Source organism: Wolbachia endosymbiont of Bemisia tabaci (genome assembly GCF_003999585.1).
Taxonomy (GTDB): Bacteria; Pseudomonadota; Alphaproteobacteria; order Rickettsiales; family Anaplasmataceae; genus Wolbachia.
In genome coordinates, this window is the sequence record NZ_CP016430.1 from 762,422 (window position 1) to 812,697 (window position 50,276).

The window sequence follows — 50,276 nt, forward strand, 5'->3', positions numbered from 1 at the left end:
CTATTTTGGGCCTGAGTTAAAATCGAATTAATATGTGCATGATTACCTTCATGTATAGCAAAGCCAAGTGATGTTAAGTTGTACGTCCAACCATCTGAAGAATACAAAGTATTTTTAGCAGTAAGAACTTCTTGCAGCTTACCATTATTTTGAGCTTGTCTTAAAATAGAATTAACATATTCATTGTTACTTCTATATATAGCAAGGCCAAGCAATGTTAAAATGTATGTCCAATTATTCAGAATATCTTGCGATACAACATTATTTTGAATCATTGTTGAAATGTAGTTACAAAATTCCTTACTATTTTCATATATGGCAAAGCTAATTGTTGTTAAAATATGCGTCAGACCATCTGAAAGCTGTAAAATATTTTCAGCAATAAAAACGCCTTGCAGCATATCATTATTTTGAGCTTTTTCTAAAATAGAACTGATACATTCTTTATTACCTTCATATATAGAGAAACTGAGTAGTGTTAAAGCATACTCCATAGTATTGAAATACTGTACAATATTTCTAGTAGCAAGAATATCTTGTAGTATTCCACTGTCCTGGGCTTTTGTTAAAATATCATTAATATATCTTGGCTTATTGTAATGTATAGCAAAGCCAAGCGATGTTAAGGTGTACATCAGACTATCTTGATAGTTTATAATATTTTCAGTATTAATAATCTCTTGCAGTGTACCGTTATTTTGAGAATGTATTAAAATAGAATTAACGCATTCGTCATTACATTTGAATATGGCGAGGCTAAGTAGTGTTAAAGTGCGTTCCCCACCTCTTGGAAATCGTGTAGTATATCCAATTGTAAGAACTTTTAGTAAATCATTCTCTGAGGCTGCTTCTAAAATATTATTAATGCTCTTTCTATTCCATATGGCCCTTTTTAACTGAAAATATAAATTTCGTTGTGCTTGTGTTAAGTTGTTATCATTTAGCATATTCTTGTAACCTCGTTTTAAAGTCAGTGCAGTTTAATTATTCTATGTTAGTATACACCAATAGAAAAAATTTCATCATATGTTCTGGAAAAAATTTACACAGATTAATGAGGAAACCGTAAGAGAGAGCCTAAAAAAGGTTATAGAGAAGAAAAGTGGTAAGAATGTTGGTGTAGTATCCTCAATTACTATTAAAGGTAAAGATGTTGCTTTTGCTCTTGAAGTTACTGAGCCAAATGAAGAATTAAGAAAAAATTGTGAGCAAGCTGTTAAGGCGATACCGGGAGTAGGAAAGGTTACTGTAGTTGCTACTGGTCAAAAACAAGCTAGGCAACAAAAAGCTAAACTTCATATCGAAGGAGTGAAAAATATAATTGTCGTTGCTTCTGGTAAAGGAGGTGTGGGTAAGTCGACAGTTGCACTAAATCTAGCTCTTTCGTTAGCAGAATTAAAACATAAAGTTGCGCTAGTTGATGCAGATATATATGGTCCTTCGATTCCTAAAATGTTGGGCACTGAGAAATTAAAACCAGAAATACAGAGTGGTAAAGCAATGCCTATAGAGAAACATGGTCTCTATACTATTTCAATTGGCTATTTTATTGATAAGGACCGCGCAGTAATATGGCGTGGACCTATGATCACAAAAGCACTAGCAATTTCTAGGAAAAGTGAGAAAGAGGTCTCCAAATATTTTCTATCATTGGACACTTGGGTTAGGATCAAAGGGCTAAATAATGGGAGCTGTATAAACCGAGAGGTTTCCGTACAGTTCTGCGAGAGACTGGTGGGGAAGTTCCGCTGGTCTACTCTCCTTATTATTTCAGGTTTTACATGTGAACTACTGGAAAATGAAGTTAAGCCATTAGTATCATCTTTCCTTCATGAGAGAGGTTTAGCTCTGTCAGAAGAGAAGACAAAGATTACATTTATTACAACAGGGTTTGACTTTCTTGGTTGTAATGTACGTAGATATAATAAGAAGTTAATTATTAAACCTTCTAAAGAAAGTATTAAAAAACTTCTTAATAAAGCACGTACATTGATAAAAGCAAATATAGCAAACACTCAGGCTATAGTAATTAAGTCACTTAACTCTCTACTGAGAGGATGGGGAAATTACTATCACCATGTGTGTGCTAAAAAAGCGTTTAGAAAGATCGACAATGAAATTTGGCATAGTTTATGGAAATGGGCAAAAAAAAGACATCCTCGTAAAGGATTACGTTGGATAAAGAATCGTTACTTCAAAGTAATGGGTCAACGCCAATGGGTCTTTGCTGCACCCATATGCAAGAACAAACCAAAAGAGATACGGTATTTAAGACTGCTTAAGCTGATTGATATACCTATCAGACGACATGTTAAAATCAGAGCGGATGCAAATCCCCTTGACTTAAAATGGAAAAAGTATTTTGATGAGAGAGTGAAACGAACAAGAATGTTAGCAAGCTCTTTCTCAAGAGAAGGTTCTCTACTGTTGGTGTCACCATTAAGAATGATGTTTCCTGAGGAATCATGAAGGACAAGCCGGTTCTAGAAAAGAAGAACTTAGATAAGGGGCTCAAGCGTAGTGTGGGGAAACCTGCATGCTGCGTTTCTAAGGGAGGGGGTAGTAGTAATACTGCTTCCTTACCTGACCAGGTAGTAAATTCTTATGCAAAAATTATTATCAAAAAGTAGTAATGTAAGAGGCTTTACGTGCAATTAAATTTATTTAGCAATAATCAAGTTGATTATTGCTGGCAAAACTATATCACCTTAGACGAAAATAAGCACGTATATAACTCAATAGTTAACGATTTATCTTGGAAATGCCTGATTCTTTTTGGACCTAACAGCTCTGGAAAAACTCACCTTGCTCATATTTGGCAATCAATAAACAATGCAATTTTTATCAATGTGAACAATTTTGTAAGCGAAATGAGGTATAGCGATGCGTTTATTTTAGAGGATGTACAAAACATTAAAGATGAGGAAATGTTGTTACATTGTTATAATTATATGAAAGAAAATGATAAGAGACTGCTAATCACTTCTTCAATTTCACCAAAAAAGCTTAACTTCAAACTAAGAGATTTAAGCTCCCGAATATTGTCAACTACCAGCGTAAAAATTTTGCCTGCAAGCGAGGAATTATTAAGAATTATGCTAATAAAACGATTTTCAGATAAACAGTTAAAAATTGATTTAAAAGTGATTAATTATATTCTAGCAAGAGTAGAACGTTCTTTCCACAGCATTAATAAAATTATAGAAAAAATAGATAGTGAATCCATAGGATCAAATGTAACCATTCCTTTTATTAACACTTTATTAAAAAAAAGTCCCAAGTGATTCCTTCTGCTGCAAGACATTTGTTATATATATTAAAGATTTATTAATACCCATACAATAATGAAGTTGAAATCACTATCTCTTTATGTTAAAATTATAATAAATACTATGATGTAATAAGAATGAACAGATATAGCTAAGGGATATTTTATATGATAGTAAAACTTACTTTACAGGATGTTTTTTATAGATTTGATGTTATAATTGAAATATGGTAAAAATAAGATCAAATTTAAAAAAAAGGTTAAAACAAAGGTTTGTAGTATTTACTTTATTGGTAAATGTTTTATTTATCTCATATTTTCTTATAAAAAACACAAAAAACACTTTCAATCAAATTATAGTCAAAGAAATAAATATAGGAGATGATAATGAAAAATAAACAACCACAAAATAAAAAAGAGGATCTTTACATAACGTATTACATAGATACTTTGGTTTCCGAAAAATCTTCTACACAAAATACTTTGGAAAGTTATCGCTCAGATTTACATCAACTTGAAAAATTTTTATTAGAAGTAGGCACTACCTTAGTTGGTGCAAGTAAAGCTAATATTAAAGATTATGTAAACTTTTTACATACACAAAAGAAATATAAAACTAGCTCTATATCAAGAAAAATATCTGCTATCAAAAATTTCTATAAGTGCCTATTTAATGATGGAATAATAGATTTTAATCCAGCACCGGCTAATGATAATGAATTAAGAAATCCAAAGGTTTCCCGTCCTTTGCCTAAGTATTTAAGTGTTCAAGAAATATTTTTGCTCATGGAAACAGTAAAAAAATCAGCAAGCGGATCGAATAAAGAGATAAGCAGTAAAAGGCTATGTGCAATTTTAGATATTCTTTACTCTTCCGGGATGCGTGTTTCTGAACTAACCAATATGAAGTTGTGTGAAGTATCACATTTAGTAAACAGTAATGGTAAGGAAGGCTACATAATAATAAAGGGAAAAAGTGGCAGAGAAAGGCAAATCTTTTTTAATGAGCAAGCATTGCAAAGTCTTAAAGATTATTTATCACTTCGTGACAATCTGCTCCCTAACAACAAAAAATCTGATTGGCTATTCCCAGGTGATAAACCTAATAAACCAATTACAAGGCAAAGAGTTGGTCAATTAATAAAGGAATTAGCAAGAAAATGCAATATTGATGAAAATAAAATCTCTCCACATGTGATTAGGCATTCTCTTGCTACCCATCTACTGAATAGCGGAGCAAATATTGTGCTGATACAAAAAATTCTTGGCCATACTAATCTTTCTACAACACAAATATATACTCATATTGCTAACGAAAAGTTAAAGGACAAATTAGCTGATTCTCATCCTATTACTCAGATGATCAATAATTAAACTTATTGCTTTTAGTTTTGTAGTAAAGTTAAATTCAAATAAGTTTACGTGTGTTTGTGATTGCAAGTTTATTGTTTAATTTACTCCTTATATTATGGGAAGTATTCTATACTTTAATTACTCTCCCTATAATTTTCTTTCCTGAGTGTGTAATAACCATTTTCCTTGTTTGCTCGGTGAGAGTTGTATTATTCATGTTGCGTTTATTATGTGGCATTAAATATGAAGTGAGGGGAATGGAAAACATTCCTAAGCAACCTTTTATAATTGCATCTAAACACCAATCTCCATTTGAAACATTTATTTTTATACTACTCTTTAGAAAAGCAGTTTTTATTTTAAAACGTGAATTGAAATGGATTCCATTCATTGGTTTGCATCTCATGGCATTAAAAATGATTTTTATTAACCGCTCAGATGGTATTAGTTCTGTGCGTCATATCATGAAATTAGCAAAAATGCGTATAAAAGAAAATAGAGGCATAATAATATTTCCTGAAGGCACAAGAACGACTATAAACCAAAATATAAAATATCAATCGGGTATTGCTGCTTTATATAGCGTATTATCTGTTCCTGTATTACCGATTGCTTTAAACACTGGTTTGTTTTGGCCAAAAAGCATACTTTCTCTGAGAAAGAGTCCTGGAAAGGCGGTAATAGAAATATTACCTCCCATATATCCTGGGTTAAACAAAAATGAATTCTTGCAAAGTTTAGAAAAAATCATTGAAGAAAGAAGTAGTAGATTAATTGCAGAAAAAACTGATATTGCAAATTAACAAAAAAACTTTATAATTAAAAGAAAAGTACAGGTATTAATATATGGCAAATCATAAGAGTGCTAAAAAAATGATGAAGGTAATAGCAAAGCGTACTTTAGTAAATAAGATGCGAAAAAGCAAAACTCGTACTGCTATTAGAAGATTAGCTGATATAATCAAGTCTGGTGATAAAGAAAATGTTGTTTTGGCATTTCGGAATGCTGAATCCAATTTACACAAATGTGTAAATAAAGGTGTCATTCATAGGAATACCGCTGCGCGTAAAATAAGTCGCTTAAATGCAAAAGTAAAAGCATTGATAACCGCTTAATACGGTTAATGTAAAGTTAGCTGTATTAATATATACTCTTCAGTTTGTATATTCTGTATAAAATTAAGTAGCTTAAGTGATGGATAAAAAAGTGCTATTAAAACTAAGTAATGGGTTAAAAGTTGAGCTACCCATATTAAGTGGAACAGTAGGTCCTGATGTGTTAAATATTAAGGATTTATATAAGAAGACAGGATTATTCACTTACGATCCAGGATTTGTTTCCACAGCTTCATGTTCTTCTTCGATTACATTTATTGATGGAGATGAAGGAATTCTTAAATATAGGGGACATGATATAGCTGATTTGGCAGAGAATAATAGTTTTACTACTGTGGTTTATTTATTACTCTATGGTGAATTACCCAATTCAGAACAACACAAAAAATTTATTCTCAAAATACAAGAATTATCCAAAGTATCAGAGCAAGTTACAAATGTAATCAAAGCATTTCCAAAAACTGCTCACCCTATGTCGATTTTAGTTGCATGTTTTGCAAATTTGTCAGCGTCTTACCATGAAATGCATGGCAACAATGTCAATGGTGAAGATTTAGATTTTGGAATTTCTGCAATAGCAAAAGTTCCTGCAATTGTTGCAATGATTTATAGACATATCAACAATCAGGAATTCATAAATGCTAATAATAAATTAAGTTATAGTGAGAAGTTCTTAAATATGATATTTGGCAGTGCTGTTAATAATACCCTTTTTGTAAAAGCTCTGGATAAAATATTTACTCTTCATGCTGATCATGAACAGAATGCTTCTACAGCAGCTGTCAGATTGGTAGGGTCAGCTGGTTCTAATCTATTTGCAAGCCTGTCTGCAGGAGTTGCTACACTTTGGGGTCCAGCACACGGTGGAGCTAATGAGGCAGTTATAAATATGCTAAAAGAGATAGAGCAAAGTGGAGATGTAGATAGATTCATTGAGAAAGCTAAAGATGATAAAGATCCATTTAAGCTAATGGGATTTGGACATCGTGTTTATAAAAACTATGATCCGCGCGCGTTTATATTAAAGGATGCTTGTCATGAGATTTTAAGCAAACTAGAACAAAACAATGAATTACTTGAAATTGCAAAAAAACTTGAAGAAATAGCTTTAAAGGATGAGTATTTTATTACACGTAAGTTGTATCCAAATGTTGATTTTTACTCAGGTATAATAATGAATGCTATCGGTATCCCTTCAAGTATGTTTACACCCATTTTTGCACTTGCAAGAACCACTGGTTGGGTTGCCCAGTGGTATGAAATGGTAAACGATAAAGAAACCAAGATTTGTAGGCCAAGGCAGCTCTACCTTGGCAAATAAACTTTCATTCACAATTCGTCCTCAAATAGTCTAATTTCCCTTAGCTATGAAATACAGTAAGATGATTTTTTACTAATTGATGTACGCTTTTTTGCAGAACACTGGTCAGACTGTGATACAGACGGTTGGTCAAATGTTGTTTTGGGGTTATTACAAAAAGATCGTGCTGAAGAAGCGCCAAAGCCACTATCTTTACCCGAAGCACCATCCCCACCTTTATCTTCACCACAGTAGTTGGGACTAAGGAATTTGCTTAAGTTTCCAGCATGTGATTTCTTAGGTGAATCATCAAAGCCACTATCTACACTTGGTACATCTATCTCTGCTTCTTCTTCAGAAGGGTCAAGAGTTTGTGGTTTCATAGCTCGCACACGCGCAGGATCAATGGACAGTTTATAATCCTTATTGATTACAGAGCTCTCTATGATCTCATCCATCACGCAGTAAGCAATGTCTGGGTTAAAAAAGTCTATTGCATATATTCGTTCGTCACCATATGTTAGCAGACCTCTTTCTGCAATATCATCTTTTACATCACGCAATACTTTTTTTGTACAACCAAACACCTCATTATTAATATGATCAACTTCCTCTTTACTTAAAAACTCTATGTAATTATTATAATTCACGATAGGAGCTAAAATTGAAAACTCATTTTTATTTTCTTTATGGGAAGCATGCCAAATAGAATCAATTTGCAGGTGCGAAAGTGATTTACGAATTAAATCAATAACTGCGAACTTCAGAGTGTCATTCATTTTATCCTCGGTACTTGAAACTTCCAAATCACGACACTTCGAGGATACTTCATCCATTACTATGTCTTTAATGAGCTTAGGATTATCAAAAATGCTTTTCTTTAGATATACATAATTTCCTTTCTCTTCTAAAAAATCCTTAGTTTTTTTAGGACCATTTTCATAACCTGTTATCCTCGATGAGAGCAAATCTACAAAAGAACGTTGCAAATTTCTATCAACACACTCCGCACCATATAGATAAGATCCCTTATCAAAGACTTCATCAATTATATTATAATCTACATGATTTTCTATCTCCTGCTCTATATCATCTGATAGATCCTTACAACCTAGTTCCAATTTTTTGTCTTCTTTTTTTTGCTCTACAATATTAGAGGTTGCAAATCGCGCAAGTTCATTAGCTAGTAAAAACTTTAGATTAGAAACTACCTCTTTCCTAATTGGCACCAAAAATTTATTATCTTCAGCCGATTTTCCTTGATCAAAGTTAAAAGGAAAAAACTTTGTATAAAAATTATCATCAAGAATACTTTCATCCGGACAAAATCTTTCTATTATTTTTTCTTTCATACTTTTCAAGTACTTTATGCGCTGATCAAGAGTCATATTATTATCAAATGAGATAACAATATGATCGTTCTTTACAGTAAAATTAGTAACAATAGCATTACTGAAACGAAGAATACTATTAAATGCTTTTACTAATTCTCGATTTATTTCACTTTTATTAGGCATAATACCCTTACCACTCCTACTGGTGCCCTGACCACTCTTACTACTACTTGATTGATTTTGCTTCATTTCCTCTTGTTCACGCTTAATTCTATCGCTAAAATTATCTATCCTCTTTAGATCTAAATCTTTTTTATAAATCCTTGTTCTCCCTGAATCAGGTACTTTTTTATTTGGATCATTATTACCATGCATATCAACCTCTAAATTAAATTATTATGTAATGAGTATATTAAGAATCAATTATTAGCACAAGCAGTTTTTTAACATAAATTTCATTCACCATTTTTATATTCCTGAACTCCAGACTGGGATGACAAGAGAAGAAGTGCTGGAATAACAACTTTTTAAATTAAGCTTTCTGGATCCCAGTGTCAGCTACTTGGATAACAGGAAAATAGGCACTGGGATGACAAGAGAGAGAGCTACTTGGATGACAAGAGAGGAGGCACTGAGATGACAACAAAGGAGCCACTTGAAGACAAGAGAGAGCTACTTGAATGACATTCCGCCATGTCATTCCAGCACTTGATGCTGGAATCCAGATAAAAAACCAGTCTGTGGAATGATAAAAAGAGAGAGAACCTTTACATACCTCTATCCTTGACTGAAGAAGCGTGGTTTTCAACTCTTACACCATCAGTTAATCCTCCCGGCAATTTCATAGCAGCATTAGACTTTTGCTGATCACCAAGCTTTCTCTCGCAGGAAGATCCATTTAGCTCTTTTCTCTTTATTCTCCTTGTATCATTACCTCGTTGTCTTTTAACTCTCCTGTGTTCCTTTTGCTGTGGAGCAGGTGGACAGACAGCTAATTTTGGTTTCTCATTTTTCTCTTCTTTCTTTTCTTTATTCATTTTCTCCAGTTTTTGTACTTCACTATTTTTGTGACTTATAACAGATTTAGGTAGAGTGTCTACTAATTTTTCTATAGGCTTTGGTAAAAGAGCACGTTCTTGCTTATTCAGAGTGATTGGCATTGGAATTTTGGATGAAAAATTAAAGAGGTGAACTGGTGCAACTTCATTCACTTTTATTTCTACTTCTTTACGAACTTCTTTTCCTTCTACCTCTGTTTTTTCTGCTTTTTTATCTTCCTTTTTCTCGGTTGCATCTTGCTCTACTACTGCTGCTAAATCAACTGCAAAAATTTCTGCAAACATTGCAATAACAAAGCCAACAAAGAAAGTTTGAAGCTTCAATTTTAAATTTTGCAACGCTTGCAAACGTTCGAGTATTGCTATTTCCTCTTCCGGAGATAACCCACCACTGAGTAATTTCTCCTGCAATTCTTTTATCTCTTTGTCTAGCCTTTTATCCCAACTTAAATCTAAATCTTTTTTGAAAATCTTGTTAACTAATTCCTTAAGCTTATTACGCAAAAACTTAATTATCGAAAGAAGCAGATTTTTCTCTTTCTTCTCCTTGAGCATTTTGTAGACTCTCGGATCTACATTTACTTCAAAAAGATTAAAGAGGGATTCAAAGAAATTTGCGAATACCCCTTGATTATCATCAATAAAGTAATCCTCATTATTTTTTATCTGTAGCTCTACTTGAGATAATGTTTCATCAATGCAACTCGCAGCCTGACGCTCAAGCTCTATTCTCTTGAGCTCAGCTTTCCTAGCAAGCTCCTCCATGAATCCTTTTAATTCATTGAGCTTCTGCTCTGCAGAGAGATCTTGCTCCCTGATTCGACTAATGAAGATTGAGCTACCGTCCTCTTCGTTGTTATTGATTAAAAAATTTTCCATTGTTTTTTCTCCATTAATTGAATTATACTGTTTCTATAATTGTTTAGAAAGCTTTTTACCATCTTATCTTAAGTCTATAAAACACAATAACTCAATCTTATAATATGAAGTATTTAATAAGTATTAATCTTAAAAAATATCAACAAATTATTGAGATTTTTACATTTATGCCATATAAAGACTATCATATATTATGTAATATTTCAAGAACATATTCACTATAACAGAAGACTTTCTTATTTGCCTCAAAAACACCTGCAAATCATATAACTAAGAGAATATTATAATGTTTAGTGTAATACTATACAATGTTATAAAATATAGTATAATACTAGCATACCACTGAATTAATGCTGAGATATTCCTTTGCTTGATCAGTTAAAACACGTCCTCTTGGTGTGCGCTTTACGAAACTGACCTTGATTAAATAAGGTTCTACCGTTTCTTCAATATTGCCAACATCTTCAGATAGTGCAATAGATATGGTGTCAATTCCAACAGGTCCTGAGGTGTTAAACAAAAATCTCAGATAATCCATATCTAATTTATTTAGTCCCATTTTATCTATACCCAATTTTGATAGTGCAGAACCGGCGATTTCACAGGTAATTTTTTTATCATCTTTTACTTCAACAAAATCTCTTATTCTTCTGAGTAATCTCAAAGCAATTCTTGGAGTTCCACGCGCACGGCAAGCAATTTCCTGCACAGCATCCTTTTCGATTTCAGCACAAAGAACTCTTGCACCTCTTTTGATAATATCAATCAGTTCCTCAAAAGAATAAAACTCAAGATGCAGGGGAATACCAAAACGATCCCTCAGCGGTGCAGAAAGCAGTCCAAGCCGTGTTGTTGCCCCAATCAGTGTAAATGGTGGTAAATCTATTCTTAAAGTTCTGGTAGATGGGCCCTCACCTACTAATACATCTAGGCAAAAATCTTCCATAGCAGTATACAAAACTTCCTCAATGCTACGATTTAATCTATGGATCTCATCGATAAATAGAACATCTTTTGCATTTAAAGTAGTGAGCACTGCAGCTAAGTCCCCAGCTTTACTAAGCAATGGACCAGAAGTTGCACGAAAGCTAACCCTTAACTCCTTAGAGACAATTTGTGCTAAAGTTGTTTTACCAAGCCCTGGAGGACCATAGAGTAATACGTGATCCAAAGCTTCAGCTCTCGTCTGTGCAGCATTTATAAACACTTTTAAATTTTGTATTAAGTCTTTTTGCCCGACAAAATCATCAAGTTGCTCAGGCCTGATATTTAAATTACGTACATCTTCAGAGTATTCCTTACTACATGATATTGACTTCATATTGTTTTAAGCGCCATACGAATAATATCTTTAGTGTCCAAGTTTGGTGATTCATCTTCTATTTTTTTTATTGTATCATAAGCTTTTGTTCTTTCATATCCAAGATTGATCAAAGCTGAAAGAGCATCTTCACTAATTGAGAGAAAATGATTGCTATTTGTCTCTAATTTACTTACTTTGCCACTCAGCTCAGTAATAATTCGATTTATGAGTTTCAGGCCAAGTCCACTCATCTTAAGTGCTAGTTTATCCTCATTTATAATTGCCAAAAACAGTTGCTCTGGAGTTAATTTGCTCAAAATTGACATTGCGGTTTTATAGCTGACACCGCTCACTTTAACTAATAAACGCAGACACTGCTGTTCTTCTTTACTTATAAAACCATATAGCTGAGTAACGTTTTCTCTGCTATTTGCATAAGTGTCGATAAGTAATTTTACTCTACTCCCGATCGAACAAGCACTTAAAGTTTTGGCTGAAAGATATACTATGTAGCCAACATCATTCACATTCAGGATTATGTGATCGCTACACACCTCATCAACTATTCCACTTAGATTTCCTATCATTTTTAGTACTTTATAAAGTTCAGTTTAAATGCTCCTGAATCTTAGGTCAAGCAAACGAACATTATAGCAGTGGTTCCAGTTTCAATCATTGCAGACAGGTTTGCAGGAAATCTATTTGAATATATTATTCCGGACCAGTATGTGACTGGACCACGGAGTTACTTTAGCAGCAGAATTGCGATCTATTAACTAAGTAATAGAAATTTCTATCTTTGGTGGAATAAAGGTAATTGTTTGCTGTTTGCGAAAATATTTGCATAATTTAAGTAACATTACTTGATAAGAATTAACTATGGAGCTTAATAAGATTGCAGCATCGATTTTACTTTCTGGATTAATAATTATGATAGTTAGTAATGTAGTTGATATGCTCTATAACCCAGAGGATTATAAAATTGAACACCAAACAATAGTAGCAGCCAGCAATGAGCCTCAGCAAAAGATTGAACAAGTGGCATTTGATATTGGGGAGCTCATGCAAAATGCTAGCTTTGAAAAGGGGAAGTCAGCAGCAAAAAAATGTATAGCTTGCCACAGTTTTGAGAAAGGTGGAATGAATAAAGTAGGACCAAACTTGTGGAACGTAGTTGGAAATAAAAAGGCCCATCTTCACAGTTCATTCAATTACTCAAAAGCATTGCTTGAAAAAGGTGGAATATGGGGATATGAAGAATTATTTACTTTTTTAAAAAATCCAAAAGCCTATATAAAAGGTACACGTATGGCATTTGCAGGCATTTCCAATCCACAAGAAATTGCAGATCTAGTCGGCTATTTGCGTTCGGTGAGCGATAGTCCGGTTGCCTTGCCAAAGTAGTATGAATTATTGTAAATTACTTAATGGAAGTAATGACCATATAGCATATCGAAAGCTACAAGGAAAGAAAGCTTCCATAGTTTTTTTTGGTGGTTTTGCATCCAATATGGATGGAACTAAAGCAACTGCCATTTACAAATTTTGCCAAGAAAATGATGTAGCACTTGTGCTCTTTGATTATTTTGGCCACGGTAATTCAAGCGGTGACTTCGCTGATTATACAATAAGTGATTGGCAAAAAAATTGTGCTAAAGTGATAAGCGAATTAACTAGCAGCAAACAAATAATTATAGGCTCAAGTATGGGAGGATGGCTGATGTTGCTCACTGCTCTTCAATTTCCAGAAAAAACTGCAGCGCTAATTGGTATATCGTCTGCTCCTGACTTCACTGAAGATTTAATATTTAATCAATTGTCGGGTAGGCAAAAAGAAGAGCTATGTTCTAAAGGTGTAATAGATTTTACTTCAGGGCACTGCGCATACAAAATAACTAAAAATTTGATCGAGGATGGCAGAAAGAATCTCCTTTTAAATCAAGAAACAATAGATATAAACTGTCCTGTGCGCTTGCTATTGGCATAATATAGTTTATTCCCGTTAGCCTATTACCAAGTATTTTCACAGGAGGTACACCGTATTTATCAGTTTTTATTTTTGCACCCATTAATCTTAGTGGGATTGCAACTCTATTCATAGGTCGTTTATTTAAAGAAAGATCTCCAGTCAATTTAGTATCAAATTTTTGTCCTGCTAACAAACCAGTCAACAACCTCATACTTGTGCCTGAATTACCTAAATATATATTTTTTTTTGGATTTTTTAATCCATATATTCCCGCACCTGAAATACATAATATGTTTTGTTTAGGCCCATAAATTTCAACTCCCATTTCTCTAAATGATTGTAATGTTGATAAACTATCATCCCTCTTCCCAACCAGTTAGAAACACGCACGGGAATTCAAGTCCTTTGGCTGCATGAAGAGTCATAACATATACGGTGTCATCGTTATTCATATTATCCACTTCCATCACTAGACTTATATGCTCCAAGAAAGTTGTGGCATTATCGAAATTTTTTAAAGATGAGATGAGCTCCTTGACATTTTCTATTCGTGCTAAGCCTGTTACCTCCTCATTTTCAAGCATTTCAATATACCCTGATTGGTTTGCTACGATTTTAACGAATTCATGCAGTGGTTTTACACTTACTATTTCTTCCCAAGCTTTAATTTTATTTAAAAAATCATTTAGTGAGAGTTTAATTCTTTCGGTTACTTGATTACTATTAACTAATATTTTTGCTGCCTCAAAAAAAGAAATTTTGTTATCCTGAGCAGTCGTGTATATTTTCTTTAGAGTTGTAGCTCCTATGCTTCTTTTTGGCCGATTTACGATCCTTTCGAAAGCTAAGTCATCGTTATTGTTTGTAACGAGTCTTAAATATGCAATTATATCCCTGACTTCCTGACGTTCGTAGAATTTTACACCACTTATAATCTTGTAGGGAATTGAATATTTTATAAAATACTCTTCGAGAACTCTAGTTTGAAAAGTGGCCCTTACCAGTACTGCAATGTCACTAAATCTGTATTTATTGAGCTTTAATATCTGTTCGCTTATGAACCTTGCTTCAGCTTTTCCGTCCCATAATTTTATTAGATTTACCTTTTCCCCTTCAACATTTGTTGTCCACAATTTTTTTTCTAAGCGAGTCTTATTGTGATTGATAACATATGACGCAGTTGCAAGTATGTGGGATGTTGACCTGTAGTTACACTCTAGTTTAACGGTTTTTGCATTTTTAAAATCATCAGAAAACTTCAAAATATTTTCAACTTCTGCACCACGCCAACTATATATCGACTGGTCATCATCTCCTACACAGCAAATATTTGAGTGCTCTTTTGCAAGGTATTTTAGCCAAAGATATTGTATTGCATTTGTATCTTGATATTCATCTACCATGACATATTTAAACTTGTTTTGGTAGTAGGACAGAACTTCGGTCTTTTGATTAAAGAGCTGTATGTTATATAGCAATAAGTCACCAAAATCGACAGAATTAAGGAATTTCAACCTTTCCTGATACTGGTGATAGACCTTGAGTGCAGTTACATATACTGGCCTAAATGATTGAATATCTTCCACTTCAGATGGCAATAAGCACTTCTCTTTCCATTGCTGAATAATATTCATAATGGTCTTACATTTTTCTGATAGGTAATCAGGATTTATTTCATTGATAATATTTTTTATTACCTGTAATTGGTCATCCACACCAATGATTGTAAAATTGGGGTTTAAGCCCACAATTTCTGCGTGCAGGCGCAAAATTTTTGCTGCAATTGCATGGAAAGTGCCAAGCCATGGTATGTTTGTGCCCGTTAGCTCAAGTACCCTTGATACCATCTCATTTGCTGCTTTGTTTGTGAATGTAACAGCTAATATTTCATCAGAATAAGCATGACCGTTTCTAATTATGTGCGCTATTCTTGAAGTAATCGTTCTTGTTTTTCCCGTTCCGGCTCCTGCCAATATTAAAACCGGTCCATCTATGTGAGTTACAGCTGATTGTTGTTCTGGATTTAGCAGTAAGAGATAATCGTTCATTTGCAGCCCTATAGATTATAACTTCGTAAAGTTAAACCTATAGATCGAAATATTGTAAAGGTCTTATTGAACATAACATTCAACTCATTCAAGTACTAGATATTTAAGCATAGATCTATCTTGTTGGGGTAGCTTCAAGTGTATGCTGAGTAACAACAACTTGATTTGAGATATTGGCATCAAAACTTCTGCTTGTTTGATGAATAGGTGGAGTTTGAAATGGCTTAGACTTATGATTCAGTTCCTTCATCATTTCCTCAGCTTTAATAGGAAGTTTTTCTGGAATATAGAAGTTATGCATTTCAGCTCGTTCAGTGAGATTTTCATATGTTGCTTTGAACCAAGCTCCAATATCATATATAAAACCATATGCTTTTTCTTTAAATTCTCTCAATGATTTACTGAAACTTGCTAATGTGTTATTAAAGTAAATTGTCATATAGTCTCTTGTGGTGTATTGATAACTTTCTCCATTTAATCTGCTAATTTGTGCGTTAGAACTATTGTTGCTTTTGAAATAACCAAATATGTTGTACATTTTGAGCTATCGCTGATTATTAATATGCATACATTATATATTAATAAATCAAGATTGTCAAGAGTGTTTATTGCATTACTGAGGAGCTGAAGCTTGTAGTACGATGTTTTCAAATCTTTAATATAGTATTGACTTTACAGCAACAATTACCTTAAGTTAGTAACTATTGTTGCAGTTAAAAGTATCAATGCATTTTTTCTTTTATTTTTTTGCAATTCTAAGCATCTTATCTGCTGTTTGTGTAATTAGCGTAAGGAATCCTGTGCATGCAGTGTTATTTTTAATTTTCACTTTCGTTAACTCTGCAGTGCTTTTTATTCTCCTTGGAGCTGAATTCATTGCTATGATGGTACTGATAGTATACATCGGTGCAGTTGCAGTGTTGTTCCTCTTTGTAGTTATGATGCTCGATATTGACTACATAAGGTTGCACCAGGGTTTTGCGAAGCATTTCACTCTTGGTGCTATATTATGTGTTGTGTTTTTTCTAGTCATCAGCTTTGTAATCCGCAGCTCAGCACCCAACATAAGCAATGTTATAAACTATAATACCAATAATGTGAAAGCTATTGGTAATTTGCTGTATACCGACTACATGTACGCTTTTCATCTTTCTGGTATTCTACTGCTTATTGCAGTTGTCGGTGCAATTGCTCTTACTTTGCAGGACAAGAAAAAAGGAGTTAAAAAACAGAATGTATTAAAGCAATTGACACAATCTTCATCTGTAAAATTGATTAAGGCTAAATTTGGAAAAGGAGTAGAATGGAAATAGGATTAAATCACTTTTTGATAATTGCTGCTGTTTTGTTCACTATTGGGGTGTGTGGTATTTTCATCAACCGTAAGAGCATAATCAACATACTGTTATCAATAGAAATATTATTGCTGGCGATTAACATAAATTTAGTTGCTTTTTCTGCCTTTATGAATGATATGGTTGGGCAAGTTTTTGTGATGTTTGTGTTGACTGTTGCGGCAGCAGAGTCAGGAGTTGGGCTTGCAATATTGGTTGTATATTATAGAAGCCGTGGCAATATAGATGTTGAACAAGCAAATTTAATGAAAGAATGAAAGTATGATGGATATACTGAAATTAATAGTATTTTTGCCACTCTTTGGTTCGCTATTCGCAGCACTTTTTAGAAAAAGTCAGTTAGTTACAACGGCAGGGATTGGAATATCTGCAGTTTTATCTTGGTATGTTTTTCTCACCTTCTCTGAAAATTATCACTTGAGTTTATTTCCTCTATTTTCATTAAGTGTATTAAAAGTAAATTGGGCAATTAGTGTGGATGCTCTCTCATCCTTAATGCTTATTGTTATTACCACCGTTTCACTAGTAGTCCACCTCTATTCTATCGGTTATATGGAGCATAATAAAGGGAAGTCGAGGTTTTTTTCTTACCTATCGCTGTTTACGTTTTGCATGATTGTGCTGGTTGTAAGCGATAATTTCGTGCAGCTTTTTTTTGGCTGGGAAGGGGTTGGCCTATGTTCTTATTTACTCATAGGATTTTGGTTCCAAAAATATTCTGCAAATAATGCAGCAATTAAAGCATTTGTTGTGAATAGGGTAGGAGATTTTGCACTATTGATTGGGATCTTTCTCATTTATTATACATTTCACTCTTTGAAATTTACTGAAGTTTTTGACGCAGCTGATCTTCTTGGCACGCAGAACATTAGAGCATTCTGCTGTGAATTTAAAATAATTCATATAATATGCATATTACTTTTTATTGGCTGTATGGGTAAATCTGCACAGCTTGGTTTACATGTTTGGTTGCCAGATGCAATGGAAGGGCCAACCCCTGTTTCTGCACTCATTCATGCAGCAACGATGGTAACAGCAGGTATATTTTTAATAGCAAAATGTTCTCCATTGTTTGAGTTATCAAATGTGGCACGAGAATTAATAGTTATCGTTGGTGCACTTACTGCTTTTTTTGCAGCCACCGTTGCGATTACTCAGAATGATATAAAAAAAATAATTGCTTATTCAACCTGCAGTCAACTTGGTTATATGTTTATGGCATGTGGGCTTTCTGCTTACAATGTTGCTATTTTTCATTTAATGACACACGCTTTTTTTAAAGCTCTACTATTTCTTGGTGCTGGCAATGTAATTCATGCAATGCATCATAAGCAAAACATTCAGAAAATGGGAAATTGCTGGAAGAAAATCCCTTGTACTTACGCTCTCATGTGGATTGGTTCTCTTGCGCTTTCTGGAATATTTCCATTTGCAGGTTTTTACTCAAAGGATTTGATAATTGAACATGCTTATAGCACGGATAGCTTTGCTTTTGTAATAAGCTTAGTTGTTGCATTCTTCACAGCGTTTTACTCTTGGAGGTTATTGCTTCTTGTGTTCCATAGCCAAAAACAAAGTAAAATTAATATACATGAAGCACCAAAGATTATGATTATACCATTACTGATACTTGCTTTTGGATCGGTATTTTCTGGAGTGTGGGGAGCAAATATTTTGAACATAACTAGTAATGCGTTTTGGAAATCAAGTTTAATGGTAATTGATGAGCATGGAGTTCATAATTTCTTTATAAAACTGCTGCCAACCTTAGCGAGCCTAAGTGGAATAGCTCTTGCGTACCTGATTTACCAATATCAAGTAATTAGGCAAATTAAGAGTAAATTTTTACTTAAGTTTTTGCAGAATAAATGGTACTTTGATGAGGTGTATGAGTTTGTTATAATTGCACCGATAAGGTTTATATCTAGGCTTCTATGGAAGTTTGATGTTAAGGCTATTGATTCATTTGGACCAAATGGTGTTGTAAGGTTGGTTAATGAATGTTCAAAAAGTTCTATAAAGTTACAAACTGGTTATATATTTGATTATGCATTTATTATGTTTGTTACTTTAATAATCGGTACTTTATATATTATTGGAATTAAATAGAAGGTGTTGTTACTTAGTATATTCTTGCTTCCACTGATAGGAGCGTTGATTTTATCCTTAATCAGGATTAATCATCAATCTATACACCTAAGATTCCTTGCCCTATTTTTTGCTGTACTTCCATTCTTGCTTAGCATTGTAGCTTGTATAGAATTTGATTATAACAATGCGGACTTTCAGTTTGTCAGCTATCCAGTCAAGAATGTAGGAATAGGGGTGGATGGAATATCGTTGCTTTTCCTTCTACTTACGACCTTCTTGTTTGTTATTTGTATGCTCTACAACTGCAAAATGAGTTATACGACCCTAAAAGCCTATATGGCATTATTTCTACTGCTTGAGAGTTTTGTAGTCGGTTTTTTCGTTTCACTGAATGCTATAAGCTTTTATGTGTTTTTTGAAGCTGTCTTAATACCAATGTTCTTTATTATTGGCATTTGGGGAGGGAAGCAAAGGATATATGCGACGTTTAAGTTATTTCTTTATACATTAACTGGCTCATTATTATTTCTACTTGGACTGGTTTACATCTATAGCATTTTTGGGACGTTTAGTATACAAAAATTAGCTACATTAGTGCCAAGCCTTGATCTTGAAGTGCAGTCATTGCTGTGGATTGCATTTTTTATTTCTCTTGCAATAAAAGTACCTATGTTTCCATTTCACACTTGGCTTCCTGATGCGCATGTGCAATCACCAACTTCTGGATCTGTGATTTTAGCTGGCTTGCTTATTAAAATGGGGGGATATGGATTTTTAAGGTTTTCTATTCCAATGCTTCCTCAGGCAAGTTTGTATTTTTCAAATTTCGTTGTTATGCTGAGCATTATTGCGGTGATATATGCTTCTCTAGTTGCGTTTGCTCAAGGTGATATAAAGAAGTTAATAGCTTATTCTTCAATAGCACACATGGGGATCGTTACCGCTGGCCTCTTTTCATTTTGTGAGGAAGGAGTACTGGGTAGCATATTTCAAATGATTAGTCATGGCCTTATTTCTGCTGCTTTATTTTTGTGTGTTGGGATGCTATATACTCGAACTGGGACTTTGGAGATTGCAAAATATTTTGGCATAGTAAACACAATGCCAAAATTTGGTTTTATGTTCATTTTATTTTCAATGGCTTCAATAGGGCTACCTGGAACATCTGGGTTCACAGGTGAGTTTTTGGCTATGGTTGGAATGTTTAAGAGCATAGGGTTTTTTACAGGATTTATCGTACTTGGCACTATTTTAAGCGCAGTTTATATGCTGAATTTATGTAAGCAAATAATATGGGGGGTTAGCTATTCTAAATTATTAAATAATCGCTTGGATAGCATAGAATTTTCTGTCTTAATTCTGCTCGCAGTGTTTGTTATTTTGCTTGGATTTTACCCAACCCTTGCACTGAATTATTTGAAGCCATGTATGGCAAATTTGTTAGTAAAATATAATGCGCTATGAATTATATACAGATATTGCCGGAAACGTTTTCTATTATCTCCTCGTTAGTGTTGCTGCTGCTTGGGATTATATTTTACCGCCGCACTATCAACTTATTAGCACTTGGCTGCACAGTGGTAACTTTGATTATTTTAATTATTTCGGCAGAAAACAATGAAATTTTTCTCTTTAATGCGTTGTTAAAACTCAATTTATACATCAGGCCAGCCCAAGGGTTAATTCTCAGCACAGGAATTTTAATACTTTTGATGCTGAATTTATCAAAATATGACTATAAATATGAATTTTCAATACTGATTCTTTTTGCGCTATTTGGCATGATAACTTTAGTTTCAGCAAATAGTCTGATTTCTTTTTACTTAGCTTTTGAGTTGATGAGTATATCTTTATATGTTCTTGCGAGCTTTAATAAAAATTCAGCTTATTCATGTGAAGCAGGAGTGAAATATTTTACACTTAGTGCACTATCTTCCTGTATTATGCTGTATGGTATGTCATTGCTTTATGGATATACAGGACAAGTCAATTTCTCTGAGCTCGGTTCATTCTTGCAAAACCATCAGATAACTTATGGAATAGTTTTTGGGTTAGTTTTTATCCTTATTGGTTTGTGTTTCAAGCTTGCTATTGCTCCTTTTCATATGTGGGCTCCAGATGTCTATCAAGGTGCACCTACCATAGTAACTGCGTTTTTTTCTACGGCCCCAAAAGCTGCACTTGTAACATTTTTAATTCGATTGATGAATGAAGAGTTAGTAAATGTAAAAAGTTATGTTCAGCCTATTTTCTTATACTTTTCAGCATTGTCTGTGCTTATCTCAGCTTTTGGGGCCTTGCGTCAGCAAAACTTAAAAAGGCTGCTTGCTTACAGTTCAATTGGTCACATTGGTTTTATATTTGCTTCACTTTCTATTTTTACACAAGCAGGAACAGATAGTGCCTTAATGTATCTGGTGATATATATCATCACAAGCATAGGGCTATTCTCATATCTCGTACAAATTGACGATGACGATTGTGATATTGCAAATTTATCTGGTATAGGGAAGAAACGCCCAATTGTAGCATTTCATCTTTCTGTACTGTTACTCTCGATGTCGGGAATACCTCCACTTGCAGGTTTTATCGCTAAATTTTTTATATTCAAAAGTTTAATAAATTCTGGCTTTATCAGCCTGTCTTTGATCCTTGTAATATCGAGTGTGATATCATGCTACTATTATTTAAATATCATGAAAGTTATGTATTTTGATAAAGCTAGTGGTAATAAGGTTGATTATTCTAAGAGTCTATTCATTATCACTTCAGTGGCTTCACTGATCAATCTCGTTCTTTTCTTGTACGCAGAAGATCTTTACTCATTGATTAATTCATTGACAAATTAACAATTTAGTGTTTATAATTAGTCATATTCATCATTACAAAGAAGTTTCAAGTACTAATAAAGAAGCATTGGGTTTAATTGAGAAAGGGATATCTAATGAAACTGTCATTATTGCTGATAAACAAACAGAAGGCAGGGGACGCACTGGAAAAAGCTGGATTTCTCCAGAGGGTAATTTTTATGCGAGTTTGGTGATAAATCTTTTGCAAGCTCCACGGTGTAATATTCAATTACTGGATTCCAGCGTCACACACTGGAATGACAGAGAAAATTTAAGCAAATTAACAGAATTGACTTTTGTTACTGCTCTTGCTGTAGGGAATACTTTATTATCGTTAAATTTCTTGAATAATCAAACCCACTGCGGTGTCATTCCAGTGCGTGACACTGGAATCCATACTTTTTCTTCTGGATCCCAGTGTCAAAGCACTGGGATGACAAGAGATCCATTCATAAACGATCTCAATCTTCAATATAAATGGCCAAATGATGTTCTAATCGATGGCAAGAAAATAAGCGGAATATTGCTTGAAAAAAAATCCAATTCAAATTGGCTGATTATAGGAATTGGAATTAATATCAATCATGCACCACTTCCAGGAACAACGTGCATTAGCAATTACGGTGAATCTGTGTCTAACATGGATCTATTAAAGGAATTAATAATAAATTTTAATAAGCTAAGAAAGCAATGGCTATTTGATGGGTTTTATGCTATAAGAGAAATGTGGTTAAAAAAAGCATTCAAAATGAATGAGCAAATCAGTGTAAAGTTAGCTGACAAATTGTATGAAGGAATTTTTGCTGATATAGATAAAAGTGGTAAATTGGTATTGCAGCAAAAGGATGGAAGCTTAATTTATTTTGATGCAGGTGAGTTATTTATTGGCAGTGCATTATGAATACATATGTAATTTTTGCTTACCTTATTAGTTTCATACTGATTGGTGGAAATTTGATTTTTACCGTTTCTTGCTATATAAAAAGTAAAAAAAACTTAGAAAGTCTTAAAAGCAACAATGAAGAAGAAACATAAGCGATTACTTATAACTTCAGGAATTTTCTGCTTTTTAAGTTGTGCAGTTTTTTTTATTTTAACAACGCTCAAAGAAAACATCTCATTTTTCTATACAGTAAGTGAAGCTATAGTTTTACCAAATAGTCAAAAGCCAATCCGTGTTGGTGGAATGGTTGTTGAAAATAGCGTAATACGGAGCGAAAGCGAAGTAGTTTTTCAGATGACAGATTTTAACAAAAGCGTTGTGGTGAAATATCAGGGAATACTTCCACCAATGTTTTCAGAAAAAAGTGGTGTTGTTGTGCAAGGTAAAATGTTTGATAATAGTACTTTTCTTGCAGATACGGTGTTTGCAAAACATGATGAGAACTATAAGCCGAAAGTCCTAAAATAGATTTCCTAATTCAGTTGTATTGAAATGGTATGTGAAAGAAAGCAACAGCCTGCTAGCACGCTATTGCTTTTATAACTGCTGCAATATAGCTATTACTCCCAGCCATCTATGTTATTATGGTTAATTGTCTCTAATTCTACAATTTCGCCTTGAATTCTATTCAAGTTTTCGATAAATAGGTGAAATTCATCATTTAATTCAGAAACAAATGTCTCATTAAAATCGTTGATAAATTTTTCTATAATTACGTTAACGTAGCTAGCTGATACAGGGTTGTCTTTAATATCCTCAAAGTTTTTAGGTCTAATTTTGGCTACTAAGTTATTTATTGCTTTATAGTCAAAATCCCTCATTTCGCTCATTGCTTTTTCACTTTCTTGTTTACTGTAATTATTCATATTAATTCCTATAAAAAAACTAAAACTATAAAACTATATCGTGTAGTTTTTTTCTATCTTACTGAGCATATGATTCTTATATTAGTTCAGTATCAGTATATTGAAGCTGTGGAGCTTCCCATTCCAATCCACTACCATCATCTCCAGCGTTTTCTAAGCTTTGTATCCTACTTTTTAAATCATCAAGTGCTTTTACTAAGCCTTTATCACTGTTACCAAGAGTATTTTCTAATTTAGTAATAGATTCGTTATTATTATTTAACACGCCATCTAATTGAGAAACAAACTCCTTGTTCAGCTTTTTAGTTAATTCGTCTAAGACTCTGTGGATATAATTAACCTGTGCTGTCTTTTTTCCCAATACTTCTTCATTATAGTTTTTAGGTCTGCTATCAATTTCTATTTCTTTTATTACTTTAAGATTGTCTTTGATCTTCTGTTTACTGTCATTACTCATACTAACTCCTATAAAAAGTTACAATTTCAAAATTAACTAAGTTACATAGCTCAAACTTCTTAGATTACACATTCAATCTGAACGTTTTCCTCCATTTCCGTTAGTTCAAATTTAGTATCTTGGAAATTCGGGCTACTATCCCATTCAACCTTACTCTCGTCTACTACTTCAAATTTTTTAAGTATCTCCATCATCTCTTTTTGCTTTTCATTGCACTCCTTGAACTTCTCGTCCAACACCTTTTTCAACATTTCAATGGTAACATTAGACTGATCCTTACTGCCAAGATCACCAATCACAGCTGTTACTTTCTCATAAGGCAATTTGTGAATGATATCTTTAAGCTCTTCTGCATCTACGTTATCCAAAAGTTCTTTAAACTGCTCATTAGACATACTAAGAGCAAAAGCTTTAAGTTTTTCTGGGTTGTTAGCTAAAGACTTAACAACCATCTGAATCTTATCAGAATCATCAGTTAACTCTCGAGCTACTATTGCAAGTTTCTCATGGTCTAGCTTATTAATTAAATTATGTAATTTATCTCCTTCTAACATTTTTACTAAGATTGGAAGTCGATCTTTTAATGCTTCGTCCAAAATAGTGTTTATACTTTTCTCATCTGCATTTCTTATGAGTTCTACAAACTGATCATCGCTTATTGTCTTGAAAACCTCCATGAACTGATCCGTTTTAAGGTGAGGGAAAATTTCTCTTACTTGATCTAGATTTAAGTCTTTTACTAAGTTCACAACCTGATCCTTATTTAATAAGGGGACTATTATTCCTAACTTTTCTTGATTTAATTCATTAACAAGAATACGTAATTGGTGGTTGGTAAAATGACTCATCAAAGCTTGCCATTGATTATCTGTTAAGTGCTCTACTAAATCCTCTATTTGGTCTGAACGAAGAGTATTGGCAAGAGTTGCTAACTGATCTTCTGTTAGTTCCTCAACAAAAATTTTAGCAAACATCTTTGATAGCACTATATTCTCTGGTATTTTAGATAATGTATCTTTTATTGTTTCTTCACTGACATCCAGTCCAATATATTGTAATGCCTGATTGTCAGGTGAATTAATAATATTTCCTTGATAATCTGAGAAATAATATTTGTAAGTATCATCCAACTCTTCCTGTGTTACATAACTATGTTCCGATCTCTCAGATTTAACATTATTACGCAAACTAAGACCACCATCTTCTCTACTTATAAACTTCGATTCCATTGATAGCTTGACCAACATATAATCGTAATATACAAATGCACAATTGTTTTCTGAATAACCTGGTTTATCTCTAGAAAGAGTGCTTTTCAGGGTATTCCCCTCTTCGCCCCTTATGCAATAAAACCCATCTCTAGAGATGTTATTGCCACATAATCTTATTGGTAATTCTATCGCTTCATCTTCTTTTCCCAGTTGCACAAGCTTAACTTTTTTAACAGGTTGAAAACGAGAAAAGTCAGGCCAGTAGACGCTGCTACCAAATCCTTTTGATAATTCCTCTCCGGGTACCATCTTAAAGACATGTTTTTTTTCCACTCATAAGTATTATCTAATAAATTTAATTATAGCTATTCTAGCATCTATTGATTAATTTATTACTAAGTTGATATATATTAGAATTATAATAACAAATATCACTAAAGAACCTATATAAAACCCCGATAGATTAAATATACTAACTTTATGATATGTTAGAATTTATACTGGTGGAGGCAAGCGGGATCGAACCGCTGACCTTCTGCGTGCAAAACAGATGCTCTACCAGCTGAGCTATACCCCCAATTCTTGCTTAAAGCATAAATCACTCACGCTGAAATGCAAGAAATATTTATCTGTTATGCTATTACTCAATAGCGTACAAACTCTGCAGTCATGTAAAATTCTCTATCTTTTTAGAGTTGTATGTCAGCTTTACCAAATAAATCTGTTAATTAACAAGAAATTTTCCTTCAAAAATTTTTAATTAAATTATCACCAACGCAGTATATTATATAATTTATTTAACCACGCATGAAAATTTTAGTTTGATTAAAACAGATAAAAACTATATTACTGTTTAGTGTAGCTGAAAAATAAAATGATCCCGTAGCTCAGCCGGTAGAGCAACTGACTTTTAATCAGTGGGTCACGCGTTCGAATCGCGTCGGGATCACTTAGAATCTTAAAAGCATGCTAAAAGAACAGGATAAAATATTCATAAACTTAAATGGTAGAGAAACACCACTACTTGAAGGTGCAAAAAAACGTGGTAGTTGGCAAAAAACAAAGGAATTACTGGATTTAGGATCAGAAAAAATCATTGATGAAGTAAAGAAATCTGGCTTGAGAGGTCGAGGGGGTGCAGGATTTTCTACTGGCCTTAAGTGGAGCTTTATGCCAAAAAATCCTTTAAAAGCATACTTGGTAGTCAATGCAGATGAGTCAGAACCTGGTACAACATGTAAGGATAGAGATATACTGCGATATGAACCACACAAGCTACTTGAGGGAATTCTCCTGGCTGGAAGAGCAATTAATGCGTCAGCTGCGTATATTTATATCAGGGGTGAATTTTATAATGAATATTTAGTTCTAAAAAAAGCACTTGAGGAAGCCTATAAAGAAAACTTAATTGGAAAAAATGCCTGCAAATCAGGTTATGATCTTGATGTGTTTATTCATAGGGGTGCAGGAGCTTACATATGTGGAGAAGAAACAGCTCAACTTGAATCAATTGAAGGAAAAAAGGGCTTTCCTCGCATGAAACCTCCATTCCCTGCGGGTGTTGGACTTTTTGGCTACCCAACCACAATAAACAACGTTGAAACTATAGCCATGGTTCCAGATATTCTAAATCGCGGAGGAGAGTGGTTTGCATCTCTGGGTAAACCAAATAATACTGGCACTAAGGTCTTTTGCATTTCAGGGCATGTAAATAATCCATGTAATGTTGAAGAAGAGCTCGGAATTTCACTGCATGAATTAATTGAAAAATACGCAGGTGGAGTGAGAGGAGGTTGGGATAATTTACTTGCTGTAATACCTGGTGGGTCTTCAGTCCCACTAATTCCAAAATCTATATGTGATACTATTGAAATGGATTTTGATTCATTAAGGGCTGCACAATCAGGGCTTGGTACTGCTGCTGTAATAGTGATGGATAAATCAACTGACATAATAGCTGCAATAGAAAGATTATCACATTTCTATATGCATGAGTCCTGCGGGCAATGTACACCATGCCGTGAAGGCACTGGATGGATGTGGAGAATTATGAGAAGAATGGTAGCAGGAAATATTAAACCTGGTGAAGTAGATAAGATACTTAACCTTACAACTCAAATAGAAGGGCATACAATTTGTGCACTTGGCGATGCTGCAGCTTGGCCAGTTCAAGGATTAATCAGACATTTTCGTCATATAATTGAAGAGAGGATAGTAACTTATACTTTTAAATGATTTTACTACTTAGCAGCTAAAGTTAAAGAATATTGATTTCCTTCCCTTTTAGGTGCTAATTCTACTTTTGCAATATCTTCAGCGTCTCTAATTAGCCGTTCTAATTTTTCCAGTCCAACTTCAGTGTTTATAAGCTCTCTCCCTCTAAATCTCATTGTGACTTTAATTCTATGTCCATGCACAAGAAAATCCCTTGCTTGACGCAATTTTGTTTCGTAGTCGTGATCACCAATATTAGGACCCAGTTTAATTTCTTTTATAGTTAATGTTTTTTGTTTCTTTTTTGCTTCACTTGCCTTCTTTTTTATATCATACTTTTGTTTGCTATAGTCCAGAATCTTACATACTGGAGGAGTTGAATCAGGTGCGATTTCTACCAAGTCTAAATTAACACTTTGTGCAACTTCCAAAGCTTGTTCTATTGGAACAATCCCGACCATTTCACCACTATGATCAACTAAGCGTACCTCCTTAGCTGTGATGAGTTCATTAATTCTGTTTTTATTGTTCTTTTTGACTTGCAAATTTTATCTCCATTAATTCAAATTAATACTTTTTAACAGCAATTCAGTAGCATCCTCCAAAGAAAAAGACTCCTGTTTTTCCGATCCTAAATTTCTCACTGACACAGTTTTATTTGTAACTTCATTTTTGCCCATGATCCATAATATAGGTACCTTACTTGAACTATGCAAACGTATCTTATAGCTAATTTTTTCATTGGTCAAATCAGTTTTGATTCTCACACCTTGTTCTTTTAAAACGTTGCTGATTTCCGTAGCATAACCGTCAGCCTCATTTGTAATGGTCAAAATAGCAAGCTGTGTTGGAGCAAGCCAAACTGGAAATTTTCCTGCATAATTTTCTATTAAAATTCCAATAAAACGCTCAAAAGTCCCAAGAATTGCCCTATGTAACATGACAGGGTGATGCTTGTGACCGTCTGCTCCTACATAAAAAGCTCCAAGCCGTTCTGGTAAAATAAAATCAACTTGTAATGTTCCACATTGCCAGCTTCTACCTATTGCATCTTTCAAGACAAACTCTAACTTTGGACCATAAAACGCACCTTCACCAGGGTTAAGTTTATAACTCAAGCCCGCTTCTTTAACGGCTTCAAGCAGCGCTTTTTCAGCTCTATCCCACACTTCATCATCCCCTGCCCTAACATCTGGACGGTCTGAAAATTTCACAGAAATTTCATTGAACCCAAGTTCTGAATATACTTCTTTTAAAAGGTCACAAAACTTTACAGTTTCAGAATTCACTTGTTTTTCCATACAAAAAATATGTGCATCGTCTTGCGTAAAACCACGCACTCGCATCAGTCCGTGCAATGAGCCTGAGCTTTCATTTCTATGGCATGTGCCAAACTCTGCCATACGTATCGGTAAATCACGATAGCTTCTGGTGTGAGAATTAAAAATCTGCACATGACAAGGGCAACTCATGGGTTTTATTGCTAGCTTTTTACTTTCAGATTCATCAACAATAAACATATTTTCACGAAATTTATCCCAATGTCCAGATTTTTCCCACAGCTCTTTGCTTACTAAAATAGGGGTTTTTACCTCAAAGTAGCCATTGTTCATTAACTTTTTTCTGATGTAAGACTCAAGAACATTATATAAAGCATATCCCTGTTCATGCCAAAAAATCTGCCCAACAGCTTCCTCTTGAATGTGAAATAAGTACATATCCTTAGCAATTTTGCGGTGGTCGCGTTTTTCTGCTTCCTCCAGACGTTTAAGATAAGTATTTAATTCATCCTTATTTCTCCACGCAGTGCCATATATTCTTTGCAACATTGGGCCCTTAGAATCGCCACGCCAGTATGCACCTGCTACTTTCATAAGTTTAAACGCTTTAACTCTGCCAGTTGATGGTGAGTGCGGACCACGACATAGGTCTACAAAGTTGCCTTGTTTATAAACAGTTAGGTTTTCGTTTTCTGGTATTGATGAGACAATATCAACCTTGTATCTTTCACCTACATCACTAAAGAAATCAATTGCCTGCTTACGAGTCCAAACTTCTCGGACGAATCTGTGGTTACTTTTTATAATTTCCTTCATTTTTTTTTCTATTGCAGTAAAATCGTCCGTGGTAAAGGCACGATCTGTAGCAAAATCATAGTAGAAACCATCTTGAATTGTTGGTCCGATAGTAATCTGAGTATTAGGAAAGAGCTCTTTTACTGCCTGTGCCATTATATGAGCAGCATCATGCCTTATTATATCTAAACCCGCTTCGTCACTCAGCTGTATTACCTCTATCTCTGTATCAGATTCAATTTCACGTGAGAGATCATACAACTCACCATTTACCTTAAGGGCAATTGCTTCTCTCAAAGCATCCGGTTGTAATATATCAAAGCCAGTGACTCTAACACTGTATTCTTTTACTTTTTGCTCGGCTAAAAAGGTAACTTTTATCATTTATCGACCCTTTTGTCTAACCCTCTCTTTGTCATCCCAGTGCGTGACACTGGGATCCATCTTATTTTTATAATGGAAATTAGTTTAACGTATGTTCCTAAAATCTGTTGTCCATTGCACAACTTGCAAATATTTTTATACCTGGATCCCAGTGTCACGCACTGGGATGACAAAAAAAGGAACACTGAAATGACAGAAAAACAGCACCTGGGTAACAGAGGAATGATTTGAAAGCTATAAATTTTTAACATCAATAGTACGGTCTATTCTTTTTTAACCTGAGTGCAATTGCGTCTTCCCAAACTTCACCATTACGCAATAGCTTTTCTTTATTGTACATTAGCTCCTCTCTTGTTTCAGTAGCAAATTCAAAGTTAGGACCCTCCACAATTGCATCAACTGGACATGCTTCTTGGCAAAGTCCGCAATATATGCATTTTGTCATGTCAATATCATAGCGTGTGGTGCGGCGACTACCGTCTTCTCTTTCCTCTGCTTCAATAACTATTGCTTGAGCAGGGCAGATAACTTCGCATAACTTACAAGCTATGCATCGTTCTTCACCATTTGGATACCTACGCAACGCATGCTCACCACGAAACCTTGGACTTAAAGGGCCCTTCTCCATAGGATACCTCAAAGTAACCTTTGGCTTAAACATATATTTTAATGTAATAACAAATCCTTTAATTAACTCTACAGAAGACCAATACCAAGCTAATTTCTTGAACATAAAATATTTAGAAACTATGTTGGTAATTATAAATCATATTATCAGTTTTCAAAATAAATATTTTCATCTGGATGACTTTTTAGGTATTTTGGTTTCTTAAGTGTAATATTGCTAAGTAGTTTATATCAATAATGACAAACACAAATGAAACTATTTTAGGTATTTCGATTTCTTAAATTGCTAAGTAGTTTATATATATATAAATAATGACAAACACAAATGAAACTATTTTCGCTTTGTCGACCGTATTTGGTAAGTCAGGAGTTGCAGTAATCAGAATTTCAGGCAACTACGCCCTTAAAGCTTTAAATCATTTTCATATTAAGAAAGAAATTAAACCAAGATTTGCTACTTTAGTTGATCTATATGATGATTCCAGTCAATTGATAGATAATGGAATAATCATCTATTTCTCTGCTCCAAACAGTTTCACTGGCGAGGATGTTATAGAGTTACAAGTGCATGGAAGCAAGGCCATCATAAAAATCATCTTGGAGGGATTATCAAAAATTTTCGTTATGGCCAGGCCTGGAGAATTCTCACTTAGGGCTTTTCTAAATGGTAAATTTGACTTAACGCAAATAGAAGGAATTGCAGACTTAATTGATGCTGAGACGAAAATGCAAGCTAAACAAGCGATTAAGCAGATATCAGGAGAATTGGAGAGACTATACAGCAATTGGAGGCAAAGATTAATAACGATACAATCCAAAATCGAAGCATATATAGACTTTCCAGAGGACATTTGGGCAGAAAAAAGTGAATTGGAAAAAATTAATAATGAAGTGCAATCTCTCGTGCAGTTGATACAAGAGCATTTAAATGATAATAGACGGGGCGAAAGGTTGCGTGAGGGTTTACATATTGTAATAACTGGTGAACCAAATGTCGGTAAATCAACTCTGTTTAATTTCTTAGCCAAGCGTGATATTGCTATTGTTTCTGAATATGCAGGCACAACAAGAGATATACTTGAAGCTCATATTGACATTGGTGGATACCCAATCATTCTCTCTGATACTGCTGGAATTCGTGAGAGTTCAGATCCAATAGAATCAGAAGGTATAAGTCGAGCGAAAAAAAGGTCTTTTGAAGCTGATTTAAGAATAGAACTATTTCCTTTTGAACAGCGTCATAATATCAATTGCAACGTTGTAAATAGCGATACTATTTATGTATTGAGCAAAGCTGACGATGTTATCAATAATCACAATATAAAAATTAATGGCATAGATCTTTTACCCATTTCTATTCTAAAGGGAATAGGTACAAACAAATTGATCTCTCTCATAAAAGAGAAGGCAAAGGAAAAATTTGGGCATGATAGAGACACTCCTGTGATTACTCGGCAAAGACATAGGAATCACATGCAGAAAGCACTGGAACATTTACAGCGTTTTAATATCGATAATCCAATTGAGTTGATGTCTGAAGACTTGAGGCTTGCTGCATTTGAATTTGGTGCAGTGATTGGAATTATTAATGTTGAGGAAATATTGGACAGTATATTTAGCAACTTTTGCGTGGGCAAGTAAAGCTTTTATAGATTGCTTAAAATCAAATATTGTGATAGAAAAGAAATGGACGGATGGCCGAGCGGTTTAAGGCACCAGTCTTGAAAACTGACGTACGTGATGAGCGTACCATGGGTTCGAATCCCATTCCGTCCGCACAGCATCTCGCTATGCTAGCTGATTTTTAGAGCTTATTTGGACTATGTAGTTCATAACGCTGGAAATCTTATCTAATCTAGCCACATCTTTTAAAAATACATCCCTTTGTAAATTGACCTTGTTAGCAAAGAAAGCTAATATCTATAAATAGATCACCATCTGAATATGGAAACCGATATCGTAATAATAGGTGCAGGGCCTGTTGCAATATTCACTGCTTTTCAAGCGGGAATGCTTGATATGAGATGTCATATAATAGATGTTTTGGATCAAGCAGGAGGACAATGCACAGCTCTTTACCCAGAAAAGCCAATATATGATATACCTGGTTATCCTGTAATTACTGCCCAAAAATTAATTGAGCAGTTAATGGAGCAAGCTTCACCGTTTGAGCCTGTTTACCATTTAAGTCAAAAAGTGGAAAAGATTTCAAATAACGAAGGTGAAAACTTTACTATCATAACGAACATAGGTACAGAGGTAAAATGCAAAGCCGTTATCATTGCTGCAGGTAACGGAATGTTTGAGCCTAATCGTCCACCCTTAAGTGGTATATTAGAATATGAAAATAAATCTGTGTTTTATAGCGTAAATAAAATTTCTGATTTTCAGGACAAAACTATAGTCATTGCAGGGGGAGGTGATTCTTCTGCGGCTGATTGGACTGTAGAACTTTCTAAGGTTGCAAAGAAAATTTATGTGATACATAGGAGAAAGGAATTTCGCTGCACTCCTGAAACTAGAAATAAATTAGAATCACTTGAAAATGATGGAAAGATAGAACTGGTAGTGCCATATCAATTACACGAACTAGCAGGAGGTAATGGGCAGTTGAGAGCAGTGATAGTAAAAAACATTGCCTCTAAGGAAGAAAAAGAAATATCCGCTAATTTTTTGCTGCCATTTTTTGGATTATCAATGAATCTTGGTCCAATAAACAATTGGGGTATAGAGTTAGAACATAGCCGCATAGTTGTTAATTCAGCTACGCTTAGAACTAGTAGAGATAGAATATATGCAATCGGAGATATAGCTACTTATCCAGGCAAACTAAAATTGATACTAAATGGTTTTGCTGAGAGCGCCATGGCTTGTTATGACATATACAAAGTAATTCACAATTCTCCAGTTAATTTTCAATATTCAACTTCAAAGGGAATTCATGGAAATTAAAGAGTAACATGAACCTACATGGAGTTATCTCAAGCATAAGGGAATACAAACGAAAAAGATTACTTTACAAATTTCCCCAACTCCCTTATCATATCAATAAGAGTATTTATCCTTGTTTTTAATCTCTGCAGATTTAACAACAAAATTCAGTAAAAAACTCAGGTATATATTGGCAGATTACATAAAATTATAGCGGCTGCATGTCTTTTTTATTTTTTCTACATTCAGCCAAAATGCGCTTTAAATAAGCGTTAGCACATTATTACAATGCCAATTTACATTATTATAGGGTCAAAACTCGTTACACAGGGATTCTTTTGCCTTTTTTCTTCATTTGGTGAATTTCTTAATACTTGTAACTAAAGCTTCAGGCCAGCACTTGATGCTGGAATCCAGAAATCTTTTGAGCACAAAAGTTATGCTAGGTTTTATTGGTAAGAAACCAGTGTCAGCTACTCGGATGACACCAAAGGGGCACTTGGATAGAGGCTACTTGAATAACACCATCATAAGGTGAACCAGTGTCAAGCACTGGAATGACAAGGAAAGGGCTACTTGGATGACAAGAAAAAGGACGCTGATATGACACCAAAGAGGCTGACACCACCATAAAGTAAATTCCACTAACACTATAGGAGACTAACATGAACTTTTTAAAATTTATCGAACTATGCTTTCAAACGGTGATGCCGGGATGTGAGTATAACAATTATCAGTATATAAAAATTATAGCAGACAGGCTTGAAGCAGCAAGCACTGGTGAAGTGAAGCGAATAATATTCAATATGCCTCCGCGCTCGATGAAGTCTATGTGCGTGAGTGTTGCATGGCCCGCATGGATACTTGGTAATCAGCCAACCGCAAGAATAATAGTTGCAAGCTATTCTCAGCGGCTTAGCGAAAAGCATTCGCTTATATTTATCTCATTCAATTACTACAGCCGCTATATTTCATCCAGCTTATCTACTTCGTCAACCAACACAAAAACGCTTAGCTTGGGAAGATTTGAAGAAGATTAGGGAATATCTTGATAATACCAATAACTACACGGATATTTAGATTACTATTCGTTATCATCTTAGTACCGGCTAATTGAATTAAATATTGAAAAATCTACTAAACAGAGAAAAAGGCAAAAGAAAATCTATCAGCTACTACCTGTTTTTTTAATTGGCGTTTTTTATTGTATTAAATCCTTTGATAAGCGCATTTTAGCTTATGTGGGTAAAAGTTTTATAAAGACATAGAGTACACATAGTGCAAAAAATTAAATATCAAGTATATTGAGCTTTTTGTCGTTTTATCTGCACAGACTGAAGATAAATAATATATCTTCACCCTTATTTTAAGGAGAATGGCGAAGTCTGTCAAGTAACTCTTGCCATTGCTATAGCTGCTTGAGTTTCTGTAATCACAATGTTGGTGCAATGCACGCATGGAATTTTATTTACTCTATAATATGTTGGTTTATAGTAGTACTAATGCAGAAATAAAGGGAGGAGACATTGGAAAGCAATATAAAAAAATTGAAAGGAAATTTTTTAGAACAAGCAATTAGAGTAAATCATGCTGGCGAATATGGAGCCATTTGTATTTATTCTGGTCAAAAATTTATTCTTAAAAAATCTTCCATAATTGATAAAATAATTGAAATGGAGGAGCAGGAAAAAAAACATTTCCACTATTTTAATGAGAAAATCAAGGAGCAAAGAGTTCGTCCTACTGTTTTGTTGCCAATTTGGCGTGCTTTAGGGGTGTCACTTGGTGTTGTAACTTCTATTATGGGTAAAAAAGCCGCTATGGCTTGCACTGCTGCAGTTGAAGAAGTGATCGGAGAGCACTACAAGGAGCAAGTCTTACATTTAGAAGATGGGGAATTAAGAGAAACCATAAGTAAGTTTCGTGATGAGGAGTTAGAACACAGAGATATTGCAATTCAGCACAATGCCGAAAGCGCACTTGGCTACAACGTTTTATCTTTGTTCATAAAAGCAAGCTGCAAAGCTGCTATTTACCTCTCTAAATTGATTTAATCAATCACTATTTGACAACCAATCACATTTGCCTTTAGTTCTTGTGCTAATTACTGCCCCATATCCTCTACTCCAATCGAATGCGTATGAATGTTTATAATTAATTTCTTAATTATTATCCTAAAAATACATTAATTTAATTCCCTATTAGAGTTTTCTTGTTGTTGTAAACATATTTGCATAAGACTAGTAGATAGAACGTTTTTAATAGTCTGAGTTAACTCCTCAGGAATATTTTCAAAACTCTTGCCCATAACTTCTAAAACACTTTTCCCCTATATAAGATAATTCCCTCCAAAGCTTGATTTGTTTTCTAACTTGCTAAACCTTATTTTGCTTTTCTCATCAATTTCTACTACCATTTTGTTACCATCTTTCCGTAGATAAATACTAATCTCTCCTATTTTAGTAGTAAAAAATATTTCAATACCACCTTTTAAGATATCTGTGTAATTTCTTTTTCCATCTTCTGTAATTTCAACTTTTACTATACTTTCCTCAATCTGAAATATGCCAACTTCTAAATCCTTAGCTTTTTCATTATTTAAAGTTCTTGCAGTTTCAACAATACTACCTTGTGGATACTTAATATAAAAATATTTATTATCTACTTCTACTTCGAGGTCATATTCATCAATTTGCTTATTATCTTTTTTCACAATACCTTCATATGCTATACTCTCTAGCATTTTTTTCTTACTCTTACATTGTTCGTTAAGATCATTTAAATAATTAGAGTCATAGTACCCGACTTCAATATCGCTATAAAAAGATAATCCTTTTTCTATCCCACCTTTTAACACTAAATTACGAGTGATCTTTTGTATGATATTTTTTGTAGTTGAATTGTGTGGATTTGCATGAAAGCGATTAATTAATTCTTCCATTTTTTCAAATATAAAATTTGTTACAGTCTTATTATCCTTACCGTAATATGAGTTTAATCTTATTCCTTGATTTAAATAACCCTCTATTATGCGTTCCATGTACTTTAAAACGCTTTCTTGCTCATCGTGTTCTGTTATACCTTTTATCATCTCATCACAAAATTTTTTAACTAGAATTTGTTCATCTGTAGTCAATGGTATTTGCAATTTCGTAGAAGATGGGTCTCGCTCAAAAAGATAAATTATTGACAATTCCTCTGCTCTTTTAATAAATTCATAACTCCTTAGATATTCTGTAACGTTTTTGTTTTTTGCGTACCTTTTCTTGGTTAAATCGATATGCCTATCTTTACGACTTATAGTCGGTAATTTTGGATTTGATGAACTACTCTAGTTGACTATTGAAGAAGCTGTTAGAGAACTGTTCAGGCTCTAAAATAAGATTACTTTCACCTTGTTTACCTACTTGCTTAGACATATTATATACCATAATCACTAAAACTTTTTAGTGATTACTTCAATACATAGATAAATCAATAAAAATATCTTTTTCTCTTCAGTGCTAAAAAATTGTCAAAAATCTCAAAATTGGTTAATTGCATATAACCTACTTTCTGGTATACATCAAAACTACCGTAGAAAACTTCAACTTTGAAAGAGATTAACAAATAAAATTCTTGTACTTTGCCTCTACTAAAGTACAATCAGGCTTTATTTAATATTTTTCATGCTTGATGAAGTACATGAGGAGTGTGGGGTATTTGGCATAAGTTATAACCAAAGTGCTGCTTTTAACTCTATACTTGCTCTCCACGCTTTGCAGCATAGAGGTCAAGAGTCTTTTGGCGTAGTAACCAGTAACAACGATAAGCTGCACTCTTATCACTTTCAAGGTCAAGTGAGCAGTGTATTTGATGATATAGATGAAATAAAGAAATCCTTACCTGGAGATTGTGCAATAGGTCATGTTCGATACTCAACAAGTGGTAGTAAATTTGGAGTGCAGCCCATGTTTGGCAAAAGTGGCAAATTTGGGGATTTTGCCATAGCACATAATGGTAATTTAATTAATATTTCCCCGATACGCGAACAATTAATTAAACAAGAGTGCGTTTTTCAGTCAGATATTGATACAGAAGTAGTAGTGCATCTGACAGCAAGCAGTGAAAAAGATAGCTTTTTAGAGAGTTTTATATATGCATTAAAGCAAATACAAGGTGCTTATTCTTTTGTGGCAATCAATCAAGAAGTAGTTATTGGAGTACGTGATCCGTCTGGAATCAGGCCTCTTGTTTTAGGAAAGTTAAACGGTTCTTACGTTCTTGCATCTGAAACTTGTGCTCTTGATATAATAAATGCAGAGTTTATTAGAGAAATAGAACCAGGCGAATTAGTTACCATCAATTCGGATAGTAAGCTAGCCTCAATGTTTCCTTTCCAAAAGCAAAAATCAAGTTTTTGTATTTTTGAATACGTTTACTTCTCAAGACCAGACAGCATAATGGAGAATAGGTCCATATATGATATAAGAAAAGAAATAGGAAGAATACTTGCAGAAGAGAGCCCACCAAAAGACAATGTAAATATGGTTGTACCAATACCTGATTCTGGAATACCTGCAGCTATTGGATATGCAAAGCATTCAGGATTACCTATGGAACTGGGGATAATTCGTAATCATTACATAGGAAGAACTTTTATACAACCCACCGCTGAAGTACGTAAAGTTAGAATAAAATTAAAATTCAATGCTAATAAGCACACTTTGAAAGGCAAAAACATAATTTTAATAGATGATAGTATAGTGCGTGGTAGTACGCTCAGAAATATAATAGTTATGCTAAAGGATGCGGAAGTAAAAGAGATTCACCTCAAAATTTCAAGCCCACCAATTAAGCATTCTTGTTTTTATGGAATAGATACGCCAGAGTGCAAAGATTTAATTGCTGCAAATAAATCTGTAGAGGAAATTAAGGAAATTATAGGAGTAAATAGCCTAACCTTCTTGAGTGTTGATGGACTATACAGGGCTGTTAAAGAAGAAAAACGTAACAACGCTACACCGCAATATTGTGATGCTTGCTTCACTGGTGACTACCCAATTGGTAAGTAATCTATTATTAATGAAGGTGAGGTTTTTTCTATGTTATATTAACAATTTTAAAAATAGATTTTTTGCATAACCATATAGTTTTTGCCTGGGTGTCATTTGAGTAAAAGCTACTTTACAAATTTCGTCATTTCCTTTACTATGGCACCAAGAGTATTTATCCTTGTTTTTAACCTGCAGGCTCAATCACAAAGTTCAGTAAAAAAACTCACATATTTATTGGCAAATTACACAAAAATTATAGCGGCTGCATGTCTTTTTTATTTTTTCTACATTCAGCCAAAACGCGCTTGTTAGGACATTATTACAACGCCAATTTAAATTATTAAAACTCTTCACACGGGGATTCTTTTGCCTTTTTTCTGCTTGGTAAATTTTTTAATATTTGTAGCTAAAGTAATTTTAGAGAGGTGTTATGTAAGTAGTTGACACCATCATAAAGGAATCAGTGTCAGCTACTTGAATAACAAAGAAAGAGGGCACTTGGATAACATCGAAGGAGCTACTCGAATAACACCTTCATGGTGGCTTAAATCACAAGTTCGTGCAATGATGGTGCTCCTTAAAGAAGCACCATTTGCTAATGTTTTGAAGCTTTAATGCTTATTATGCGCATTTATTTGTTGTTGTATTCCATGTTTTACCATCAGGGCAAGCAGTTGCACCATCTTTACAAATCACACCACCTGGTACTATTTTTGAAACAACTACAGGTGCACCAAAAAACACAGCAGTAAATGCACCGAGTGCAAAAAGCGCTGGCCATGGCATTCTGCCAAATATTGCAAGCAACGCTGCACCTATTATCACTATTGTAATCATAGGCCCGCCTATACCGTGAGTATAGCCTACTATTTTGCATATTGTATTGGTTGTTGCATCATCAGTAACAGCAGCAGCAAAAGTATTATCAAATGCAAAAGAGAGAATTAAAGCTACAAGTAGAAGAAAATTTTTCATTATGCCTCCGTATTTAACGCTGGATTATCTATCATTTTGATTAAATTTAAGTAAACGGTGAGGATTTTTTGCTTAAAAGTATGCTTTATTTCATTTAGAATACTTTTCTTAGTTTATTTATATTACAAGTGCTACAGCAATTTTAATCAAACGCAAAGGAAAGAATTAAAGCTACAAGTAGAAGAAAGTTTTTCATTATGCCTCCGTATTTAACGCTGGATTATCTATCATTTTGATTAAATTTAAGTAAACGGTGAGGATTTTTTGCTTAAAAGTATGCTTTATTTCATTTAGAATACTTTTCTTAGTTTATTTATATTACAAGTGCTACAGCAATTTTATAGTATCGTTTATTGCCTTTATCGTGCTTTAATTGACACAATTTATAATGATGGAGTGGAGCATGCAGGGTATCTATCATTTTTAATCCTGTTATCAATATTTCCTTTTCTTATTGTTTTAATAGCCATGGCATCAACGTTCGCAAATTTCTTAGATCAATACAATGTCGGCTGGGCATTTATTATTGATAACATGCCACAGGATATTTTATCATCTTTGATGCCACGTATTAGGGAGATAATATCAGGCCCGCCACAAAGTTTGTTAACTTTAGCAGTTGTAGGTGCTGTTTGGACTGCCTCATCAACAATTGAAGGATTTAGAACGATACTCAATAAGGCCTATAAAGTTCCAGTTTCATCGCCTTATATATGGAGAAGGGTGCTCAGTATATTACAATTTTTAGTAATTACGCTTGTTACAACTCTGACTATAGTATTTTTTACATTAGTGCCAATGTTAATTGATTTTTCTTACCAAGGGCTAAGTTATACTAGATATTTACTTATCGAGTTTGTGCTTTTTACTATAGTATCTTGGCTATATTTTACATTGCCAAACATAAAACAAAGCTTATCAGACGTATTTCCCGGATCTTGTGTGGCTGTTATTCTTTGGACGATCTCTGCTTCAGCTTTCAAGCAATACTTAAAAGCTTCCTTTGACCAACTGAATTTGATATATGGAAGCTTAGGTGGTGTGGTAGTATCGTTACTATTTTTTTATGTGCTAAGTTTGATTTTTATATATGGAGCAAAATTTAATTTTCAGCTAAAATATTTCAATAAATCTTGCTAAAGAGAAAGAAATGGGTAAGTTAGAAGGTAAAATAGCTTTAATTACCGGAGCTTCAGGTGGAATAGGCTCTTCTGTTGCAAAAAGATTTGTAAAAGAAGGTGCATGTGTAATTCTGATTTCCAGATCTCTTGATAATCTCAAGCCACTATATAATGAAATTGAAGAGCTTGAAGAATTTAAAGAAGGCTCTGTGAAACTAATTCAGCTTGATCTTTTAGACTTTGAAAACGTAGAAAAATTGGCAAATATGATAGAAAGCCCAAAATTATCAGAATCTGGAACACTTGATATACTGATTACATGCACTGAAATTTTAGGTAAGTTGAGCTCTGTTCATGATTGTGAGCTTGAAGATCTACAGAACGTAATGAATACAAATTTTACTGCCAGTTGGTACTTGCTAAAAAATTTGGGTCCAATACTAAAAAAGTCTAATGCTGGAAGAGCGATATTCATGACCTCAGAGATAACACTTTCTCCTTCCTCTTATCCATATTGGGTACCATATGCTGCAAGTAAGGCTGCACTAGAAGCAATGGTGAAGATATATGCATCTGAGACAAAGCATACGAACTTATGCATAAATGCCGTGTATTCGGAAGGGCCTATCGATAGTGAAATGTATAAGCAAGCATTTTCAGGGAAAGATATATCTGAATTAGTATCGCCTGAGAAGTTAACAAATAAATTCGTAGAGTTGGCTTCTGATGACTGCAGTATATCAGGACAAATCTTGCCATTAAGTAAATCTCTTGAATAAGTTTGTACACTTTTTAATTACCTATAGTTCTTAGTCTGAACTCAATAAAAATTCACATATACAGGAAAGACTGGTAACATTACTTTGAATAGAAACTGTTATTGTAATTATGCCAAAACGCACAGATATAGAATCTATATTAGTAATAGGAGCAGGCCCAATAGTTATAGGTCAGGCATGCGAGTTTGATTATTCCGGAACGCAAAGCTGTAAAGTATTAAAAAGTGAAGGTTATAAAGTCATTTTGGTTAACTCCAACCCTGCAACTATAATGACAGATCCTGAATTCTCTGATGCAACTTATATTGAGCCGGTACTGCCTGAAATCATAGAGAAAATTATAATTAAGGAGAGGCCAGACGCAATATTGCCAACAATGGGCGGGCAAACAGCGCTCAATTGTGCAATAAAACTTGCAGATGATGGAGTGTTAGACAAATACAACGTAGAATTAATAGGGGTAAATAGAGAAGCAATAAAAAAAGCAGAGGATAGAGAGTTATTCCGTAAATCCATGGATAGAATAGGACTGAAATACCCCAAAAGTATCATTATAAAAAATCAAGAACAAATAAAAAAGGCTTTGGACTACGTTGGATTACCAGCAATCATCCGCTCATCATTCACCCTTGGTGGTGCAGGTAGCGGCATAGCATAATATAATAAAGAGGAGTTTTTTAATATTGCAGAAAGTGCTCTCAAAATTTCGCCAATAAATGAAGTTCAGATAGATGAATCAATTATCGGCTGGAAAGAATATGAAATGGAAGTTATCCGCGATTGTAAAGATAACTGCATAATAGTCTGTTCGATAGAAAATGTTGATCCGATTGGAGTGCACACTGGGGATAGCATAACTGTTGCTCCTGCTTTGACTCTGCGTGACGTAGAATACCAACAGATGAGAAATGCATCTATAGCAGTGCTGAGAGAAATTGATGTTAGTGCAGGAGGTGCAAATGTTCAGTTTGCAGTGAATCCTAAAGAAGATGGAAGCCTCGTTGTAATTGAAATGAATCCAAGGGTTTCTCGCTCTTCTGCACTTGCCTCAAAAGCAACAGGCTATCCTATTGCAAAAGTTGTAACTAAACTGGCTATTGGCTATTCGCTCGATGAAATACGTAACGACTGCGCTCCAATAATACCAGCAGCATTCGAACCAGTGATTGATTATATCGTTACTAAAATTCCTCGATTTGAGTTTGAGAAATTTAAGGGGACGAATTGTGAACTATCAACCTCCATGAAATCAGTGGGAGAAGTAATGTCGATCGGCCGCACTTTTAATGAGTCACTGCAGAAAGCTTTTCGTTCACTTGAAACTGATCTTACAGGACTTGATGAAGTATTTCCTGAAAATACTGATATTGATCACATCAGATCTCAATTAGCAAAATTGCTGCCAAACAGATTACTGATTGCTGCTGACGCAATGCGCCACGGAATTAGCATAGAAGAAATAAATTCGATTACAGGATATGACTTGTGGTTTTTGCAGAATATACAGCTAATTATATTAGCTGAACAAAAAATCAAGGAAAATGGCCTTCCTGGAACTGCATATGAAATGTTAGAGCTGAAAAAAATGGGATTTTCAGATGCAAGGTTGGCAAAGTTAAGCAATAAGAAAGTAGAGCAAATTGAAGCAATAAGGAAAAGGTTTGGTACTAAACAAGTTTATAAACGTGTAGACACCTGTGCAGCTGAATTTGAATCGAGCACTGCTTATATGTATGGCTGCTATGAGGGTGATGTTGAAAATAAAACGGAATGTGAGGCGAATATTTCGGATCGAAAAAAAGTTGTCATTTTAGGAAGTGGTCCAAACCGCATTGGTCAGGGTATTGAGTTTGATTATGCATGCGTACATGCAGCTTCTGCCGCCAAAGAAATGGGATATGAAACAATAATGATTAACTGTAATCCAGAAACCGTCTCAACTGACTACGATACCGCTGATCGTTTATATTTCGCCCCACTGATTGCAGAGGATGTGCTTGAAATACTAAGCAAAGAGCAAGAAAATGGCACACTGGTTGGTGTAATAGTTCAAATCGGCGGGCAAACGCCTTTAAAGTTAGCCAAAGTGCTTAACGAGAGAGGTTTCAAAATTATGGGAACTTCGTTTGATTCTATTGAACTTGCAGAAGATCGCATGAGATTTAAAAATCTTGCTTTGCAACTTAATTTAAAACAACCTGAAAATTCTATCTGCCATTCAGTAGAAGAAGCGTTAACCAACGCAGAAAAGGTGGGGTTTCCACTAGTAGTCAGGCCATCATATGTCCTCGGCGGTCAGTCTATGTCGATTAGACACGATACTCAGAGCTTTAAAGAGTATGTCTTGAATCAAACCAAAATTTTTGAACACGGATCGCTGCTTCTTGATAAATTTTTAGTGAATGCAGTTGAGGTTGACGTTGATGCTGTATGTGATGGGAAAAAAGTTTTCATTGCAGCGGTCATGGAGCACATTGAAGAAGCTGGTATCCACTCTGGCGATTCAACATGCTCAATACCGACAAATACATTGAGTGACGAAGTAATAAAAGAGATCGAGCTCCAAACTGAAAGAATAGCTCTAGCATTAAAAGTGAAAGGTCTGATAAACATTCAGTTTGCTGTTCAAGAGAGTGATGTATACATACTTGAAGTGAATTTAAGGATACCGACAAATACATTGAGTGACGAAGTAATAAAAGAGATCGAGCTCCAAACTGAAAGAATAGCATTAGCATTAAAAGTGAAAGGTCTGATAAACATTCAGTTTGCTGTTCAAGAGAGTGATGTATACATACTTGAAGTGAATCTAAGGGCTAGTCGCACAGTTCCTTTTATTTCCAAGGTAATCAATATTCCTATTGCAAAGCTTGCCACTCAGGTTATTTTGGGTAAAAAATTGAATCAGGAAAACAAGCCTTTCAATCATTTTGCAGTTAAAGCTGCTGTTTTTCCATTTACCCGCTTTGCAGGAGTTGATACTTTACTTGGTCCTGAAATGAAATCAACAGGAGAAGTGATGGGAATTGACTTATCTTTCGAAGCTGCACTTGCAAAAGTGCACATGGCTGCAGGATACAAGTTACCAACAGAAGGAGCAGCTCTGGTTTCAGTAAAAGATGATGATAAAGAGTGTATATTGCCTGTTGCACGAATGTTGAAAGAACTGAGTTTTGAAATATATGCCACCAAAGGCACAGCTTCGTATCTGAACAATAACGGCATTGCTGCAAAAGCTGTAAATAAAGTGAGAGAAGGCAGACCCCACATAGTTGATATGCTCAAAGATGGAAAAATAAATCTAGTGATCAATACCTCAAAAGGTGTAAAGTCAGTCTCAGACAGCAAAGATATTCGCAGAACTGCTATTCTGCAAAATATAGCTTATAGCACCACAGCTTCTGGGAGTAAAGCGTTAGCGCTTGCAATTCAATATGTAAAGAATAGCAAATTGGAAGTGAAATCATTACAGCAGATATAAAATGTTTAAATATCAAGACTATAATAAATTATTACTTATTTCAAAATGAGGATCGTGTAAGCTAAGGCGAGAGAAATTTAATTAAAGGATTTTGTGTCAGTATCAATATATAACTGCCTTGAGCGTTTGTTGAAAGGCTTTGTACTAATTTTCTTGATTCAAACAATATGCTAGACTTTAACTTAAAAATCTTTGTAAGTGATCACGACTGAAAGGTGTTTTCATGCATTTTTTACCTGAGTGCAATAAGTGTAATTCATTGAGTTTCCAAAATTGATAATGAAGAAAAGCATTACTCGTCTAATAAAAGCAATTCAATACTCCTGTGAAGGAATAAAATCAGCTTTTGTATCAGAAGTTGCGTTCAGACATGAGTTACTGCTTTTTATAATATGTGTTTCAACTTTGTTTGTTTTAGATGTAAGTAATTTAGAACGTGCAGTAATGATAAGTAGCCTATTTTTGGTGTTAATTGTAGAAATTATTAACACTGCTTTTGAAACAATAATTGAGCGTATTTCCAGTGAACAACATATACTTTCAAAAAAAGTGAAAGATCTAGGTAGTGCAGCAGTTTTTCTCTCATTAATTAACTTCTTGATAACATAGATGATAATATTGATATGAATGTTGTTAAGATATATTTTCAAATTCACCGATTAAGACTTGCATGTCTTGTGGTAAATCAGAAACAAATTCCATATATTCTTTACTTTTTGGATGATATAAGCCTAGCGTGTGAGCATGTAGTGCCTGTCTATTGAAATTACGGATAAAGTCAGAGTTTTTAGCATGTTTTGCACTTTTACTACTATTTTTTCCGTAAACTTGATCACCAACTACAGAATGTCCTATGTGGCTCATATGTACTCGAATTTGGTGTGTTCTGCCTGTCTCTAAAGTACATTTAACCAGGCTTGCTTGGCCTATAATTTTCTTCACTGAATAATGAGTGATTGCTAATTTACCTGCTGTTTTTGTGACACACATCATTTCTTTATTACTGCGTTTTGGAGCAATATGGGTTTTTACTGTTCCTTGCAGATTAGATAATGCTCCCCAAATTACTGCTAAGTATTCCCGTTTTATTTTACGATTTGATAGCAGCTCAGACAAGAAGCTGTGGGATTGTTCATTTTTTGCAATTACCATGAGTCCACTAGTATCTTTATCAAGCCTGTGAACAATTCCTGATCTTGTATTTATATATGGAATTTTGCCAAGGTGAGCGATCACTGCATTCAGGAGTGTATCATTGTTTGTTCCAGCACCTGGGTGCACTGTTAATCCACTTTGCTTACTCAGAACTATAATGTCCTCATCTTCGTAAATGATATCAAGCTTTATATTATAGTTAGGTTCAATTGATATGGATATGTCAGGTTGAACGAGATGTACTATATACTCTTCACCTAGTTTTACTATGTGGTCATTATTAATTATCGGTGTGCCAAATAATGTTACCCGCTCATTTTGTATCAATCTTTGCGCTTTACTGCGTGATATGTTGCACTTTTTAGCTATGTAGGTATCTAGCCTTTTCATTACTAACAATATCTAAGACTATATCTATAGTAGCTACCTTGAATAAGCTTCTTTAAATGCTTTGCGAACATCTGGATCCACAAAATCAATTTTTGTGTTAGGTTGAGCTTGAAGCCCATCTTGTTTCTGGATATCAAAAGTCGTTTGGGAACCATCTTTCCAGTGGATTATTACCTTATTATCAAAATTTCTTAATGCTACCTCACTTACTTTTTTTCCCTTATCATCTTTTTCTTCCAACTTAATAGATTCTAATAAATAGAAGAAAAACTCACTTGCTTTGCCGTTAATTTTTTCTCTCCACTTATCTGTTTTTTCTTGTTCAGATAATTCTTTTTCCAATTTTGCATTTTCTTTCTCCAGTTCTTTTGTCCTTTTTTTTGATTTTAATAGTCTATTTTTCTCTATTGCTTTTCTCTCTTCATCCCGTTGTTTTTCAAGAGAAGTAGCAGTAATACTGCCTTCACTGCTATTAGGTTCATTTGATTGAGTCTGTTTATTCTTTAATTCTGCTAGCTCATCTTTTACTTTTTTTAGTTCTTCTTCTAATTCGTTCTTTATCTTTTCCGCTTCTTCTTTTTGTTTTTCCAATGTATCTATGAACTCACGATCATCGCTAACTGTTTTTTCTCCAGATTGAAAAAAGCCAACTAATCTGCTTGGTTCAAATCGCTCAACCTTATCTTCAGCGATTTTAATAGTATTCTCTAAACTAGAAAAAATGCTTTCAATTTTTAGTGAATTTGTTCTTTTTGCCAGCTCTTTAGCTTCGCTTAAAATGACCATCATTTCCTTACGCAACTTATCTAAATCTTTTTTGATGTCTCCTCTAATTCCTTGTAGATGAACAAGTGTTTCTTGAATTTCATCATTTGCAGGTTTTAGAAGTTTGCTATCAAGTAGATCTTTAGCTTCATCTAAGCGCTTATCGAGTGAGTCAACAATTTTATCTGTAAAATTAGTCAAGTGCTTATCTAGTAATTTTATTAATTGAGATATTGGATCATTTTCTTCCTCATCTTTTGTCTTTTTTTCCATTACCGATACAAAACCACCTCTTCTGCATGGAAAGAGAATATCTAAATTATTAAATTTTTTAATAATATTATGATTATTGTTTATCTCATTGGTTTTTAGCTTGCTGAATGTTATACATATTCCAACGATAGCAATGATACTAGCCAGTACAACTGGAACCCATTCCAAAGCCTGAATATTGGCAAAGCTCAATCTATTTTGTATTAACGCACCAACTATAATTACAGCACTAATTACATATGGTATGGTAAGAAAAATGGCCTTATTTTTATTCTCTTGTATTTGATTATCTAATATTTTTTTCTGATTTTCAGAAATTGGCAAAACTATTGAAAAGTTTGCTTTTTTGGAATCTATAAGACTTAAATTTGGTTTTATCTCTATTTTCAGAGCATTTTCAGCGATTTCACTTATCTCGTTGTCTTTGCCACCTCTAATTTTATCATTTATTAATTCCTCTATCAACTTTTCTCCTTCTTTTATCTCCTGCTTATGCATATATCTCATAGCAGAAGAGGCTACAAAAGTTGTTAAAAGAATAGTAGAAACCAAAGTGTAAATTGGCATGAATGTTGGGTTAAAAATATCTGTAATAAACCTTAGATCATTATGGGTTATTATTATTGCAGCTACATAAGCCAAAGAAAATTGAAGCCAAATATTTACAATCGCTATGGGTAGAGTGTTACTTACAGAATATTTCTTTGTTGCACGCCATAACCTAGGAAAAAAACCAATAGCATCATCTATTTTGGCAAAATTATGATCTACTTTAACATTGAAAGGATTTGTTGTATCTAAAGGCATAAATTTCCTTGCATCCTAATTAAGTAACTATATATAAATGATACTTTAAAAACAAGTTTTTGGCTTATGCCAAGGACGATTAGAACGGACTTTGCTAACCTTTATGCCACTATTTGCTAGCCAAGCAGCAGTTGTGTTAAAAGTCAATAGAAAAATTGATGTAGCTGTGAATAAGTACTTAAAATTTGTGTGGGCGTACTTATTCACAGCTATGCTATTACTATATAGAAACAGTTTTAGGGCTATACTCCTCAGTAAACAGTCTACCGTCTCTTACTAAAGAGTTAGCAAGGATAAGTAATTTTCTCATTGTAGCAGTAGAAGCAACTTTATATGGTTTTTTATATTGATTGTATAGCCTATCAAAGAAGATTTTTATATAAGAATTGTACCTTTGCGCACTAAGAATGCACATATGTAAAACCTTTCTAATTTGTGATCTACCACCCTGAATACACCTTTTTCCCTTACTAAAACCACTATCTCGATTAAAAGGTGCAACTCCGGAAAGGCTGGATATTTCTTCATGTTGGAGAGTTCCAAGCTCGGGTAGATAACAAATAAAAGTAATAGCTGTTATTGCACCTACACCAGGTATACTAGTTATTGACATATACTTTTTTTTAAGCTCTTGATTTTTATCGACTAATTCCATTACCTCATCTTCTAAGACTTGAATTTGATTTTGTAAAACTGCAAGTAGCTCTTCCATTTGTTTGATTATAGATAAATCGGTTACTTGATGAGCTTGGGTTTTTTGTATTTTTGCTATTTCTACTAGTTGATTCCTGCGAGATAATTTTTGCTTCAAACAGTCAATACTACTAACTTTTAAAGGAGTGACACGCATGTCTGTATTACTAACATAACGTGAGATGATGCTACAGTCTATTTTATCAGTTTTAGTAGCAATACCAAGGCTTTTTGCATAATCTCTCACCCATCTTGGTTGAATGACATATACTTCAAAACCATGGCTTAATAAAGTATAAGCACATAATTTTTCGTACCCACCAGTTGCTTCAAGTCCAACTTTGGTTACGTTATGTAAACGCAAAAAGTCGATTATTTGATCAATAGCTTGAACGTTATTTTCAAATACTTTATGATGTCCAAGTGGATGAATGTGGATGTCTAGTTTATTTTTGCTAATATCAATTCCAGTAATAATATTTGATAAATTCATAATTCCTCCATAAATAATGTGTATACTGCATTTTCCACCCTTATATACGAGCCTAAAAACTCAACCAGTTGTTCGGAACTTTCAGTATAATACACCAGAGAGGAGAACCTTGCTGCAAGACGGTCCTTATGACCAAGAGTATGGACGGTTCCTCCTCTCTGCGTGTCTTTATACTGCTATTTCGTGACATTTATAAAGACTTGTTTTTAACATATAAGGGTATGGGGCTGGTATATTTAATGAATCTCATGCCGCACTCAGTAGTTGTAATTTAACTCCACACAGTCCTAAAAAAGCGCTAAACATTTACTGCACCGACCACAACTGCATAAAAGTGACGTCTGATATGGCAATGCCTATAACCACGATTGACAATCCGGAAGAGAAAATATGTGACCTATCCAGCTCATTAGAATTCATACTCGAATCTCAAAATGACAAAGATGATATAATATATAAAGAAGGTAAATTATCACTCACTATTCCTGAAGAGTTAAAAAATTATAAAGATAATGGCAAGAGCTTGTTTGACATTATTAAAGAATATTTTCAGAAATTCTGTACAAAATTAGGATTTAAACCTGAGATAAAAATACAAATAGAGCATAGCTTAGGTACTCAAATCAAAGTAAACAACGATGGTACAATATCTACTACAGGATCGGATGCAAATGAAA

General features: G+C 34.1%; 42 protein-coding genes, 3 tRNA genes and 9 pseudogenes. 34 read left to right on the forward strand and 20 right to left on the reverse strand.

From position 1 onward, the window contains the following. On the reverse strand, positions 1 to 947 hold a 947-nt coding region (locus tag BBB02_RS03650; protein WP_179948502.1), incomplete at its 3' end, for a WD_0033/WD_0034 family tandem repeat-containing protein. A gap of 79 nt (positions 948 to 1,026) precedes the next feature. Here BBB02_RS03650 and BBB02_RS06730 point away from each other — a divergent pair. The 8 genes and pseudogenes from BBB02_RS06730 to BBB02_RS03680 form a co-directional block, all read left to right on the forward strand. Further along, positions 1,027 to 1,878: pseudogene (locus tag BBB02_RS06730) on the forward strand (P-loop NTPase); the annotation flags it as partial. 141 nt (positions 1,879 to 2,019) lie between these two features. Further along, positions 2,020 to 2,469, forward strand: a pseudogene (locus BBB02_RS06735) (group II intron maturase-specific domain-containing protein); the annotation flags it as partial. Beyond that, positions 2,466 to 2,603 (forward strand): annotated as a pseudogene (locus BBB02_RS06130) (Rpn family recombination-promoting nuclease/putative transposase); the annotation flags it as partial. The pseudogenes BBB02_RS06735 and BBB02_RS06130, both read left to right, overlap by 4 nt. Before the next feature lie 45 nt (positions 2,604 to 2,648). Further along, positions 2,649 to 3,284, forward strand: a complete 636-nt coding sequence (locus BBB02_RS03660; protein ID WP_127464014.1) for a DnaA ATPase domain-containing protein — start codon at positions 2,649 to 2,651, stop codon at positions 3,282 to 3,284. Positions 3,285 to 3,655: 371 nt separating this feature from the next. Further along, on the forward strand, positions 3,656 to 4,642 hold the full coding sequence (locus BBB02_RS03665) for a site-specific tyrosine recombinase (protein ID WP_127464015.1): 987 nt from the start codon (positions 3,656 to 3,658) through the stop codon (positions 4,640 to 4,642). Between the two features lie 56 nt (positions 4,643 to 4,698). Then, the gene (locus tag BBB02_RS03670; protein WP_127464016.1) at positions 4,699 to 5,424 is read left to right on the forward strand and encodes a lysophospholipid acyltransferase family protein; all 726 of its coding nucleotides are present in this window, start codon (positions 4,699 to 4,701) and stop codon (positions 5,422 to 5,424) included. 43 nt (positions 5,425 to 5,467) lie between these two features. Further along, complete coding sequence (gene rpsT, locus BBB02_RS03675; protein WP_127464017.1) at positions 5,468 to 5,737, forward strand: 30S ribosomal protein S20; 270 nt, start codon at positions 5,468 to 5,470, stop codon at positions 5,735 to 5,737. A gap of 79 nt (positions 5,738 to 5,816) precedes the next feature. After that, complete coding sequence (locus BBB02_RS03680) at positions 5,817 to 7,058, forward strand: citrate synthase (protein WP_127464306.1); 1,242 nt, start codon at positions 5,817 to 5,819, stop codon at positions 7,056 to 7,058. A gap of 44 nt (positions 7,059 to 7,102) precedes the next feature. On the opposite strand, the gene BBB02_RS03685 is transcribed toward BBB02_RS03680, so the two are convergent. The 4 genes from BBB02_RS03685 to ruvA form a co-directional block, all read right to left on the reverse strand. Then, a complete protein-coding gene (locus tag BBB02_RS03685; protein ID WP_245970061.1) occupies positions 7,103 to 8,746 on the reverse strand; it encodes a hypothetical protein in 1,644 nt (547 codons plus the stop codon). Between the two features lie 392 nt (positions 8,747 to 9,138). Further along, complete coding sequence (locus tag BBB02_RS03690) at positions 9,139 to 10,308, reverse strand: hypothetical protein (RefSeq protein ID WP_245970062.1); 1,170 nt, start codon at positions 10,306 to 10,308, stop codon at positions 9,139 to 9,141. Between the two features lie 331 nt (positions 10,309 to 10,639). Continuing rightward, a complete protein-coding gene (ruvB, locus tag BBB02_RS03695) occupies positions 10,640 to 11,629 on the reverse strand; it encodes a Holliday junction branch migration DNA helicase RuvB (RefSeq protein WP_063630964.1) in 990 nt (329 codons plus the stop codon). Next, entirely contained in the window at positions 11,626 to 12,198 is a 573-nt protein-coding gene (ruvA, locus tag BBB02_RS03700; protein ID WP_127464018.1) for a Holliday junction branch migration protein RuvA, read from the reverse strand. The genes ruvB and ruvA overlap by 4 nt, the downstream gene beginning before the upstream one ends. 292 nt (positions 12,199 to 12,490) lie before the next feature. Between ruvA and BBB02_RS03705 the strand changes: the two genes are divergently transcribed. Then, positions 12,491 to 13,015 carry a c-type cytochrome gene (locus BBB02_RS03705; protein ID WP_127464019.1) on the forward strand — a complete coding sequence of 175 codons (525 nt, stop codon included), beginning with the start codon at positions 12,491 to 12,493 and terminating at the stop codon, positions 13,013 to 13,015. Position 13,016: 1 nt separating this feature from the next. Beyond that, positions 13,017 to 13,589: pseudogene (locus BBB02_RS03710) on the forward strand (alpha/beta fold hydrolase); the annotation flags it as partial. On the opposite strand, the gene BBB02_RS03715 reads toward BBB02_RS03710, so the two are convergent. The 3 genes and pseudogenes from BBB02_RS03715 to BBB02_RS03725 all read right to left on the reverse strand — a co-directional run bounded on the left by BBB02_RS03715 (position 13,507) and on the right by BBB02_RS03725 (position 16,166). Then, positions 13,507 to 13,905: a hypothetical protein gene (locus BBB02_RS03715; protein WP_218937006.1), complete on the reverse strand. Its 399-nt coding sequence runs from the start codon at positions 13,903 to 13,905 to the stop codon at positions 13,507 to 13,509. The pseudogene BBB02_RS03710 and the gene BBB02_RS03715 overlap by 83 nt on opposite strands. A 34-nt stretch (positions 13,906 to 13,939) precedes the next feature. Beyond that, positions 13,940 to 15,628 (reverse strand): annotated as a pseudogene (locus tag BBB02_RS03720) (ATP-dependent helicase); the annotation flags it as partial. A 115-nt stretch (positions 15,629 to 15,743) separates the two neighbouring features. Next, a complete protein-coding gene (locus BBB02_RS03725; RefSeq protein WP_127464020.1) occupies positions 15,744 to 16,166 on the reverse strand; it encodes a WD_0964 family protein in 423 nt (140 codons plus the stop codon). Positions 16,167 to 16,353: 187 nt separating this feature from the next. On the opposite strand from BBB02_RS03725, the gene BBB02_RS03730 reads away from it, so the two are divergent. The 8 genes from BBB02_RS03730 to ccmE are packed head-to-tail and all read left to right on the forward strand — an operon-like array spanning position 16,354 to position 23,334. Next, positions 16,354 to 16,941, forward strand: a complete 588-nt coding sequence (locus tag BBB02_RS03730) for an NADH-quinone oxidoreductase subunit J (RefSeq protein WP_127464021.1) — start codon at positions 16,354 to 16,356, stop codon at positions 16,939 to 16,941. Then, the gene (gene nuoK / locus BBB02_RS03735; RefSeq protein ID WP_108784401.1) at positions 16,932 to 17,240 is read left to right on the forward strand and encodes an NADH-quinone oxidoreductase subunit NuoK; all 309 of its coding nucleotides are present in this window, start codon (positions 16,932 to 16,934) and stop codon (positions 17,238 to 17,240) included. Before BBB02_RS03730 ends, nuoK begins: the two co-directional genes overlap by 10 nt. A 4-nt stretch (positions 17,241 to 17,244) precedes the next feature. Next, positions 17,245 to 19,092 carry an NADH-quinone oxidoreductase subunit L gene (gene nuoL, locus BBB02_RS03740; protein ID WP_127464022.1) on the forward strand — a complete coding sequence of 616 codons (1,848 nt, stop codon included), beginning with the start codon at positions 17,245 to 17,247 and terminating at the stop codon, positions 19,090 to 19,092. Between the two features lie 3 nt (positions 19,093 to 19,095). Next, positions 19,096 to 20,538, forward strand: coding sequence for a complex I subunit 4 family protein (locus tag BBB02_RS03745; protein ID WP_127464023.1), 1,443 nt, complete (start codon positions 19,096 to 19,098; stop codon positions 20,536 to 20,538). Beyond that, complete coding sequence (locus BBB02_RS03750) at positions 20,535 to 21,923, forward strand: NADH-quinone oxidoreductase subunit N (protein ID WP_127464024.1); 1,389 nt, start codon at positions 20,535 to 20,537, stop codon at positions 21,921 to 21,923. Before BBB02_RS03745 ends, BBB02_RS03750 begins: the two co-directional genes overlap by 4 nt. Positions 21,924 to 21,930: 7 nt before the next feature. Further along, positions 21,931 to 22,824 (forward strand): biotin--[acetyl-CoA-carboxylase] ligase, encoded by an 894-nt coding sequence (locus BBB02_RS03755; RefSeq protein ID WP_127464025.1) that lies wholly within the window; start codon positions 21,931 to 21,933, stop codon positions 22,822 to 22,824. Continuing rightward, positions 22,821 to 22,958, forward strand: a complete 138-nt coding sequence (locus tag BBB02_RS06835; protein WP_162848924.1) for a CcmD-like small membrane protein — start codon at positions 22,821 to 22,823, stop codon at positions 22,956 to 22,958. Before BBB02_RS03755 ends, BBB02_RS06835 begins: the two co-directional genes overlap by 4 nt. Continuing rightward, entirely contained in the window at positions 22,942 to 23,334 is a 393-nt protein-coding gene (gene ccmE, locus BBB02_RS03760) for a cytochrome c maturation protein CcmE (RefSeq protein WP_127464026.1), read from the forward strand. The genes BBB02_RS06835 and ccmE overlap by 17 nt, the downstream gene beginning before the upstream one ends. 92 nt (positions 23,335 to 23,426) lie before the next feature. On the opposite strand, the gene BBB02_RS03765 is transcribed toward ccmE, so the two are convergent. The 4 genes from BBB02_RS03765 to BBB02_RS03780 all read right to left on the reverse strand — a co-directional run bounded on the left by BBB02_RS03765 (position 23,427) and on the right by BBB02_RS03780 (position 25,977). Continuing rightward, entirely contained in the window at positions 23,427 to 23,732 is a 306-nt protein-coding gene (locus BBB02_RS03765; RefSeq protein WP_127464027.1) for a hypothetical protein, read from the reverse strand. Positions 23,733 to 23,808: 76 nt separating this feature from the next. Continuing rightward, positions 23,809 to 24,189 carry a hypothetical protein gene (locus BBB02_RS03770; RefSeq protein WP_127464028.1) on the reverse strand — a complete coding sequence of 127 codons (381 nt, stop codon included), beginning with the start codon at positions 24,187 to 24,189 and terminating at the stop codon, positions 23,809 to 23,811. A 59-nt stretch (positions 24,190 to 24,248) separates the two neighbouring features. After that, entirely contained in the window at positions 24,249 to 25,709 is a 1,461-nt protein-coding gene (locus BBB02_RS03775) for a magnesium transporter MgtE N-terminal domain-containing protein (protein WP_127464029.1), read from the reverse strand. Between the two features lie 192 nt (positions 25,710 to 25,901). Beyond that, positions 25,902 to 25,977: transfer RNA gene (locus BBB02_RS03780), tRNA-Ala, on the reverse strand. A gap of 299 nt (positions 25,978 to 26,276) precedes the next feature. Here BBB02_RS03780 and BBB02_RS03785 point away from each other — a divergent pair. Beyond that, positions 26,277 to 26,349, forward strand: a tRNA-Lys gene (locus BBB02_RS03785). Positions 26,350 to 26,366: 17 nt separating this feature from the next. Next, the gene (nuoF, locus tag BBB02_RS03790; RefSeq protein ID WP_127464030.1) at positions 26,367 to 27,635 is read left to right on the forward strand and encodes an NADH-quinone oxidoreductase subunit NuoF; all 1,269 of its coding nucleotides are present in this window, start codon (positions 26,367 to 26,369) and stop codon (positions 27,633 to 27,635) included. A 5-nt stretch (positions 27,636 to 27,640) separates the two neighbouring features. On the opposite strand, the gene infC is transcribed toward nuoF, so the two are convergent. The 3 genes from infC to nuoI all read right to left on the reverse strand — a co-directional run bounded on the left by infC (position 27,641) and on the right by nuoI (position 30,806). Beyond that, positions 27,641 to 28,159: a translation initiation factor IF-3 gene (gene infC, locus BBB02_RS03795; protein ID WP_108784434.1), complete on the reverse strand. Its 519-nt coding sequence runs from the start codon at positions 28,157 to 28,159 to the stop codon at positions 27,641 to 27,643. 12 nt (positions 28,160 to 28,171) lie between these two features. Further along, positions 28,172 to 30,073: a threonine--tRNA ligase gene (gene thrS / locus BBB02_RS03800; protein ID WP_127464031.1), complete on the reverse strand. Its 1,902-nt coding sequence runs from the start codon at positions 30,071 to 30,073 to the stop codon at positions 28,172 to 28,174. A 250-nt stretch (positions 30,074 to 30,323) separates the two neighbouring features. Then, positions 30,324 to 30,806, reverse strand: coding sequence for an NADH-quinone oxidoreductase subunit NuoI (gene nuoI / locus BBB02_RS03810; protein ID WP_127464033.1), 483 nt, complete (start codon positions 30,804 to 30,806; stop codon positions 30,324 to 30,326). A 206-nt stretch (positions 30,807 to 31,012) separates the two neighbouring features. On the opposite strand from nuoI, the gene mnmE reads away from it, so the two are divergent. The 6 genes and pseudogenes from mnmE (at position 31,013) to BBB02_RS03840 (ending at position 35,685) form a co-directional block, all read left to right on the forward strand. Continuing rightward, positions 31,013 to 32,341 carry a tRNA uridine-5-carboxymethylaminomethyl(34) synthesis GTPase MnmE gene (mnmE, locus tag BBB02_RS03815; protein ID WP_127464034.1) on the forward strand — a complete coding sequence of 443 codons (1,329 nt, stop codon included), beginning with the start codon at positions 31,013 to 31,015 and terminating at the stop codon, positions 32,339 to 32,341. Between the two features lie 47 nt (positions 32,342 to 32,388). Next, positions 32,389 to 32,476, forward strand: a tRNA-Ser gene (locus BBB02_RS03820). A 168-nt stretch (positions 32,477 to 32,644) separates the two neighbouring features. Continuing rightward, complete coding sequence (locus BBB02_RS03825; RefSeq protein WP_127464035.1) at positions 32,645 to 33,652, forward strand: NAD(P)/FAD-dependent oxidoreductase; 1,008 nt, start codon at positions 32,645 to 32,647, stop codon at positions 33,650 to 33,652. A 644-nt stretch (positions 33,653 to 34,296) separates the two neighbouring features. After that, positions 34,297 to 34,566 (forward strand): annotated as a pseudogene (locus BBB02_RS03830) (phage terminase large subunit); the annotation flags it as partial. A 1-nt stretch (position 34,567) separates the two neighbouring features. Beyond that, positions 34,568 to 34,711, forward strand: a pseudogene (locus BBB02_RS06435) (uracil-DNA glycosylase); the annotation flags it as partial. A gap of 446 nt (positions 34,712 to 35,157) precedes the next feature. Then, positions 35,158 to 35,685, forward strand: coding sequence for a demethoxyubiquinone hydroxylase family protein (locus tag BBB02_RS03840; protein ID WP_063630917.1), 528 nt, complete (start codon positions 35,158 to 35,160; stop codon positions 35,683 to 35,685). Between the two features lie 275 nt (positions 35,686 to 35,960). Here the strand turns inward: BBB02_RS03840 and BBB02_RS03845 are convergent, their stop codons facing one another. Beyond that, a complete protein-coding gene (locus tag BBB02_RS03845) occupies positions 35,961 to 36,824 on the reverse strand; it encodes a hypothetical protein (RefSeq protein ID WP_245970064.1) in 864 nt (287 codons plus the stop codon). A 475-nt stretch (positions 36,825 to 37,299) separates the two neighbouring features. On the opposite strand from BBB02_RS03845, the gene purF reads away from it, so the two are divergent. Together purF and BBB02_RS06140 are read left to right on the forward strand one after the other, a co-directional pair. Then, positions 37,300 to 38,685: an amidophosphoribosyltransferase gene (purF, locus tag BBB02_RS03850; protein WP_127464036.1), complete on the forward strand. Its 1,386-nt coding sequence runs from the start codon at positions 37,300 to 37,302 to the stop codon at positions 38,683 to 38,685. Between the two features lie 456 nt (positions 38,686 to 39,141). Further along, on the forward strand, positions 39,142 to 39,282 hold the full coding sequence (locus tag BBB02_RS06140) for a hypothetical protein (RefSeq protein ID WP_164741540.1): 141 nt from the start codon (positions 39,142 to 39,144) through the stop codon (positions 39,280 to 39,282). Positions 39,283 to 39,288: 6 nt separating this feature from the next. Here BBB02_RS06140 and BBB02_RS03860 read toward each other — a convergent pair whose 3' ends face one another. Next, positions 39,289 to 39,642, reverse strand: a complete 354-nt coding sequence (locus tag BBB02_RS03860; protein ID WP_127464037.1) for a TrbC/VirB2 family protein — start codon at positions 39,640 to 39,642, stop codon at positions 39,289 to 39,291. A 324-nt stretch (positions 39,643 to 39,966) separates the two neighbouring features. Here BBB02_RS03860 and BBB02_RS03865 point away from each other — a divergent pair, with 324 nt between their 5' ends. From BBB02_RS03865 to BBB02_RS03880, 5 genes and pseudogenes are all read left to right on the forward strand, one after another. Next, positions 39,967 to 40,782, forward strand: a complete 816-nt coding sequence (locus BBB02_RS03865) for a YihY/virulence factor BrkB family protein (RefSeq protein ID WP_127464038.1) — start codon at positions 39,967 to 39,969, stop codon at positions 40,780 to 40,782. 10 nt (positions 40,783 to 40,792) lie between these two features. Beyond that, positions 40,793 to 41,542: an SDR family oxidoreductase gene (locus tag BBB02_RS03870; protein WP_245970065.1), complete on the forward strand. Its 750-nt coding sequence runs from the start codon at positions 40,793 to 40,795 to the stop codon at positions 41,540 to 41,542. A 109-nt stretch (positions 41,543 to 41,651) separates the two neighbouring features. Beyond that, positions 41,652 to 44,156, forward strand: a pseudogene (gene carB / locus BBB02_RS06775) (carbamoyl-phosphate synthase large subunit); the annotation flags it as partial. Positions 44,157 to 44,195: 39 nt separating this feature from the next. Further along, positions 44,196 to 45,023 carry an ATP-binding protein gene (locus tag BBB02_RS06780; RefSeq protein WP_410543504.1) on the forward strand — a complete coding sequence of 276 codons (828 nt, stop codon included), beginning with the start codon at positions 44,196 to 44,198 and terminating at the stop codon, positions 45,021 to 45,023. A 279-nt stretch (positions 45,024 to 45,302) separates the two neighbouring features. Further along, positions 45,303 to 45,632, forward strand: a complete 330-nt coding sequence (locus tag BBB02_RS03880) for a diacylglycerol kinase (protein ID WP_127464040.1) — start codon at positions 45,303 to 45,305, stop codon at positions 45,630 to 45,632. Between the two features lie 24 nt (positions 45,633 to 45,656). Here BBB02_RS03880 and BBB02_RS03885 read toward each other — a convergent pair whose 3' ends face one another. The 3 genes from BBB02_RS03885 to BBB02_RS03895 form a co-directional block, all read right to left on the reverse strand. Next, positions 45,657 to 46,568, reverse strand: a complete 912-nt coding sequence (locus BBB02_RS03885) for an RluA family pseudouridine synthase (protein WP_127464041.1) — start codon at positions 46,566 to 46,568, stop codon at positions 45,657 to 45,659. 33 nt (positions 46,569 to 46,601) lie between these two features. Next, positions 46,602 to 48,413, reverse strand: coding sequence for a coiled-coil domain-containing protein (locus BBB02_RS03890; RefSeq protein ID WP_127464042.1), 1,812 nt, complete (start codon positions 48,411 to 48,413; stop codon positions 46,602 to 46,604). A 220-nt stretch (positions 48,414 to 48,633) separates the two neighbouring features. Beyond that, entirely contained in the window at positions 48,634 to 49,599 is a 966-nt protein-coding gene (locus BBB02_RS03895; RefSeq protein ID WP_127463686.1) for an IS110 family RNA-guided transposase, read from the reverse strand. A 217-nt stretch (positions 49,600 to 49,816) separates the two neighbouring features. On the opposite strand from BBB02_RS03895, the pseudogene BBB02_RS03905 reads away from it, so the two are divergent. After that, positions 49,817 to 50,276 (forward strand): annotated as a pseudogene (locus BBB02_RS03905) (hypothetical protein); the annotation flags it as partial.

What these genes read in the sequence shown, in the direction of transcription:
- BBB02_RS03665 (WP_127464015.1), top strand. Translation starts at nt 3,656, where the DNA reads ATGAAAAATAAACAACCACAAAATAAAAAAGAGGATCTTTACATAACG.
- rpsT (WP_127464017.1), top strand. Translation starts at nt 5,468, where the DNA reads ATGGCAAATCATAAGAGTGCTAAAAAAATGATGAAGGTAATAGCAAAG.
- BBB02_RS03680 (WP_127464306.1), top strand. Translation starts at nt 5,817, where the DNA reads ATGGATAAAAAAGTGCTATTAAAACTAAGTAATGGGTTAAAAGTTGAG.
- BBB02_RS03685 (WP_245970061.1), bottom strand. Translation starts at nt 8,746, where the DNA reads ATGCATGGTAATAATGATCCAAATAAAAAAGTACCTGATTCAGGGAGA.
- BBB02_RS03690 (WP_245970062.1), bottom strand. Translation starts at nt 10,308, where the DNA reads ATGGAAAATTTTTTAATCAATAACAACGAAGAGGACGGTAGCTCAATC.
- ruvB (WP_063630964.1), bottom strand. Translation starts at nt 11,629, where the DNA reads ATGAAGTCAATATCATGTAGTAAGGAATACTCTGAAGATGTACGTAAT.
- ruvA (WP_127464018.1), bottom strand. Translation starts at nt 12,198, where the DNA reads ATGATAGGAAATCTAAGTGGAATAGTTGATGAGGTGTGTAGCGATCAC.
- BBB02_RS03705 (WP_127464019.1), top strand. Translation starts at nt 12,491, where the DNA reads ATGGAGCTTAATAAGATTGCAGCATCGATTTTACTTTCTGGATTAATA.
- BBB02_RS03715 (WP_218937006.1), bottom strand. Translation starts at nt 13,905, where the DNA reads ATGGGAGTTGAAATTTATGGGCCTAAACAAAACATATTATGTATTTCA.
- BBB02_RS03725 (WP_127464020.1), bottom strand. Translation starts at nt 16,166, where the DNA reads ATGTACAACATATTTGGTTATTTCAAAAGCAACAATAGTTCTAACGCA.
- BBB02_RS03730 (WP_127464021.1), top strand. Translation starts at nt 16,354, where the DNA reads ATGCATTTTTTCTTTTATTTTTTTGCAATTCTAAGCATCTTATCTGCT.
- nuoK (WP_108784401.1), top strand. Translation starts at nt 16,932, where the DNA reads ATGGAAATAGGATTAAATCACTTTTTGATAATTGCTGCTGTTTTGTTC.
- nuoL (WP_127464022.1), top strand. Translation starts at nt 17,245, where the DNA reads ATGATGGATATACTGAAATTAATAGTATTTTTGCCACTCTTTGGTTCG.
- BBB02_RS03750 (WP_127464024.1), top strand. Translation starts at nt 20,535, where the DNA reads ATGAATTATATACAGATATTGCCGGAAACGTTTTCTATTATCTCCTCG.
- BBB02_RS06835 (WP_162848924.1), top strand. Translation starts at nt 22,821, where the DNA reads ATGAATACATATGTAATTTTTGCTTACCTTATTAGTTTCATACTGATT.
- ccmE (WP_127464026.1), top strand. Translation starts at nt 22,942, where the DNA reads ATGAAGAAGAAACATAAGCGATTACTTATAACTTCAGGAATTTTCTGC.
- BBB02_RS03765 (WP_127464027.1), bottom strand. Translation starts at nt 23,732, where the DNA reads ATGAATAATTACAGTAAACAAGAAAGTGAAAAAGCAATGAGCGAAATG.
- BBB02_RS03770 (WP_127464028.1), bottom strand. Translation starts at nt 24,189, where the DNA reads ATGAGTAATGACAGTAAACAGAAGATCAAAGACAATCTTAAAGTAATA.
- BBB02_RS03775 (WP_127464029.1), bottom strand. Translation starts at nt 25,709, where the DNA reads ATGGTACCCGGAGAGGAATTATCAAAAGGATTTGGTAGCAGCGTCTAC.
- nuoF (WP_127464030.1), top strand. Translation starts at nt 26,367, where the DNA reads ATGCTAAAAGAACAGGATAAAATATTCATAAACTTAAATGGTAGAGAA.
- thrS (WP_127464031.1), bottom strand. Translation starts at nt 30,073, where the DNA reads ATGATAAAAGTTACCTTTTTAGCCGAGCAAAAAGTAAAAGAATACAGT.
- nuoI (WP_127464033.1), bottom strand. Translation starts at nt 30,806, where the DNA reads ATGTTCAAGAAATTAGCTTGGTATTGGTCTTCTGTAGAGTTAATTAAA.
- mnmE (WP_127464034.1), top strand. Translation starts at nt 31,013, where the DNA reads ATGACAAACACAAATGAAACTATTTTCGCTTTGTCGACCGTATTTGGT.
- BBB02_RS03825 (WP_127464035.1), top strand. Translation starts at nt 32,645, where the DNA reads ATGGAAACCGATATCGTAATAATAGGTGCAGGGCCTGTTGCAATATTC.
- purF (WP_127464036.1), top strand. Translation starts at nt 37,300, where the DNA reads ATGCTTGATGAAGTACATGAGGAGTGTGGGGTATTTGGCATAAGTTAT.
- BBB02_RS03860 (WP_127464037.1), bottom strand. Translation starts at nt 39,642, where the DNA reads ATGAAAAATTTTCTTCTACTTGTAGCTTTAATTCTCTCTTTTGCATTT.
- BBB02_RS03870 (WP_245970065.1), top strand. Translation starts at nt 40,793, where the DNA reads ATGGGTAAGTTAGAAGGTAAAATAGCTTTAATTACCGGAGCTTCAGGT.
- BBB02_RS03880 (WP_127464040.1), top strand. Translation starts at nt 45,303, where the DNA reads ATGAAGAAAAGCATTACTCGTCTAATAAAAGCAATTCAATACTCCTGT.
- BBB02_RS03885 (WP_127464041.1), bottom strand. Translation starts at nt 46,568, where the DNA reads ATGAAAAGGCTAGATACCTACATAGCTAAAAAGTGCAACATATCACGC.
- BBB02_RS03890 (WP_127464042.1), bottom strand. Translation starts at nt 48,413, where the DNA reads ATGCCTTTAGATACAACAAATCCTTTCAATGTTAAAGTAGATCATAAT.
- BBB02_RS03895 (WP_127463686.1), bottom strand. Translation starts at nt 49,599, where the DNA reads ATGAATTTATCAAATATTATTACTGGAATTGATATTAGCAAAAATAAA.